Source organism: Rhizobium sp. RAF56, assembly GCF_052113965.1.
Classification (GTDB): Bacteria; Pseudomonadota; Alphaproteobacteria; order Rhizobiales; family Rhizobiaceae; genus Rhizobium.
This window is the reverse complement of the sequence record NZ_JBFRDU010000011.1, coordinates 57,288-112,928: the sequence shown is the minus strand read 5'-3', so window position 1 is coordinate 112,928 and position 55,641 is coordinate 57,288. Positions and strand designations below refer to the sequence as shown.

General features: G+C 61.2%; 55 protein-coding genes, 1 tRNA gene and 1 pseudogene (2 of these 57 running past the window's edge). 27 read left to right on the top strand and 30 right to left on the bottom strand.

Annotation, left to right across the window (positions count from 1 at the left end):
- The 3 genes in view from AB4048_RS11640 to phnG are tightly spaced (at most 2 nt apart) and all read right to left on the bottom strand, a layout consistent with a single transcriptional unit that may run on beyond the window.
- Positions 1-692, bottom strand: the 5' portion of a protein-coding gene (locus AB4048_RS11640; protein ID WP_442202112.1) for a carbon-phosphorus lyase complex subunit PhnI. Its footprint begins 415 nt before the window's first position; the window shows 692 of its 1,107 coding nt (coding positions 1-692); it begins with the start codon at positions 690-692; its stop codon lies off the left edge, out of view.
- Positions 693-694: 2 nt separating this feature from the next.
- Complete coding sequence (gene phnH, locus AB4048_RS11635) at positions 695-1,303, bottom strand: phosphonate C-P lyase system protein PhnH (protein ID WP_442202111.1); 609 nt, start codon at positions 1,301-1,303, stop codon at positions 695-697.
- Complete coding sequence (gene phnG, locus AB4048_RS11630; RefSeq protein ID WP_442202110.1) at positions 1,303-1,779, bottom strand: phosphonate C-P lyase system protein PhnG; 477 nt, start codon at positions 1,777-1,779, stop codon at positions 1,303-1,305. The genes phnH and phnG overlap by 1 nt, the downstream gene beginning before the upstream one ends.
- Before the next feature lie 99 nt (positions 1,780-1,878).
- Here phnG and phnF point away from each other — a divergent pair, with 99 nt between their 5' ends.
- The 4 genes and pseudogenes from phnF to AB4048_RS11610 all read left to right on the top strand — a co-directional run bounded on the left by phnF (position 1,879) and on the right by AB4048_RS11610 (position 3,604).
- A complete protein-coding gene (gene phnF, locus AB4048_RS11625) occupies positions 1,879-2,616 on the top strand; it encodes a phosphonate metabolism transcriptional regulator PhnF (RefSeq protein ID WP_442202109.1) in 738 nt (245 codons plus the stop codon).
- Between the two features lie 39 nt (positions 2,617-2,655).
- Positions 2,656-2,796, top strand: a pseudogene (locus AB4048_RS11620) (UTRA domain-containing protein); the annotation flags it as partial.
- Between the two features lie 110 nt (positions 2,797-2,906).
- On the top strand, positions 2,907-3,158 hold the full coding sequence (locus tag AB4048_RS11615) for a type II toxin-antitoxin system Phd/YefM family antitoxin (protein ID WP_442202108.1): 252 nt from the start codon (positions 2,907-2,909) through the stop codon (positions 3,156-3,158).
- Positions 3,155-3,604 (top strand): type II toxin-antitoxin system VapC family toxin, encoded by a 450-nt coding sequence (locus AB4048_RS11610; RefSeq protein ID WP_442202107.1) that lies wholly within the window; start codon positions 3,155-3,157, stop codon positions 3,602-3,604. The genes AB4048_RS11615 and AB4048_RS11610 overlap by 4 nt, the downstream gene beginning before the upstream one ends.
- A 26-nt stretch (positions 3,605-3,630) precedes the next feature.
- Here AB4048_RS11610 and AB4048_RS11605 read toward each other — a convergent pair whose 3' ends face one another.
- From AB4048_RS11605 to mepA, 6 genes are all read right to left on the bottom strand, one after another.
- Positions 3,631-4,266 carry a 2,3-bisphosphoglycerate-dependent phosphoglycerate mutase gene (locus AB4048_RS11605; protein ID WP_442202106.1) on the bottom strand — a complete coding sequence of 212 codons (636 nt, stop codon included), beginning with the start codon at positions 4,264-4,266 and terminating at the stop codon, positions 3,631-3,633.
- A gap of 22 nt (positions 4,267-4,288) precedes the next feature.
- Positions 4,289-5,113, bottom strand: a complete 825-nt coding sequence (gene dapB / locus AB4048_RS11600) for a 4-hydroxy-tetrahydrodipicolinate reductase (RefSeq protein WP_442202105.1) — start codon at positions 5,111-5,113, stop codon at positions 4,289-4,291.
- A gap of 23 nt (positions 5,114-5,136) precedes the next feature.
- Positions 5,137-6,933 carry an ABC transporter ATP-binding protein gene (locus AB4048_RS11595; protein WP_442202104.1) on the bottom strand — a complete coding sequence of 599 codons (1,797 nt, stop codon included), beginning with the start codon at positions 6,931-6,933 and terminating at the stop codon, positions 5,137-5,139.
- Positions 6,934-7,057: 124 nt separating this feature from the next.
- Positions 7,058-8,074, bottom strand: coding sequence for a glucokinase (locus AB4048_RS11590; protein WP_442202103.1), 1,017 nt, complete (start codon positions 8,072-8,074; stop codon positions 7,058-7,060).
- A gap of 34 nt (positions 8,075-8,108) precedes the next feature.
- On the bottom strand, positions 8,109-8,489 hold the full coding sequence (locus AB4048_RS11585) for a methylglyoxal synthase (RefSeq protein ID WP_442202102.1): 381 nt from the start codon (positions 8,487-8,489) through the stop codon (positions 8,109-8,111).
- A gap of 91 nt (positions 8,490-8,580) precedes the next feature.
- Complete coding sequence (mepA, locus tag AB4048_RS11580; RefSeq protein WP_442202101.1) at positions 8,581-9,600, bottom strand: penicillin-insensitive murein endopeptidase; 1,020 nt, start codon at positions 9,598-9,600, stop codon at positions 8,581-8,583.
- Positions 9,601-9,863: 263 nt separating this feature from the next.
- Between mepA and AB4048_RS11575 the strand changes: the two genes are divergently transcribed.
- From AB4048_RS11575 to AB4048_RS11540, 8 genes are all read left to right on the top strand, one after another.
- Positions 9,864-11,702 (top strand): extracellular solute-binding protein, encoded by a 1,839-nt coding sequence (locus AB4048_RS11575; protein WP_442202100.1) that lies wholly within the window; start codon positions 9,864-9,866, stop codon positions 11,700-11,702.
- A 135-nt stretch (positions 11,703-11,837) separates the two neighbouring features.
- The gene (locus AB4048_RS11570; RefSeq protein WP_442202099.1) at positions 11,838-12,929 is read left to right on the top strand and encodes a microcin C ABC transporter permease YejB; all 1,092 of its coding nucleotides are present in this window, start codon (positions 11,838-11,840) and stop codon (positions 12,927-12,929) included.
- Positions 12,929-14,077, top strand: coding sequence for an ABC transporter permease (locus AB4048_RS11565; protein ID WP_442202098.1), 1,149 nt, complete (start codon positions 12,929-12,931; stop codon positions 14,075-14,077). Before AB4048_RS11570 ends, AB4048_RS11565 begins: the two co-directional genes overlap by 1 nt.
- Positions 14,074-14,445: a hypothetical protein gene (locus AB4048_RS11560; protein ID WP_442202097.1), complete on the top strand. Its 372-nt coding sequence runs from the start codon at positions 14,074-14,076 to the stop codon at positions 14,443-14,445. The genes AB4048_RS11565 and AB4048_RS11560 overlap by 4 nt, the downstream gene beginning before the upstream one ends.
- Positions 14,442-14,945, top strand: a complete 504-nt coding sequence (locus AB4048_RS11555; protein ID WP_442202096.1) for a type II toxin-antitoxin system VapC family toxin — start codon at positions 14,442-14,444, stop codon at positions 14,943-14,945. Before AB4048_RS11560 ends, AB4048_RS11555 begins: the two co-directional genes overlap by 4 nt.
- Positions 14,942-16,570 (top strand): ABC transporter ATP-binding protein, encoded by a 1,629-nt coding sequence (locus tag AB4048_RS11550; RefSeq protein ID WP_442202095.1) that lies wholly within the window; start codon positions 14,942-14,944, stop codon positions 16,568-16,570. The genes AB4048_RS11555 and AB4048_RS11550 overlap by 4 nt, the downstream gene beginning before the upstream one ends.
- 9 nt (positions 16,571-16,579) lie before the next feature.
- Positions 16,580-17,548 (top strand): 2-hydroxyacid dehydrogenase, encoded by a 969-nt coding sequence (locus AB4048_RS11545; RefSeq protein ID WP_442202094.1) that lies wholly within the window; start codon positions 16,580-16,582, stop codon positions 17,546-17,548.
- A gap of 106 nt (positions 17,549-17,654) precedes the next feature.
- Positions 17,655-17,921: a hypothetical protein gene (locus AB4048_RS11540; RefSeq protein WP_442202093.1), complete on the top strand. Its 267-nt coding sequence runs from the start codon at positions 17,655-17,657 to the stop codon at positions 17,919-17,921.
- Here the strand turns inward: AB4048_RS11540 and AB4048_RS11535 are convergent.
- Entirely contained in the window at positions 17,914-18,084 is a 171-nt protein-coding gene (locus AB4048_RS11535; protein WP_442202092.1) for a hypothetical protein, read from the bottom strand. The genes AB4048_RS11540 and AB4048_RS11535 overlap by 8 nt on opposite strands.
- Here AB4048_RS11535 and pncB point away from each other — a divergent pair.
- Complete coding sequence (gene pncB, locus AB4048_RS11530; protein ID WP_442202091.1) at positions 18,083-19,387, top strand: nicotinate phosphoribosyltransferase; 1,305 nt, start codon at positions 18,083-18,085, stop codon at positions 19,385-19,387. The genes AB4048_RS11535 and pncB overlap by 2 nt on opposite strands.
- 110 nt (positions 19,388-19,497) lie before the next feature.
- Here pncB and AB4048_RS11525 read toward each other — a convergent pair whose 3' ends face one another.
- Positions 19,498-21,282, bottom strand: a complete 1,785-nt coding sequence (locus tag AB4048_RS11525) for an APC family permease (protein WP_442202090.1) — start codon at positions 21,280-21,282, stop codon at positions 19,498-19,500.
- Positions 21,283-21,508: 226 nt separating this feature from the next.
- Here AB4048_RS11525 and AB4048_RS11520 point away from each other — a divergent pair, with 226 nt between their 5' ends.
- Positions 21,509-23,878: a DUF1989 domain-containing protein gene (locus AB4048_RS11520; protein ID WP_442202089.1), complete on the top strand. Its 2,370-nt coding sequence runs from the start codon at positions 21,509-21,511 to the stop codon at positions 23,876-23,878.
- A gap of 94 nt (positions 23,879-23,972) precedes the next feature.
- Here AB4048_RS11520 and AB4048_RS11515 read toward each other — a convergent pair whose 3' ends face one another.
- The 13 genes from AB4048_RS11515 to AB4048_RS11455 form a co-directional block, all read right to left on the bottom strand.
- Positions 23,973-25,310, bottom strand: coding sequence for an NAD(P)-binding domain-containing protein (locus AB4048_RS11515; RefSeq protein ID WP_442202088.1), 1,338 nt, complete (start codon positions 25,308-25,310; stop codon positions 23,973-23,975).
- 58 nt (positions 25,311-25,368) lie between these two features.
- The gene (locus AB4048_RS11510) at positions 25,369-26,409 is read right to left on the bottom strand and encodes a heme-dependent oxidative N-demethylase family protein (RefSeq protein ID WP_442202087.1); all 1,041 of its coding nucleotides are present in this window, start codon (positions 26,407-26,409) and stop codon (positions 25,369-25,371) included.
- Between the two features lie 21 nt (positions 26,410-26,430).
- A complete protein-coding gene (locus tag AB4048_RS11505) occupies positions 26,431-27,399 on the bottom strand; it encodes a PDR/VanB family oxidoreductase (protein WP_442202086.1) in 969 nt (322 codons plus the stop codon).
- The gene (locus AB4048_RS11500; RefSeq protein ID WP_442202085.1) at positions 27,396-28,001 is read right to left on the bottom strand and encodes a dimethylamine monooxygenase subunit DmmA family protein; all 606 of its coding nucleotides are present in this window, start codon (positions 27,999-28,001) and stop codon (positions 27,396-27,398) included. Before AB4048_RS11500 ends, AB4048_RS11505 begins: the two co-directional genes overlap by 4 nt.
- Positions 28,002-28,012: 11 nt before the next feature.
- Positions 28,013-29,146 carry an aminomethyltransferase family protein gene (locus AB4048_RS11495; protein WP_442202084.1) on the bottom strand — a complete coding sequence of 378 codons (1,134 nt, stop codon included), beginning with the start codon at positions 29,144-29,146 and terminating at the stop codon, positions 28,013-28,015.
- A 114-nt stretch (positions 29,147-29,260) separates the two neighbouring features.
- Positions 29,261-30,160, bottom strand: coding sequence for a bifunctional methylenetetrahydrofolate dehydrogenase/methenyltetrahydrofolate cyclohydrolase FolD (folD, locus tag AB4048_RS11490; RefSeq protein ID WP_442202083.1), 900 nt, complete (start codon positions 30,158-30,160; stop codon positions 29,261-29,263).
- A 3-nt stretch (positions 30,161-30,163) separates the two neighbouring features.
- Positions 30,164-31,048, bottom strand: coding sequence for a formyltetrahydrofolate deformylase (purU, locus tag AB4048_RS11485; protein ID WP_442202082.1), 885 nt, complete (start codon positions 31,046-31,048; stop codon positions 30,164-30,166).
- Positions 31,049-31,169: 121 nt separating this feature from the next.
- Positions 31,170-32,477 carry a type III glutamate--ammonia ligase gene (gene glnT / locus AB4048_RS11480; protein WP_442202081.1) on the bottom strand — a complete coding sequence of 436 codons (1,308 nt, stop codon included), beginning with the start codon at positions 32,475-32,477 and terminating at the stop codon, positions 31,170-31,172.
- Between the two features lie 88 nt (positions 32,478-32,565).
- Entirely contained in the window at positions 32,566-33,894 is a 1,329-nt protein-coding gene (locus tag AB4048_RS11475; protein ID WP_442202080.1) for an FMN-binding glutamate synthase family protein, read from the bottom strand.
- Positions 33,895-33,912: 18 nt separating this feature from the next.
- Positions 33,913-34,599, bottom strand: a complete 687-nt coding sequence (locus AB4048_RS11470; RefSeq protein WP_442202079.1) for a protein GlxC — start codon at positions 34,597-34,599, stop codon at positions 33,913-33,915.
- Between the two features lie 38 nt (positions 34,600-34,637).
- On the bottom strand, positions 34,638-35,540 hold the full coding sequence (locus tag AB4048_RS11465; RefSeq protein WP_442202078.1) for a class II glutamine amidotransferase: 903 nt from the start codon (positions 35,538-35,540) through the stop codon (positions 34,638-34,640).
- Between the two features lie 97 nt (positions 35,541-35,637).
- The gene (locus AB4048_RS11460) at positions 35,638-36,315 is read right to left on the bottom strand and encodes a helix-turn-helix domain-containing protein (protein ID WP_442202077.1); all 678 of its coding nucleotides are present in this window, start codon (positions 36,313-36,315) and stop codon (positions 35,638-35,640) included.
- 48 nt (positions 36,316-36,363) lie between these two features.
- Positions 36,364-37,335 carry a GlxA family transcriptional regulator gene (locus AB4048_RS11455; RefSeq protein WP_442202076.1) on the bottom strand — a complete coding sequence of 324 codons (972 nt, stop codon included), beginning with the start codon at positions 37,333-37,335 and terminating at the stop codon, positions 36,364-36,366.
- Positions 37,336-37,429: 94 nt separating this feature from the next.
- On the opposite strand from AB4048_RS11455, the gene AB4048_RS11450 reads away from it, so the two are divergent.
- Genes AB4048_RS11450 through AB4048_RS11435 form a run of 4 tightly spaced genes read left to right on the top strand, consistent with a single transcriptional unit; the run spans position 37,430 to position 42,463 of the window.
- Entirely contained in the window at positions 37,430-38,680 is a 1,251-nt protein-coding gene (locus AB4048_RS11450) for a sarcosine oxidase subunit beta family protein (protein WP_442202075.1), read from the top strand.
- Between the two features lie 24 nt (positions 38,681-38,704).
- Positions 38,705-38,983, top strand: coding sequence for a sarcosine oxidase subunit delta (locus AB4048_RS11445; RefSeq protein WP_442202074.1), 279 nt, complete (start codon positions 38,705-38,707; stop codon positions 38,981-38,983).
- Positions 38,980-41,943, top strand: coding sequence for a sarcosine oxidase subunit alpha family protein (locus tag AB4048_RS11440; protein ID WP_442202073.1), 2,964 nt, complete (start codon positions 38,980-38,982; stop codon positions 41,941-41,943). The genes AB4048_RS11445 and AB4048_RS11440 overlap by 4 nt, the downstream gene beginning before the upstream one ends.
- Positions 41,936-42,463, top strand: a complete 528-nt coding sequence (locus tag AB4048_RS11435) for a sarcosine oxidase subunit gamma family protein (RefSeq protein WP_442202072.1) — start codon at positions 41,936-41,938, stop codon at positions 42,461-42,463. Before AB4048_RS11440 ends, AB4048_RS11435 begins: the two co-directional genes overlap by 8 nt.
- Before the next feature lie 40 nt (positions 42,464-42,503).
- Here AB4048_RS11435 and AB4048_RS11430 read toward each other — a convergent pair whose 3' ends face one another.
- Positions 42,504-43,217, bottom strand: a complete 714-nt coding sequence (locus AB4048_RS11430; protein ID WP_442202071.1) for a GntR family transcriptional regulator — start codon at positions 43,215-43,217, stop codon at positions 42,504-42,506.
- Between the two features lie 267 nt (positions 43,218-43,484).
- On the opposite strand from AB4048_RS11430, the gene AB4048_RS11425 reads away from it, so the two are divergent.
- The 6 genes from AB4048_RS11425 (at position 43,485) to AB4048_RS11400 (ending at position 49,071) form a co-directional block, all read left to right on the top strand.
- Positions 43,485-44,573 (top strand): ABC transporter ATP-binding protein, encoded by a 1,089-nt coding sequence (locus tag AB4048_RS11425; RefSeq protein ID WP_442202070.1) that lies wholly within the window; start codon positions 43,485-43,487, stop codon positions 44,571-44,573.
- 27 nt (positions 44,574-44,600) lie between these two features.
- Positions 44,601-45,902: an ABC transporter substrate-binding protein gene (locus tag AB4048_RS11420; protein WP_442202069.1), complete on the top strand. Its 1,302-nt coding sequence runs from the start codon at positions 44,601-44,603 to the stop codon at positions 45,900-45,902.
- A 68-nt stretch (positions 45,903-45,970) separates the two neighbouring features.
- Positions 45,971-46,885 carry an ABC transporter permease gene (locus tag AB4048_RS11415; RefSeq protein ID WP_442202068.1) on the top strand — a complete coding sequence of 305 codons (915 nt, stop codon included), beginning with the start codon at positions 45,971-45,973 and terminating at the stop codon, positions 46,883-46,885.
- A 1-nt stretch (position 46,886) separates the two neighbouring features.
- A complete protein-coding gene (locus AB4048_RS11410; RefSeq protein WP_442202067.1) occupies positions 46,887-47,708 on the top strand; it encodes an ABC transporter permease in 822 nt (273 codons plus the stop codon).
- Positions 47,709-47,712: 4 nt separating this feature from the next.
- Positions 47,713-48,456, top strand: a complete 744-nt coding sequence (locus tag AB4048_RS11405) for an aspartate/glutamate racemase family protein (protein ID WP_442202066.1) — start codon at positions 47,713-47,715, stop codon at positions 48,454-48,456.
- Positions 48,457-48,459: 3 nt separating this feature from the next.
- Positions 48,460-49,071 (top strand): flavin reductase family protein, encoded by a 612-nt coding sequence (locus AB4048_RS11400; RefSeq protein ID WP_442202065.1) that lies wholly within the window; start codon positions 48,460-48,462, stop codon positions 49,069-49,071.
- Positions 49,072-49,098: 27 nt separating this feature from the next.
- Here the strand turns inward: AB4048_RS11400 and AB4048_RS11395 are convergent, their stop codons facing one another.
- Together AB4048_RS11395 and AB4048_RS11390 are read right to left on the bottom strand one after the other, a co-directional pair.
- Entirely contained in the window at positions 49,099-49,866 is a 768-nt protein-coding gene (locus tag AB4048_RS11395; protein ID WP_442202064.1) for an SDR family NAD(P)-dependent oxidoreductase, read from the bottom strand.
- Between the two features lie 75 nt (positions 49,867-49,941).
- Positions 49,942-50,883, bottom strand: a complete 942-nt coding sequence (locus AB4048_RS11390) for a UDP-glucose 4-epimerase family protein (protein ID WP_442202063.1) — start codon at positions 50,881-50,883, stop codon at positions 49,942-49,944.
- A gap of 204 nt (positions 50,884-51,087) precedes the next feature.
- On the opposite strand from AB4048_RS11390, the gene AB4048_RS11385 reads away from it, so the two are divergent.
- Both AB4048_RS11385 and AB4048_RS11380 read left to right on the top strand, forming a co-directional pair.
- Positions 51,088-51,663: a sugar transferase gene (locus AB4048_RS11385; protein WP_442202161.1), complete on the top strand. Its 576-nt coding sequence runs from the start codon at positions 51,088-51,090 to the stop codon at positions 51,661-51,663.
- A 154-nt stretch (positions 51,664-51,817) separates the two neighbouring features.
- Positions 51,818-53,209 carry an O-antigen ligase family protein gene (locus AB4048_RS11380; RefSeq protein WP_442202062.1) on the top strand — a complete coding sequence of 464 codons (1,392 nt, stop codon included), beginning with the start codon at positions 51,818-51,820 and terminating at the stop codon, positions 53,207-53,209.
- Between the two features lie 173 nt (positions 53,210-53,382).
- Here the strand turns inward: AB4048_RS11380 and AB4048_RS11375 are convergent, their stop codons facing one another.
- The 3 genes from AB4048_RS11375 to AB4048_RS11365 all read right to left on the bottom strand — a co-directional run bounded on the left by AB4048_RS11375 (position 53,383) and on the right by AB4048_RS11365 (position 55,343).
- Positions 53,383-54,309 carry a transglycosylase SLT domain-containing protein gene (locus AB4048_RS11375; RefSeq protein WP_442202061.1) on the bottom strand — a complete coding sequence of 309 codons (927 nt, stop codon included), beginning with the start codon at positions 54,307-54,309 and terminating at the stop codon, positions 53,383-53,385.
- A 109-nt stretch (positions 54,310-54,418) separates the two neighbouring features.
- The gene (locus tag AB4048_RS11370; protein ID WP_442202060.1) at positions 54,419-54,718 is read right to left on the bottom strand and encodes an Sf3a2-prov protein; all 300 of its coding nucleotides are present in this window, start codon (positions 54,716-54,718) and stop codon (positions 54,419-54,421) included.
- 535 nt (positions 54,719-55,253) lie between these two features.
- Positions 55,254-55,343 (bottom strand) — tRNA-Ser (locus AB4048_RS11365).
- Positions 55,344-55,577: 234 nt separating this feature from the next.
- On the opposite strand from AB4048_RS11365, the gene AB4048_RS11360 reads away from it, so the two are divergent.
- Positions 55,578-55,641 carry the start of a hypothetical protein gene (locus tag AB4048_RS11360; protein WP_442202059.1) on the top strand. It continues 254 nt past the right edge of the window, so only the first 64 of its 318 coding nucleotides appear in the window; the start codon lies at positions 55,578-55,580; its stop codon lies off the right edge, out of view.

Here is a 55,641-nt window from a genome sequence, read left to right as displayed (position 1 = left end):
TCGCCGATACGGATCTCGCCGGTGAAAGGGTGAGTGCGGCCGTAACCGCGTTGGGTCGAATAGCCGAGCGCCAGCAGAAACCCTTCGTCGCCGCGCGCGAGCGCCTGCAGGCGCAGGTCCCGCGTCATCGGAAACTCTACCGGTTCGCGCGTCAGGTCGCCGACCTCGTGATCGAGAGACAACTGCCCGTCGCCTTCGATCAGTCCTTCTTCGGCGAGAATCTCCGAAACACGCAGCACGCGTTCCGCTTCCGCCGGCCGGCGTGCGGCTTCGTCGACCGGGGCATCCGTCATCAGCGACGGATCGAGCAGGCGATGGGTATAGTCGAAGGTAGGCCCGAGAAGCTGGCCGCCCGGCAGATCCTTGTAGGTCGCCGAAATGCGGCGCTCGATCTTCATCGCGCCTGTGTCGAGCGGTCGGGAATAGCCGAAACGCGGCAGCGTCGTGCGATAGGCACGCAGAAGAAAGATCGCCTCGATCATGTCTCCGCGCGACTGGCGGACGGCAAGGGCGGCAAGCGCACGGTCGTAGAGCGAGGCTTCGGCCATGACGCGGTCGACGGCGAGCGTCAGTTGCGCGACGATCTGCTCACTGGCGATCGCCGGCAGCGAACGGTCGCCGCGGCGGCGATCGGCCAGCAGGCGGTGGGCGTTGGCGATGGCGGCTTCACCGCCTTTGACGGCAACATACATCGTCAGATCTCCGTTTCGATGATCTTGGTCGTCCGCGGCAGGCACATGAAATCCGCGCCTGCCGTGAGCACGAGGTCGACGCCTCGCGGGAAGAGTGCGCGATTGTCGTTCCAAAGGCGGACCACGTTGTCGGCGAGACCCGAGGGAGCGATCGTCCGTATGCCCTTGATCCCGGGGCCTGAGAGCACGAGTTCCGCGCCCCCGACGAGAGACTCGATCTCCATGACCAGCGTGGTTGAGCGATCGGGATACTCCTGCGTCCCGACGGAGAACTGGCCAAGCGAGGAAAGCGTCATGCCGGCTTCCAGAAATGCAAAGCGCGCCTCGTCCCGGTTCTTGATGACCGGGCAACCCGTGTGGAAGCCGAGCCAGGCAGGCGCTGCCGAATTGGATAGGCCGGAAGACAGCCAGACCTGCGTGTCCGGGTCGCAAAGCGTCAGCGCGATCGCGCCTTGCGCGACGCCAAGCGGCATCGGCGGCGCGACATCCGCATCGACCGTCTTCAGCGTGCCGGGCCGCGCCATCGCGTCCATCAGCATCTTGAATACGCTTTGGGCTTGGAACACCGGCTCGGCAAAGCCGCCGGTCAGAGCTTCGGTGGCATGGATCATCAATCTTCTCCGCGAACCATAGTGAAGAAATCGACACGCGTTGCGGCCGTCTCGTCCGCTTGCTTTCGCTCGGCGGCGGCCATCCTGTCGTCGATCGGCGTCAGCAACGTGGTTTCGACGAAGTCCTTCGTGGCGCGCTCCTGCCAGAGGGCGTCGAAGGTTGCGGCGAGCCGCGCCCGCTCGCGGTCGGTGCCGAGCGCATGCGTGTGGCCGATTGCGCCGGTGGGGAGCCGCACGGTAGCGCGCGTGACTGTCACTTCGCCGAGATTGAAGGGCGAGCCGCCGCCGCCTATGCGGCCGCGCACCATGACGAGGCCTGTCTCTGGACCGCGCACCGGCTGGGTCTCCGGCTTTTTCGCAAGCGCAGCCCAGGCAGCATCGAGTTCTTCGCGCGTTGCCCGTGCCAGGAGATCGGCGACGCGCTTGCGCGCCCGGCGCTCAAGCGCCGCGAGTTCCTGCCTTTGTGCTGAATTCATTGCATCATCCCCGAAATGTCTATTGATATAGACAACTATACAAGATAATGCTTATCCATAAGCAGCATGCGTGACAAGCATGTGACGGGATGAAAACAAATGGCGGCGCAGAAACAGGTACAGCGGCAGACGGGCGTGGCTCTGTGGCGGCAGATTGCCGATCGCATCCGCGCTTCGATCAATCACGGCGATTTCGACGATACCGGCATGGTCCCGCCGGAGACCGCGCTCGCGCTGCAGTTCGGCGTCAACCGGCATACGGTGCGCAGCGCGCTGGCGGCTCTTGGGCAGGAGGGCATCGTGCGCGCCGTGCAGGGGCGAGGGACGCTGATCGAACGCAAGGAAAGGCTGAATTTCCCGATTGCGAAACGGACGCGGTTTTCGCAAGGGATCGGCGACCAGGCTCGGGAAACGCGCGGCGTCCTGCTCGGCGCCTCGAACGAGCGCGCTGACGCAGAAGTCGCCCGTCGCCTCGGCCTTCCCGAGGGAACTGCCGTCACTCGCCTGGAAACGCGCGGCGATGCGGATCAGCGGCCGGTCTCGCGCGCGACGAGCTGGTTTCCGGCCGATCGCTTCGCGGGCATCGAAGAGGTCTATCGCCGGATCGGGTCGATTACCAAGGCGTTTCGAGAACTGGGGCTCGCCGACTACGTCCGATCCACCACCGAGATCACCGCCGCCCACGCCGACACGGCCGATCTCGGCGATCTGGAGCTTTCACCGGGTGCCATCGTACTGGTGACGCGGGCATTGAACGTCGATTTGGACGGTCTGCCGGTACAGTACTCCCTCACCCGCTTTGCGGCCGACAGGGTTCAGTTCACCGTGGAGAATTGACCGTCGTTCCAATGCGCCCGGTCAAGCGCCGATACGGCCGATCTCGGCGATCTGGAGCTTTCACCGGGTGCCATCGTACTGGTGACGCGGGCATTGAACGTCGATTTGGACGGTCTGCCGGTGCAGTACTCCATCACCCGCTTTGCCGCCGACAGGGTTCAGTTCACGGTGGAGAATTGACCGTCGTTCCCATGCGCCCGGTCAAGCGCCGGCGCGGATAGCTAGGTCGTCTTGAATTTCGTTCAGCATCGGCTTAATTTGACCATATATGGTCATTTTAGGAGGTCGTGATGTCGACGGTAAGCGTGAAGGATGCCAAGTCTGGATTTGCCGCCTTGGTCGATGAGGCGGCAAACGGTGGGTTTGTCACAGTGACCCGCCACGGAAAGCCTGCGGCCGTGCTTGTCTCGGTCGAGGCCGCCGAGGCGGCGCGCAAGGCACTCAACAAGCCTCAGCCGAATTTCGGTAAATTCCTGCTGACCTTTCCCGGTGGCATCGAGTTTGAACGCAATCCCTCGAAAATGAGGGATATTGAGCTTTGATGGGGTATCTGCTCGACACCAACATCATCTCGAAGCTTGCGCCCGGCAAAGCGCCGCCGTCCGAAGCGGGGCGGGCATGGTTTCACGAGCAAGGCGAAGCCGGAACGCTTTTCCTGTCCGCCTTGTCCATAGCCGAAATCGAAAGGGGCGCGCGCAGCCTTTACCGACGGGGCGGGATCGAACGCGCCAAACGCCTGTATGTCTGGCTCGACACGATTGTTTCCTCGTTCGGCGATCGAATCCTGGGAATGGATAGCGTCGTCGCCCGGATCGTGGGGGCGCTGGAAGACGAGGCGGAAAGCAAAGGCCGTCATCCCGGGTTGGGCGATGTGATCATCGCCGCGACCGCGCGCGCCTATGATCTGACAGTGATCACCGAAAATGTGCGGCATTTCAAACCGCTGGACGTGTCCGTCGAATTTCCGGCCGCTTTGCGGCCGGAATAGCAAGCCGCAAAGCGCAAGACCGCGCCTCAATGCGCTCCCGACATGTCCCCCAGCACTTCCTTTGAGGCAACCGTGGAATCGGCGTTGAGCTTGTAGACCATGGGCACGCCGGTCGCGAGGTTGAGCGCGAGGATCTGCTCCTTGGTCAGACGGTCGAGGACCATGACCAGCGAGCGCAGCGAATTGCCGTGGGCGGCAACCAAGACCTTCTCCCCTCGCAATACACGCGGAAGGATCTCGGTGAGGTAGTAGGGCCAGACGCGGGCGCCGGTGTCGCGCAGGCTTTCGCCGCCCGGCGGCGGAACGTCGTAGGAGCGGCGCCAGATATGCACCTGTTCCTCGCCCCACTTGGCGCGGGCGTCGTCCTTGTTGAGCCCGGAGAGGTCGCCGTAGTCGCGTTCGTTGAGCGCCTGGTCGCGGATAGTCTGAAGGTTCGGCTGGCCGACATTCTCAAGCACGATGTCGCAGGTGTCCTGGGCGCGCTTCAGCACGGACGTAAACGCGATGTCGAACTTGATGCCGTAGTCTGCGAGCGCCGTGCCGCCGGCATTGGCTTCCTCGACGCCGAGTGGGGTCAGGTCGGGGTCTTTCCAGCCCGTGAACAGGTTCTTCAAATTCCAGTCGCTCTGGCCGTGGCGGACGAGGACGAGGGTGCCGGTCATGAACTGTGCCTCCGAAATGGGATCAATGCGAAGAAAGCCCGAGTACGTCGAGCATGGAGTAAAGGCCGGGCTTCTTGTCCCGGGCCCAGAGTGCGGCCTTTATGGCGCCGCGCGCAAAGAGAGAGCGGTCACCAGCCGAATGAGACAGCGTCACGCGCTCGCCTTCGCCGGCAAAGATCACCGAATGATCACCGACCACCGAACCGCCGCGCAGCGTCGCAAAGCCGATGGTGCCCAAAGGCCGCGCACCGGTATGGCCGTCGCGGGCGCGCACCGAATGGTCGCGAAGATTGATGCCACGGCCCTTGGCCGCCGCCTGCCCGAGCAGCAGCGCCGTGCCAGATGGAGCGTCGACCTTGTGCCTGTGGTGCATTTCGAGGACTTCGATGTCCCAATCGTCCTGCGCCAGCGCTCGCGCAGCCTGTTCGACCAGAACCCCCAACAAGTTGACACCGAGGCCCATATTGCCCGACTTGACGATGCGGGCGTGGCGGGCGGCCGCCTCGATCTTTGCCTCGTCGTCCTCAGAGCATCCCGTCGTGCCGATGATGTGAACGATGCGCGCCTGTGCGGCCAGGCCGGCGAAGGCGACGGTGGTCGCCGGCGCGGTGAAGTCGATGACGCCGTCGGCATGCAGGAATGCGGAAAGCGGATCGCTGGAAATGGCAACGCCGATCGGTCCGAGCCCGGCGATCTCGCCCGCATCCTTGCCGATGAAGGGCGAGCCCTCGCGCCCGACCGCCGCGTGCAGCGTGACGCCTTCCATGGACGGGATCATGCGGATCAGCGTCTGGCCCATGCGACCGGCCGCGCCAACCACCACCAGCTTCATCGCTCCGTCGCTCATCTCGATCGTTCCTGCCCGGCGCCTTACTTGCGGCTGCTGCCGACCGCGGCGGGTCGTTGCAGATTGTTGAGGCGAGCGTAGAGGCCGTCGCTGGCGACCGCAAGGGTCTCATGATTGCCTTGCTCGACCACGCGACCCTGCTGCATGACCACGATCTTCTCGGCGCGCACGACCGTCGACAGGCGGTGGGCGATGACGACGACGGTGCGGCCGCTCATGGCTTCGTCCAGCGCCTTCTGCACGGCTGCCTCGGACTCTGTGTCGAGCGCCGAGGTGGCCTCGTCGAGAAGGAGGATCGGTGCGTTGCGGACCAGGGCGCGGGCGATCGAAAGACGCTGGCGCTGACCGCCTGAGAGCGTCACGCCGTTTTCGCCGACGGCCGTCTCGTAGCCCTGCGGCTGGGCGAGGATGAAATCATGCGCGTAGGCGAGCTTGGCGGCCTCCTCCACCTCTATGTCGGTGGCTTCCGGGCGACCGTAGCGGATGTTGTCGCGGATCGTGCCTTCGAAGAGATAGGGCTGTTGCGAGACATAGGCGAGGTGCAGACGCAGCGAGCGCTTGGTGATGTGGCGGATGTCCTGGCCGTCGATCAGGATCTCACCTTCGGATGGATCGTAGAAACGGGGGATCAGATTGATGACCGTGGATTTGCCGGCACCCGAGGGGCCGACCAAAGCGGTCGTTTCGCCGCCTTCGGCGACGAAATTGACCTTGTTCAGAACGGCGTCACCATTGGCGTAGCTGAAGGACACGTCGCGAAATTCGATCCTCGCCTTGGTGACCACGAGATCGGTGGCGTCGGGCAAGTCGCGCTGGCGCGGTTCCATGTCCAGAAGTTCGTAGATCATTTTCGCGTTGACGACGGCACGCTCCAACTGAACCTGAAGCTTGGCAAGGCGCCGGGCCGGGTCGTATGCCAGCAGCAGCGACACGATGAAAGAAAAGACTGCGCCCGGCGGCACGTTGTCGTAGATCGTGCGATAGGCGGCGTAGGCGAATATGCTGGCGACCGCGATGCCGGCAACGCTTTCGATCAGCGGTCCATTGCGTTCGGATATGCGGGCTATGCGGTTCTGCTGGCGTTCGGCGCCTGCGATCAGGTCGTCGATCTTGCTCTCAAGCTCGCGTTCCATCGTAAAGGCCTTGACGATGGAAACCCCCTGAATGGTCTCCTGCATCGCGCCAAGAATGCGGCTGTTGAGAATGACCGCGTCGCGCGTCACGGAGCGCAGACGTTTGGAGATATGGCGCAGCGCAAGAAACACCGGCGGCGCGACGACAAAGAAAATAAGGCTGAGCATGGGGTCCTGGAGGACCATGTTGCCAAGCAGGAAGACGAAAGTCAGGAGATCGCGCGCCGACGAGGTGATGACGAGGTTCATGACGTCGCGGATGCCCGTGACATTCTGGCTGATCTGCGAGGCGATCTGGGCCGAACGGGCTTCGTTGAAGAAGCCGACCGACAGGGTCATCAAATGCGCATAGAGCCGCCGCTGGTAGCGCGCAATAATGTCGTTGCCGATCTTGGACAGGATGACGGATTGAAAATAGCCGGCAAAACCGCGGACCACGAAGGCGGCCAGGATCGCCCCGCAGATAAACCAGAGCGTTTCGGCGCGACGCTCGACGAAGGCGCCGTCGATGATCGGCTTCATGATATAAGCGATGGCCGCGGTCGACAGTGCGACCAGCACCAAGCAGATAATGGCGACGCTGTATCCCCATACGTGGTCCCGGCCGTTCTCCGCGATGATCCGCTTCAAAATGCCTGCAACCGTATCGCTGTTGACCGCGCGGTGTTTGCTTCTAGCAGGGTTCAAAAATCAAGCTTCCTGTCTCAATTGACGTCAGCGGCCGCAAGAGCCGGGCGGCTTTCCGGTCTATAGCCAGTCGAGACGGCTTTGACTATAGCATTGCCTTGGCGCGCGCTGTTTCGAGTGCGGCTCAGCGCCGCCAACGCCGCCCCTCCGTGGAGACGCCGAAATTCCCGGGCATGCGGGCATAGGCCGAGAGGCCCGCAAGCGCCGCCAGCGGGTGCGTTACCACGTAGGTCGGGATCGACCGCAACATCGCGGCATGCGGGGCCTTGTCCTCGAAGGCTGCACGAAATTCCGGCTTCTGGAGCGCGGGCAAGATTTTCTGCGGAATACCGCCCGACAGATAGACGCCGCCACGTGCCATGAAGATCATCGCGATGTCGCCGGCGACACGGCCGAGATAGGTGGCAAACAGCGACAAGGTCTCGGCGGCGGCTTTGTCCGCGCCTGCAAGCCCCGCCGTGGTGATGTCGGCCGGTTCCTTCAGTGAGGGTTCGATGCCGTCCGCGGTGCAGATCGCGTGGTAGAGATACTGGATACCGCGGCCGCACAGCACCTGCTCAGCCGAAATGCGGCCGTCGAGCGGCACGAGATGGGGCCAGATCTGGAGGTCGCGCGCCGAGCGCGGGCCGAGATCGATATGGCCGCCCTCGCCGGGCACGGGCATCCAGGCACGCTGTGCGTGGACAAGGCCGGCAACCCCAAGGCCAGTCCCCGGGCCGAGCACCGCACGCGAGGCCGTGATCGTATCGCGCGCAGGGCCGATCGGCTCACGATGCTCGTCGGAGATGGCCGCAATCGCCAGCGCCTGCGCCTCGAAATCGTTGATGACGAGCACATCCTCCAGTCCGAGACCACTGATCATGACATTCGGCCGGACCACCCAGTCGCAGTTCGTCAGGGGAATGTCGTCGCCGCGGATCGGTCCGGCAATGGCAAGGATTGCCGAGCGGGGCTGTACCGACGTCTTGTCGAGGACTGCCTGCTGGATCGCTTCGTCGATCGTCGCGAAGTCGGCAGTGCGCACGTTCGGGAAACGCGTCGGCTCCGCATAGGCATCGACCAATATGGAGAAGCGCGCGTTCGTACCGCCGATGTCGCCGATCAGAATGGGGAAGGCAAGTGGAGCTTCGCTATAAGACATGGCCGGATCCGTGGTCTGCCGCCGGCAAGGCGGATTAGTCGTTGAGTGTCTTGATCAGGCGCTCGGCGGTTGCCTCATTGAGCGCCATGGGAATGTCGTAAACAATTGCGAGCCGCATCAACGCCTTTACGTCGACATCATGCGGCATCGGCGTCAGCGGGTCGACAAAGAAAATGAGCGCGTCCGCTTCTCCCGTCGCGATCATCGCGCCGATCTGCTGATCCCCGCCAAGAGGCCCGCTTTTCAGCCGTGTGACGTCGAGATCCGGCACTGCATCGAGAACCCGGCCGCCGGTCGTCCCTGTTGCAACGATCCGCCACCTCGCCAAGACGTGGCGATTGCGTCGGGCAAAGTCGGCCATGGCCTCTTTTTTCTGGTCGTGCGCGATCAGTGCGATGCATTTACCGCCGGCCATGAAAATCTGAACTCCGCCCGGTGTTTAAATCGATTTGACAGGTTTCTATACCAAGAGGCAGCCGATTGAAAGGCGGGTTTGGAGTGCGTCGTCAGTCGGTTCCTGGCTGCGGCTGGGTGAGTTCCGCGGGCGGCGTCGGCGCTTCGCTGGCGGTGGGCTTGCTGGCCTTGGCGCTAAAGGTTGCTGCACGCGCCGAGGTGACAGCCGGGGCCGCCAGCACCGCCCGGCAAGCTTGCGGCAGGTCGGAAACCATGACCTCACGTGGCTTCACCGGCGGCTTTGTGCTCGGCTTCGGCTTTGCCCATGGCGCGGGCGTGAACCACCAGGCGAGCGATTTGTCACAACCGTCGCCGGCTGCCACCGGCGCCTGCGGCTTGCAGCCGATTGAGCCCGGCGGGCAGCGCAGGCGAATATGGAAATGCGAGTCGTGGCCGTATTCGGGGCGCAGCTTGCCGAGATTGGCGCGATCGCCGGTCCAGGTGTCGCACATCTTCTTCTTGATGGCGGGGTTGACGAAGATGCGCTCCACCTGCGGATAGCTCGCCGCCCGCATCAGCAGACGGGCATGCGCGGGGGTCCAGACGTTCGGATTGACCGTCAGGAACGCATTCTTCTGCAGCATCGTGGTGAAAGGCAGTGCTTCGCGCTGTTCAGCCGACAGCGGTTGCGCCGGCATCGGGGTCAGCCATATGTCGGCATCCAGTCCCACTTGATGCGAGGCATGGCCGTTGAACATCGGGCCGCCCCGCGGCTGCGAAATGTCGCCGACGAGGATGCCTGGCCAACCGTCAAGCTTCGCGGCGTCCTGCGACAGTCGCTCCAGAATGGCGATCGTCTCCGGCCGGCCCCAGCGTCGGTTGCGCGAAAGCCGCATGGCCTCCCAGGTCGGCCCATCGGAGGGAAGCTGCACGCCGCCGGCAAGGCAGCCCTTGGCGTAATAGCCGATCGATTGCGACGGCCCTTCGGTCGGCAGGGCGACGCCCCCGAAGATCGCCTTGGCGCTACCCGGCGACGGGCCGGTCTGTTCGGCGGCAACGTCGCCGGCGATAAGCGCCGCGGCAAATGCGAATGCAACGAGGGTGCGGAGGGGTCGAGCCAGGCGAAGGGTCATGCCGTTCCTTGAAATGCTGCCGGCGAGCGCCGAGGTGATTTGCCGTCTTCTAGAGTATGATGCCGAAAGCTGCGAAGCGGTTTCTGATTCCATCACGCTTTGCTGCAAACGTGAAAGCAGATTTTGGTGAATCGATGTTTTGCCGCACCCCCTTGGCGGTCTTCTCCACTGTTTCCTGCCTTACAACAGTTTAATGAAATTACCCTGATTTTTGCCGGTATTTCCCCTATGCTCGCCCGAAATTGGGTCATCGGGGGTTTTGAATGGCATTGATGCGATCGAAGGCGGGCTTGGCACTTTCCCTTTTCTGGCTCGTGGGAATGCCGGCGCTGGCCGGGGCGGACGACCTGCAGTTTCGGGTGGGGACCGCGATCATCGGCGATCTGAAGTATCAGCCGGGCTTCAAGCATTTCGATTACGTCAATCCGGACGCGCCCAAGGGCGGCGATGTCAAACTTTCCGCGACCGGCACGTTCGATACGCTCAATCCTATCCTGCTCAAGGGCGAGACCGTGACCGGATTGACGCTGGTCTTCGACACGCTGTTGAAATCGACCGACGACGAAACCTCGTCTTCCTACGGTTTGCTGGCCGAGGGCGTGGCCTATCCGGACGACATTTCAAGCGCCACCTTCCGTCTGCGCGCCGAGGCGAAATGGGCAGACGGCAAGCCGGTGACGCCCGAGGACGTCATCTTCAGCTTCGAAAGGACGAAGGATCTCAACCCGCGCAACGCCGCCTATTACGTGCACGTGACCGGTGCCGAAAAGACCGGCGAGCGCGACGTGACCTTCCATTTCGACGAGAAGAACAACCGCGAACTGCCGCTGATCCTGGGCCAAATGCTGATCGTGCCGAAGCATTGGTGGGAAGCGCCAGGGTCGGACGGCAAGCCGCGCGACATTTCCCGCACGACGCTGGAGCCGGTCATGGGCTCCGGGCCCTACAAGATTGCGTCGTTTTCGCCGGGTGCTGCCATCCGCTACGAGCTGCGCGACGACTACTGGGGCAAGGACATTCCGGTCAATGTCGGCCAAAACAACTTCCGCTCCATCGCTTACACCTATTTCGGCGATCGCGATGTCGAGTTCGAGGGTTTTCGCTCCGGCAACGTCGACTACTGGCAGGAGAACCAGGCGAGCCGTTGGGCGACGGGCTATAAATTCCCGGCGGTGACGGACGGGCGCGTCAAGCGCGAGGAGCTTCCCAATCCGCTGCATTCCGTCGGCATTATGCAGGCCATGGTGCCGAATATGCGCCGCGAGCTGTTCAAGGATCCGCGCGTTCGCCAGGCGCTGAACTATGCGGTCGATTTCGAGGAATGGAACCGCACGATCTTCTTCAATCGATACAAGCGCGTCGACAGCTTCTTCTTCGGCACCGAGCTTGCTTCGTCGGGTTTGCCTGAGGGGCGGGAGCTCGAAATCCTCAATGAGGTCAACGACAAGGTGCCGCCGGGCGTGTTCACCACGCCGTACGCCAACCCGGTCGGCGGCGATCCGCAGAAGCTTCGCGACAATCTCCGCCGCGCGCTCGATCTCTTCAAGCAGGCGGGATACGTGCTCAAGGGCAACCAGCTGGTCAATGCGCAGACCGGCAAGCCATTCTCGTTTGAAATACTCTTGAGCAGTCCGACGCTCGAAAAGGTGGCGTTGCCCTATGCGCAGAATTTGAAGAAGATCGGTATCGATGCGCGGGTGCGCACGGTCGATCCGTCGCAATATACGAACCGTACCCGCAGTTTCGACTACGACATGATCTGGAACGTGTGGGCCGAGACGCTCAATCCCGGCAACGAGCAGATCGATTATTGGGGGTCGGCGAGCGCCAATCGCAATGGCTCGCACAACTTTGCCGGCATTGCCGATCCGGCGGTCGATGCGATCATTCCGAAGGTCATCCTTGCGCAGGACAGGGCAGAAAAGGACGCCGCCGCCAAGGCGCTGGACCGGATACTCCTCGCCAACCACTATGTCGTGCCGCTCTACTATGCCTCCACGGTGCCGATCGCCTATTGGGACAAGTTCGATCGCCCGGCAGTGCTGCCGGAATACGGCATCGGCTTTCCCGACATATGGTGGTCCAAATCGGCCGCCAAATGAGGAATGCTTGCATTGGGAGAACGGCTGGGCTCCAAATGCCTGATGCCGAATCGGCAAGCAAACAGAGACGAGTGATTTGACGAACGGACGGGTCGAGCGAGGAAAACCGGGTCTCCGGGAAGGGGCAAGCGGTTGATGGGCGCCTATATCCTGCGGCGGCTTCTGCTGATGATCCCGACCATCGTCGGCATCATGGCGATTTCTTTTGCCGTCATTCAGTTTGCGCCGGGCGGTCCCGTCGAGCAGGTGATCGCCCAGCTCACCGGCCAGAGCGACAATGCCTCCGACCGCCTTTCCGGCGGCGGTGACCTCATGGGTCAGCAAAGTTTCGAGGATAGCGGCTCGAAATACCGCGGCGCGCAAGGGCTCGACCCGGATCTCATCAAGAAGCTGGAGAAGCAATTCGGCTTCGACAAGCCACCGCTGACGCGTTTTCTCGAAATGATGTGGAACTATAGCCGCTTCGATTTCGGCGAAAGCTTCTTCCGCAACACCTCGGTCGTCGATCTGATCAAGGACAAGATGCCGGTTTCGATTTCGCTCGGCCTCTGGATCCTGATCTTTTCCTACGGAATTTCCATTCCGCTCGGCATCCGCAAGGCCGTCAATGACGGTTCCACCTTCGATGTCTGGACCTCGGGCGTCGTCATTGTCGGCTATGCCGTCCCGAGCTTCCTGTTCGGCATCCTCCTGATCGTGCTCTTCGCCGGCGGTTCCTTCTTCGACTGGTTCCCCTTGCGCGGGCTGGTGTCGGACAATTTTGCCGAGCTTTCCTGGTGGCAAAAGCCGCTCGACTATTTCTGGCACCTGGCGCTGCCGCTGATCTCGCTGTCGCTGGCCGCCTTTGCGACGACGACCCTGCTCACCAAGAATTCCTTCATCGAGGAAATCAAGAAGCAGTACGTCATCACGGCGCGCGCCAAGGGCCTGACGGAGCGGCGCGTGCTCTATGGCCATGTCTTCCGCAACGCCATGCTGATCGTGATCGCCGGATTTCCTGGCGCCTTCATCTCGGCTTTCTTCACCGGCTCGCTGCTTATCGAGAACATCTTCTCGCTCGATGGGCTCGGGCGTCTCGGCTATCTGTCGGTCGTCAACCGCGACTATCCGATCGTCTTCGCGACGCTCTACATCTTCTCGCTGCTCGGCCTCTTCGTCGGCCTTCTTTCCGACCTGCTCTACACCTGGATCGATCCGCGCATCGACTTCGAGCGGAGGGATGTCTGATGGACGCCGCCGCCAATCCGACGGCGGTCACGCCGGTCAAGCCGCCGCGCCGCGGTCTGCTGTCGCCTGTCAACGTCCGGCGCTGGCAGAACTTCAAGGCCAATCGCCGCGGCTACTGGTCGCTATGGCTCTTCCTGCTTTTGTTTTTCCTGAGCCTTGGGGCGGAGTTCGTCGCCAACGACCGCCCGATCGTCGCCTCTTATAGGGGCGAGATCCTGTTTCCGGTGTTTGTGAACTATCCGGAAGAAAAATTCGGCGGGTTTCTCGCCGAGACGGATTACCGTTCCTCTTTTATCCAGGACGAGATCAGCGCCAATGGCTGGATGATCTGGCCGCCGATCCGCTATTCCTATCAGACGGTGAACTCCAATATCCCGCATTCCGCGCCGACGGCGCCGTTCTGGCTGATGGATCCGCAAGAGCGCTGCGCCGGCTATCCGCTGAAAGACGCCGATCCCGAATGCCGGCTCGGCAATCTCAATTGGCTCGGCACGGATGACCAGGCGCGTGACGTCATGGCCCGGATGATCTACGGCTTCCGCATATCGGTGCTGTTCGGGCTGGCGCTGACCATTTGCTCGGCGATCGTCGGGGTGACGGCGGGCGCGATCCAGGGCTATTTCGGCGGTTGGACGGATCTTTTGCTGCAGCGGTTCATCGAGATATGGTCGTCGATGCCGGTGCTCTATATTCTGCTGATCATCGCCGCGATCCTGCCGCCCGGTTTCTTCGTGCTCCTCGGCATCATGCTGTTGTTTTCCTGGGTCGGTTTCGTCGGCATCGTGCGGGCGGAGTTCCTAAGGGCGCGCAATTTCGAGTATGTCCGCGCCGCCCGCGCGCTCGGGGTCGACAATCGCACCATCATGTGGCGGCATCTTCTGCCGAACGCGATGGTCGCCACGCTGACCTTCCTTCCCTTCATCCTCTCCGGCTCCATCACGACGCTGACCTCGCTCGATTTCCTCGGCTTCGGCATGCCGCCCGGCTCGCCGTCGCTCGGCGAGATGATCGCCCAGGGCAAATCGAACCTGCAGGCGCCCTGGCTGGGGCTGACCGCCTTCTTCACCATGTCGATCATGCTCTCGCTCTTGATCTTCGTCGGCGAGGCGGTGCGCGACGCGTTCGATCCCAGAAAGACGTTTAGGTGAGCGAAGTATCGTCATTTGCAAGCAGCCGGGGTAAAGTTGCCTTTGACACGACTTTTGGCCAGGATGGCGCCATGAACAAAATCGTACTGGAGCACTACCCCGTATCGAAGCTGCCCGAGGAATTGCGGCAAGGGTTCGAGGCCTCCGCGACGGTTAAGGTCGTGGTTGAGGAAGAGAACAGGACCGACGCTTCTCTTTTTACCTATCCGGGGTTCGCCAAATTCTCCGACAAGCAGCCTCCGGCGATGACGATCGAAGAGGCTTTGGAGAATGTTCGGCGCTCGCGCGAAAGTGACCGTCCTTCCGTCACCACGGAGGAAGCGGTCGCCCGCATTCGTATGCTGCGCGATGAATGGGATGACGAATGACGCCTTACCGGCAGATCTATTTGGATACGAACATCTTCGTCATGTTCAAGGAAACCAAGAGCCGAGAAGGTTTCCTCCTGGATTTGCTCTTCAAGTTCAGCGCCAGCCGGCGATCTTCATTCGTCACAAGCGCGCTTACGTTTTCCGAGCTTCTGGTCAAGCCGTATCGCGAACGAGATCAAGATCAAGATCTTATCCAAACGTACTCCGCGTGGTCTCGCTCGACGGCCTGGTTGACGATCACGCCGGTGAGCACAGACGTTTTGGATGTGGCCGCTTTGCTGCGAGCCGAGCGCGGCCGATTGAAGTTGCCTGATGCAATTCACCTCGCGACGGCGATAGGGATGGAGTGCAGTCATTTTCTCACTGCTGATATGGGGCTTGAGACGGTAGACAATGTCGTCCACCCTGTTCTGGGCGATGTCGGAGCCGTCCCCCTCTCCATCCTGCGCCCCGACGAACCTACCCTGACCTCCCTCCTGCAAAGCCTTGCCGAATGACCGAACCGCTTCTCTCCGTCCGCGATCTTTCCGTTGCCTTTCACCAGGGCGGGCGGACCTCTGTCGCTGTTGACTCGATTTCCTTCGATATCGCTAAGGGAGAAGTGGTGGCGCTGGTCGGCGAATCCGGATCCGGAAAGTCGGTCTCGGCCAATTCCGTCCTGAGGCTCTTGCCCTATCCGGCGGCGAGCCATCCGTCGGGCGAGATCGTGTTCAAGGGCAAGGACCTCCTCAAGGCGTCGGATTCCGAATTGCGCGCGGTCCGTGGTAACGACATCACCATGATCTTTCAGGAGCCGATGACGTCGCTCAATCCGCTCCATTCGATCGAGCGCCAGATCGGCGAAGTGCTGGCGCTTCATCAGGGTCTAACCGGCCAGCCCGCCCGGACGCGCACGCTCGAACTCCTGAACCAGGTTGGGATCCGCGAGCCGGAAAGGCGGCTGAAAGCCTATCCTCATGAACTGTCGGGAGGGCAGCGCCAGCGCGTCATGATCGCCATGGCGCTCGCCAATCGCCCGGAACTGTTGATCGCCGACGAGCCGACGACGGCGCTCGACGTGACCGTTCAGGCGCAGATCCTCGAACTGCTGCGCGACCTCAAGGGCAAGCACGGCATGTCGATCCTGTTCATTACCCACGACCTTGGCATCGTTCGCAAGTTCGCCGATCGCGTATGTGTCATGACCAAGGGCAAGATCGTCGAGACCGGCACGGTGGAAGATGTGTTCAGCCGCCCGCAGCACGAATACACCCGCCACCTGCTCGCCTCCGAGCCGCGTGGCGAGCCGCCGTTGACCGATCCCGGCAAGCCCGTGGTCATGGAGGGAAATGACATCCGCGTCTGGTTCCCGATCAAGGCGGGGCTGATGCGCAAGGTGGTGGATCACGTCAAGGCGGTGGACGGCATCGATCTCAAGCTCCGGGCCGGGCAGACGCTCGGCGTCGTCGGCGAATCCGGATCAGGCAAGACGACGCTCGGGCTGGCGCTTGCCAGGCTGATTTCCTCGAAGGGCCGGATCAGCTTCGTCGGTAAAGACATCGCCGGCTATTCCTTCACGCAGATGCGGCCCCTGCGAAACCAACTGCAGGTAGTCTTCCAGGATCCCTATGGCTCGCTCAGCCCGCGCATGTCGGTGGGCGAGATCGTCGCCGAAGGGCTCAAGGTGCACGAGCAGTCGCTCTCGCCGGAGGAGCGCGATGAACGCGTCTGCTGGGCGCTCGAAGAGGTCGGCCTCGACCCGCTGACCCGCTGGCGCTTTCCTCATGAGTTTTCCGGTGGTCAGCGCCAGCGCATCGCGATTGCGCGCGCCATGGTGCTGAAGCCGCGTTTCGTGATGCTCGACGAGCCTACTTCGGCGCTCGACATGAGCGTGCAGGCGCAGGTGGTCGACCTCTTGCGCGACCTCCAGGCCCGCCACGATCTCGCCTATCTCTTCATCAGCCATGACCTGAAGGTGGTAAAGGCGCTTGCCAACGACGTGATCGTCATGCGCAACGGTCAGGTGGTGGAGCAGGGCCCCTCCGCCGAGCTTTTCCGCGCGCCGCGGGAAGACTATACCAAGGCGCTGCTTGCCGCAGCATTCAAAATCGAGGCGGTTTCGACCGCGGCCGTTCAGCAGTAAAGATCCGACATGACTTCCAAAAGCCCTGTACTCGTCGACCTGAAATTCGATCCGAAAGTCGTTGCCACCGCGCTGAAGACGGCCTTCCCTGATCGCGGCAGCATCAATCTCGCCGATCCCGCGCATAGGGATCGAGACCTTACGGCTGTGGACTACGCGCTTTTATGGAAGCCGGCACCCGATCTTTTCCGGCGCGCACCCAATCTCAAGCTCATCTTTTCCGGCGGCGCGGGCGTCGATTCGCTGATCGGTCTCGACGGGCTGCCGGATGTTCCGATGGTGCGCTTCGTCGACCGAAGCCTGACGGTCAGGATGAGCGAGTGGGTCGTTCTGCAGTGCCTGATGCATCTGCGAGACGTCGTTGGCCATATCCAGAACCAGCGCAAGCGCGTCTGGGGCAAGCAGGTGGCGCCCGAAGCGCGCGAGGTGACGGTCGGCATGATGGGGCTGGGCGTTCTTGCCCAGGATGCCGCCGCCAAACTGCAGGCGATCGGCTTCAATGTGATCGGCTGGTCACGCAGCGCCAAGCAGATTAAGGGCATGCAGACCTTCGATGCCGGTGCGCTGGACGCTTTCCTCGGACGCACGGATATTCTCGTCGGCCTCTTGCCGCTGACCCCTGAGACCACCGGCATCTACAACGCCTCGCTGTTTGCGAAGCTGCGCCGCAACGGTCCGCTCGGTGCTCTCGGGCAGCCCGTGTTCATCAACGCAGGACGCGGCAAGAGCCAGGTCCAGGCGGACATCACCGCGGCCATAGAGAACGGCGTTCTCGGCGGCGCCTCGCTCGACGTCTTCGAGGTGGAGCCGTTGCCGGCCGATGACCCGCTATGGGCACATGAGAACGTCATCATTACGCCGCACGACGCCGCGGTTTCGGAAGAGTATGCGCTGATGCGCCACGTCGAGGAGCAGATCGTGCGCTTCGAGCGCGGCGAGCCGTTGCAATTCCTCGTCGACAGGAGGCGAGGTTACTGAGGGTCGCGCAGCGCTTGCCCCGGAACCATCCCCGGCCACCCCCGTTCTTTCCGCGAGCCCGTCTCAGCGGGTAGAAGGAAGCACGCGCCCAAGCGAGGGTCTGAGCATGGCACGGCATGTGGAAACGGAAACGCAATGGGCGGCGGCTGTTCGCCGGCTGCATCGAGTGAGAGCACTACCATCAAAGGCCGCCAAGCGGGCCAGAGGCGGCCTGCGAGTATTGACGGTGCTTTTGGTGGCGCTGGTGCTTGCCTTCATCGTCTGGATTCCCGTCGAACTGTGGGGCGGCCGGACGGGAGCGGAGGATGCGGCGCATGGCAAGGTCAAGAGCCAAAACGTGGTCGGGGCGCAGTCCGTGCAGGGGATCAGGTAGCCTTGAGACGTTGATGGCGATCGGGCGAGCCCGAATAATTCATCAATTTTCTTTCTATGACTGGACTTTCGCTCCACATTTTTTGATAAAAATAGCTTTCCGCCAGCGTTTCCATGGAGGCGGGAAGATGCGCGAAGGCGCAGGACACCGGCAGGACCAGCATGACCAAGACCGATATTGCGACCCGCGTCTACAACCACGCCTGGAAGCTGGATCCGATCATCCGCAGCCTGATTGACACGGATTTCTACAAGCTCTTGATGCTGCAGGTGATCTGGAAGCTCTATCCGAACGTTGACGCGACCTTTTCGCTCATCAACCGCACGAAAAGCGTTCGCCTTGCCGAGGTGATCGATGAAAAGGCGCTTCGCGAACAGCTTGATCATGCGCGAACGCTGCGCTTGACGAAGAAGGAGCTGATCTGGCTCGCGGGTAATTCCTTCTATGGCCGCGCACAGATCTTCGAGCCCGAGTTTCTCTCTTGGCTGTCGACATTCCAGCTTCCCGAATACGAGCTGTCCAAGAAAGACGGGCAATACGTGCTGGAATTCCACGGGTCGTGGAAAGAGACGACCATGTGGGAGATCCCGGCGCTCGCCATCATCAACGAGTTGCGCTCCCGCGCGGCAATGCAGGCGCTCGGGCCGTTCACGCTCGATGTGCTCTATGCCCGCGCCAAGGCCAGAATGTGGGAAAAGGTGGAGTTGCTACGTCGGCTGCCCGACCTGCGAATCTCCGATTTCGGTACGCGCCGGCGCCACAGCTTTCTCTGGCAGCGCTGGTGCGTCGAGGCGTTGAAGGAAGGCATTGGCGCAAGCTTTGCCGGCACGAGCAACGTGCATCTGGCAATGGATGCCGACCTCGAGGCGGTCGGCACCAATGCCCATGAATTGCCGATGGTGGCGGCGGCGCTTGCAAAGAGCGACGCGGAGCTGGCCAACGCTCCCTACCAGGTGTTGCGCGACTGGAACCGGCTATACGGCGGCAACCTGTTGATCGTGCTCCCCGATGCTTTCGGCACGGCAGCCTTCCTGCGCGACGCGCCGGAATGGGTTGCCGACTGGACGGGCTTTCGCCCCGACAGTGCCCCGCCGATCGACGGTGGCGAGAAGATCATCGAGTGGTGGAAGAAGATGGGCCGCGATCCGCGCAAGAAGATCCTCATCTTCTCCGACGGCCTCGACGTCGACGCGATCATCGAGACCTACAAGCACTTCGAGGGGCGCGTGCGTATGAGTTTCGGCTGGGGCACCAACCTTACCAATGATTTCGCCGGCTGCGCGCCGACGGAACTGGAAGGGCTCAATCCGATTTCGATCGTCTGCAAGGTCATCGACGCGAACGGCCGCCCAGCCGTGAAACTTTCCGACAACCCGCAAAAGGCGACCGGAGACGCGGCCGAGGTTGAACGCTACCTGAAATTCTTCGGTACCGAGGACCGTGTCGAGCAGGCCGTTCTCGTTTGACACCGAAGCGGTCTGCTGAAGCCGCTCTGCGGTTATGAACAAGAAGCGCCAAGCACTCATGAAAATGGCGCCTATCGCTAGGCGCCATTTTGATTGTCAAAGCCTGCGCATCACACAGGCAACTGGAACACGGCGTTTGCGATCAATACGATCGCCAAGCCAGCCAGGAGTGCCAGATACGGCAGGACACCGGCCTTCTTCACACCGAGATCCTGGCCGACGAGGCCGAGATCTTCCATGGCGCCGGCAGGGAACTTGCCGCCGTCACGCACGTAGTGACGATAGGCGAAAACCGGCAGGATAAGGGCCGCGAAGATGAAGCCCACCCAGAGCGCATTGGAATAGCCCCAAACCTTGGCGCCCGCGCCCAGAAAGAGTGCGTTGACGAAGGCCAACACGGTGTTCACGCCGATCAGCCAGGACGGTGCTTTCCAGGGACGCTCGATGTGACCGGAATCCATACGGTGAATCCAGCCGGAGTTCAGGTTCAGGAAGTTGAAGATAATGTAGCCGACGTTCGAGACGGCAAGAACGAAGAAGTAGCCTCCAGCGTCCGACGCGATCGAAAGCAGGAACAGATTGAAGGCGAAGTCCGTCCACATTGCGCGGGTCGGAGCGCCGTTCTCGTTGGTATGGTCGAGATATTTCGGCAGCCAGCCGTCCTTCGAGCCCTGGTAGAGCGTGCGCGACGAGCCTGCCATTGCCGTCATGATGGCCAGGAACAATGCCAGGATCATGAGGATAACGAGAAGCTGCGTGACGATCCGTCCCGCGCTGATCAGGCCGCCAAGCGCTTCGGCGACACCCGTGCCGTCGACGATACCAGGCGCCAGCATTCCGGCATGGCCGAGAACGCCCTGGAAGGCGAAGGGGACGAGGAAGAAGAACAGGCAGCAAACGAGGCCGGAATAGAAGATGGCCTTGAAGGTGTCGGTTTTCGGATTTTTGAGTTCGCGGGTGTAGCAGACGGCCGTTTCGAAGCCGTAAGTCGACCAGGCCGCGATGTAGAGGCCACCGAGGAACAGGGTCCAGCCGCCGTTACTCCAGGTGCCGTCGGTGCCGGCATAGGCAGCAGTCGGAGGCACGAGACCACTCACGTTCTCCCAGTTGATCTGTCCGCTTACGAGCGGGTAGACGCCGATGAGAAGGAGTGGCACCAGAACGATGATCGCAAGCCACTTCTGAACGCTCGCGGTTTCCGAGATGCCCCGATGCTGGATCGCGAAGATGATCAGCATGAGCACGGCGCCGATAAAGAAGGTAGCGTTGATATTGGCGGTGGCGAGATACGGAATGCCGAAGCTTGCAAGCGTCCAACTCCGAATCGGAGGGGTCAGAGCAGCAACGCCGTCAGCGCTCAGCAGTGCCTTGACAGCATCCGCGGGCGCGGTTCCCACATGGGCCGCAATGTATTCGGCGACGCGCGGGCTGTCAGCGGTGATCGATGCCGCGTGGGCGCTGATCCAGTCCAGGACGGCCTGTGACTCCGCGGCAGGAATTGGAAAGAATGCGTTCAGCATGTAGCCAGCGGCAATCGCACAGCCCAGCGACAGCACCGGCGACCAAGCAAACCAATTGCACCACACGGAGAGAGGCGCGATGAACTTGGAATAGCGGAGCCACGCCGTCGCACCGTAGACCGATGCTCCGCCCGACTTGTTGCCGAACATGCCGGCGATTTCCGCGTAGGTGAAGGACTGTAGAAAGCCCATGACCATCGAAATGATCCAAACGAGAAAAGCGAGTTTGCCGGTCACGCCGGCAATGCCGCCAATCGAGAATAGTACGAGTGGTGGCACGCCCGCGGCCACCCAAAAAGCGCCCTTCCAATCAAGGGCGCGGATAAGCTTACCTTCTGTGCCGGCCTGGATGCCGGCGTCTGCAAGATCTGTCATCGATGAAGTTCCCCAACAATTAGTATCGGACGTCTCTTTGGTACGTCTCCTTACAGCGTGCCTCCCGTGGCATGCGTCACTGTGTCGACTTTCGCCGCGTTCCCGCACGGCGCAGCCCGCACTCCAGTGTTTATGCATAGTGAATTAATTTTCTTTCTAGTCAACGCGGCTTTACTTTTTTTTGCCACTTTGTAGGCTTGCAATCACCTATTTCGATGAGGGCATCATGGGCGAGTTCAGTCCGATCATCAGTCCGGCGAGGCCGGTATCCGCGGGCATCGCGCGCTACCCGGGTATTGCCGCCCTGCCGCCAGGAACGGAGCGCTATCGGATCAAGGGCGGCGGTTCGCTGGTTGCGCGCGTCGAGCCCGGAGACCGGGTGACGGTCACCGACATGGAAGGCGGGCAGCCCTGCGAGCTTTCGTTTGTGGACGAAACTGGGCGCTTTCAAAGCGCGGGTTTGGGAACCGGTTTCACCAACGCCGCAGAGGGCCTGAAGGCGGTTCTCTCTTCGCCGGACGAGAGTGCCGCTCGCACGCGCGCGGCGCTTGCAAGACGGGGGGTGGACCTTTCGCAGGCCGGATCGTTGCGCATTTTCGGAGAGATGTCGCCAGCGGGAAGCCAAGCGGAAATCACCATTGCGCAGAAAGGCCTCCTGATCGCTGCCGCTCCGGCAGGTGTGATGTCGCCGCACGAGCAGCATACGGCCACACCGGTCGAGATCAGGGTCAAGCGAAGCCTCCTGATCCGGGACTATTCCTCCGCTCTGCCGGAGCCGATGGCGGATCCGATCGAGGACATCCGCATCAGGGCGGCGACCGCGTCGGCCTATTTCGTGCGTGCCGGAGAGTATATCCAGATCATCGACGTGTTTGGCAGGCAATGCACCGACTTCCAGGCCTTCGCGGCCCGCAAAGTCGATAAGGGGCTGGATCTGGCGCTGGATTCCACGGTCACGCGCACGCTGCTGGGCCGCAGTTATCCGGCGCCCGGCTTGCCTTCTAAGGCTTTCGACCGGGACTTCGAGCCCCTCGTGGAAATTGTTCAGGATACGGTGGGTCGGCATGACGCTTTCGCCACCGCCTGCAATTCCCGCTATTATGACGATATGGGCTATCCCGGACATCTCAACTGCACGGACAACTTCAATGCCGTGCTTTCGCCCTACGGCATTGCGCCGCGAAAGGGCTGGGAGGCCCTGAACTATTTCTACAATACGAATATCGACCACAACAACCAGCTCTACCTTGACGAGCCGTGGTCGCGCCCGGGCGACTATGTCCTCATGCGCGCGCTGACCGATCTCGTCTGCGTCTCCTCGTCGTGTCCCGACGATATCGATGCGGCAAATGGCTGGGATCCGACCGATATCCATGTCCGGACGTTCTCGGGCAAAGAAAAATTCTCAAGAGCGGTGGCCTATCGCATGACACCTGATGCTGACGTTGAACTGACCCGCGAAACCGCATTCCATCCCCGCCTCTCGGCGCTGACGAGGGACTTTACGGAGTATCGCGGCTATTGGCTTGCAAACCGGTACTCCTCCGAGGGTCCCATCGAGGAATACTGGGCCTGCCGGGAAAGAGCCGCGGTGATCGACCTTTCGCCGCTGAGGAAATTCGAGGTGACCGGACCCGATGCCGAGGAACTGCTGCAATATTGCCTGACCCGGGACGTACGCAAACTCTCCACCGGACAGGTCGTCTATTCGGCAATGTGCTACGAAAACGGCGGCATGATCGATGACGGAACTCTCTTCCGCCTCGGGGACAAGAATTTTCGCTGGATCGGCGGCGACGATGTAAGCGGCATCTGGCTTCGGGAGCAGGCCGAGAAGAAGGGGTTCAAGGCGTGGGTCCGATCCTCTACCGATCAGATGCACAATATCGCGCTGCAGGGCCCGAAGAGCCGCGACATCCTGAAGGATGTCGTCTGGACAGCGCCGCGCCAGCCCACCATCGGGGAACTCGAATGGTTCCGCTTCACGGTCGGCCGCATCGGCGGTTTCGAGGGAGCGCCCGTCGTCGTGTCGCGCACGGGGTATACCGGCGAGCTCGGCTATGAGATTTTCTGCCATCCGAAGGACGCGCTGGCCGTCTTCGATGCTGTCTGGGAGGCTGGCCAGCCGCATGGCCTGAAGCCGATGGGCCTGGAGGCGCTCGATATGGTTCGCATCGAAGCGGGCCTGATTTTCGCCCATCACGAGTTTTCCGATCAGACGGATCCTTTCGAGGCGGGCATCGGCTTCACCGTCCCGTTGAAATCCAAGGCTGACGATTTCATCGGCCGCGACGCCCTGATCCGTCGCAAGGAGAATCCGCGTCATCTCATGGTCGGCCTCGACATCCAGTCCAACGAGGCGGTCGGCCATGGCGATTGCGTACATATCGGCCGCGCCCAAGTCGGCGTCGTCACCAGCGCCACCCGCTCTCCGATCCTCGGAAAGACGATCGCGCTTGCCCGCATCGACGTCACGCATGCGGCCGTCGGCACCGCCGTGGAAATCGGCAAACTCGATGGCCAGCAGAAGCGCTTGCCGGCGACGATCGTGCCGCTCTCGCACTATGATCCGCAGAAGACACGCCCGCGAATGTGATCGCGGGTCATCAAGGGATCGCCGAAGAACTCTCATTCCAAAATGCAAAAAGGGCCGCGATGAGCGGCCCTTTCGCTATGCGGACATAGAGCGGTCAGTTGCGCAGATACTCTTCCTTCGAATCATCGAGCGCTTCGACCCAGCGCGTATGGTGCTTGGGAGACATGTTGCCGGTCATCAGCGAGCGATAGGCATGATCGCGGAAGCCCATGATGCTTTCGGCCTTGTGATGTTCCCATTCCATGAAGGTCCTGTTGGTTCCTTCGATGTCGAAGCTGGGGTAATCGGTTTCGGCGAGCAGTTCCTTCACGTAGTCGCCCTGATACCAGATCATCTGCTCGGCATCTTCCAGCGTCTCCTCGCGGGCGCGCCACATGTCGAAATTCGCCTTGAGTTCCTCTTCAGGGGGTAGCTGGATCCGACCCATCATGACGTCGCGAGCCCACCAGGCCTGCACGTCGAACATGTTGAAGGTGTAGAACTGGTCCTGCATGCCGATATAGAAAAGCTGAGGATTGCGATCGAAGACCACGCCCTTGTAGAGACTGTCGGCCCAGAGCCGGTTGGCGGTCTTCAGACGCAGCTCGTCAGGCAGGAAGGGGAAATGGTGCTGGTAGCCCGTGCACAGGATTAGTGCATCGACTTCCTTCTTGGATCCGTCGAGGAAGTGCGCGGTCCTGTTCTCCAGCTTGACGAGCAGCGGCCGCTCCTCGAAATTCTCAGGCCACTTGAAGCCCATCGGCTTTGACCGGTAGCTCGTTGTTACCGATTTCGCGCCGTACTTCCAGCATTGCGAGCCGATATCCTCGGCCGAGTAACTGCGCCCGACCAGGAGGATATCCTTGCCCTTGAATTCCAGGGCGTCGCGGAAGTCGTGCGCATGCAGAACGCGACCATTGAAGGTTTTCACGCCCTCGAAATAAGGAACATTCGGCGTAGAGAAATGGCCGCTTGCGACGACGACGTAATCGAATTCCTCGTCGTACATCCGGTCTTCGACGCGGTCATGTGCGGTGACCGTGAACTTCTTGGTCGCCTCGTCGAAACGCACCATCCGCACCGGCGTGCTGAAACGCACCCATTGGCGAACATTCGCCTTCTCGACACGACCTTTTATGTAATCCCACAGTACCGCGCGCGGCGGATAGGATGCGATCGGCTTGCCGAAATGCTCCTCGAACGAATAGTCGGCGAATTCCAGGCATTCCTTCGGGCCATTCGACCAGAGATAGCGATACATGCTGCCATGCACCGGTTCGCCATACTCGTCCAGTCCGGTGCGCCACGTGTAGTTCCACAAACCGCCCCAGTCGGACTGTTTTTCGAAGCAGACAATTTCAGGAATCTCGGCGCCTTTTTGAGCCGCCGATTGAAACGCCCGCAGCTGAGCCAGTCCCGATGGACCCGCGCCGATGACGGCAACTCGTGTCATGTATCATTCCCCTTTTTTCATCGCTGTTCTGATTTTGCGCCGCCCTTAGGGATCACCACTAGTCTGGAAATATTCCAGGGCTGGTCGGCGCCCCGTCGTCGAATTTGGAGAGCCAGTCGATCGTATGATCGCGATAACGCGTCAGCCCCTTGTAATCGACCAGCTCAGGCGGCAGCGTCTGAAGAACGCGGTGAAGCCGCCGCGCCCACTTCGGAACCGTGACAAGCTCATCCATGCTGATCAGGTAGCAGCGGATCACGAAGAGAATGGCGTTCGAACGCGGCAGGCGCCAGAGGCTCTGCAGCTCGACGCGCAGGTGGACCTTATCGCCGACATTCAGGGGGGTTACCGTCGCGCGGTCCGTCCCCCATTTGTGATAGTTCTCCGGACTGGTATCCAGTCGGGGATTAATGGTCATCGTCCAGTTGAAGCGGCGCGTCGGCCGTCCGAGCTGGAGATTGAGCAGGAACTTCAGTGCACGATCGAATACCCCGATCTGGTGCGCGAGGGGGACAGGCCCGTGCCATTCCATGAAGTTCATTCCGATGTCGAAATCGAGCGACCAGTCGGCCTGGGTTGTCACCATCCCTGCGTCCATCCAGAGATTGTCGTTGCGCTGATCGACGATGCAGAAGTCGCCTTGGGCCTGGCGGGTGATGTATTCCATCGGCTCGTACGGGAGCGTTGATCGATCCCCGAACGTGAAACTGTCGTCGATGCCGAGAGGGCGGTTGATCCAGCGCCATCGATCGCCGTTCTTGGTCAGGCTGAAATGCTCGGGATAGCCTGCCGCCTGCTCTTCCATCAGCAGCTCCAGCACGTCCCATTGCGCTGTCATCATATGTGGCAGCGCTTGGCAGCGCAGTGGATCCTCTTTCAGGACCAGCGCCCGATCGTGCATTTCGGCGACATAGTGCTCATCGACATCGATGAGGCTTTCATAAATGGTGCCCTTTTGGCCATGGACATGGGGCTCCATGTTGACGGAATACATGTACTCGTCGCGATCGAACGGGAACGGAAAACGCCGAATGTTTTCAGGGCTGTTTCGGTAGGTGAAGTCGTCGCGGAAAGTTTCTTGTTTGAACACGATTGCCATGTGTCGGCTCCTCGGCGTGATTTAGAGATCAAGGGACAGTTTCGCCCCTTCGAAGCGCGATACGCAGATCATTACTTTCTGGCCGGAGGCCTTTTCCGCCGCGGACAGGTAGACATCGTGATGGGACAATGCGCCGCCGTTGCATCCCACGACCAGCGTCTCGCACTGACCGCAAGCGCCGCCGCGACAAAGGTATGGCGCATCGATGCCGGCCGCCTCTACCGCGTCGAGGATGCTCTGGTGGTCCCCGACGTGGACCATGATCCCCGAACGAACGAGTTCGACATCGAAGGGCTTTCCAGACATCGCCGCCAGGAAGCGCTCCGAATGTATGTTCTCCTTCGGCCATCCGGCTTCCCTGGCCGTGGTCAGGACGAAGTCCATCATTCGCTCCGGCCCGCACACATACGCATGGGTGCCGAGGGGTTGATGACCCATGATCGACGCAGCCGGGATCAGCTGATCTTCCGAATTGAAATAGACCTTGATGCGATGCCCGCCGTATCGGTCGATCAGGTCCTTCCAGTAGGCGCCGTGTTCGCGAGAGCGCATCCCGTAGTGCAGTTCGAACGCGACGTTGTCGCGATCGAACTGCGCCATCATCGCAAGGAAGGGCGTGATGCCGATGCCTCCGGCAAACAGGATGTGCTTGCGGCCACGTTGGTCGGCAGCGAAGAGGTTTACGGGATGGCTGATGACGAGTTCGTCTCCTTCGCGCAGCCGGTCATGCATGAAGGTCGATCCGCCTCTCGAATCGACCACCCGCAACACCGAAATTTCGTAGGCGGCGGTCTGGTGCGGCGATGACATCAGCGAGTACGGATTGCGCCTGAGAACACCGTCGTCTCGCATGGACACGATCACATGCGCGCCGGCCGAGAAGGTCGGAAGCGGAATGCCGTCGAGGCGCTCGAGACGAAATCGCTTGATGTCGTTGGCGACGTTGTCGATCTTGGTGACGCGAACGGGAATTGCAGTGCCGGCGCTCATGAGAACAGCTCCTCCGATGGCGGTGCGGTCCCTGGTTCCTCGGCGTCGACGTTGACGCCCTGGAAGGCGGCAAGGCGACGAGAGTAGTGATCCCGCACCAGCAGGCTGAGCCCGCAATGGCTGCATTCGAACGGGCTCACCTTCACGTCCTCGGTGGTGCCCTTGCAGTGAACGCACTGGACCCTTCGGGCAAGCGAGCCGCGATGCTCCGTGGGGATCGAGTTGAAATCCATGCCAAGATCGAGCGCGATCTGCATGCATTGTCCGATGAACCCCTCGCGTCCGGAGATGTAGAGGCGCGTGCCCATCGTTGCAGACGATAGGGAGCCTTTCAGCCGGAAAAGCAGGGTCTCGATCGTCGGCCCCTGCCAGAATGCGTCAGGCTTGAGGGCTGCCAGGGACAGATCGTGATTGCGTCCTTTTGATCCGGCCGAGACATAGAGGACTTCGCAACGGCTAAGCTGGTTTTCGTCGAGAGACTGCGCCTGGTCGAGGAGCGCCAGTGCGCCCTCTCCCTCCAATGCAAAGATGTGATGGCGCGCAAACGGATCGATTTTGATGCCCCCGTAGACGGGGCGGCTCTTGATACCTTCAACAAGCATGGCCAGTTTCCTCAGCCGACCGCCGTTCTCTTCTTCTTCTCCGGATCGTCGAATGTGATCGTATGAGCAATGGCCTTCGCTGTCATCGACTTGCCGCGCACCTCGAGCGGGACGCCCTGCACCGCTTTGTCCACATCCAGGCGTGCGATGGCCATCGAACGGTTCGTCAGCTTCGAATAGCTCGGGCAGGTGATCACACCGACCTTTTTGCCGTCGGCCCAGACTTCGTCACCGAGGTCGGCGGGCCCATCCGCATCGATAAGAAGGCCGAAGATCTTGAACCTCTCCTTGCCCTTCAGGCGCGCATGTTCCTCAGCCCCGCGGAAACCGGTTTTTCCGGGGCTGACGGTGAAGGAAAGGCCGAGCTCCCACAGGCTGTCGCCCGGGGGCTGGTCAGCGAAAGGATACATCTGGGAATTGTCGTAGGGATAAAAGAGAAGGTAGCTCTCGACCCGAAGCATATCGAGAACGCTGAAGCAGACGGGGATAATGCCCAGCTCCTTGCCCTCCTCGACGATGCGGTCCCAAACCAGCGGTGCATCCTGGCCGCGCACGAAGATTTCGTAGCCGCGCTCGCCCGTGTAGCCGGTGCGGGAGATCATCACCGGTACGCCAAACAGCGTTGTCTGCATGTGGTGAAAGTATTTCAGATCGCGGATGCCGGGCACGTGCTTGGCAAGATAGTCGACCGCCAGCGGGCCCTGAAGCGAAAGATCATGCAGGTCGTCGTCAAAGAGAACTGCGCAATTACGCCCGGCCGCCTGCTTCACGATCTCCGCGTGCCCCGAGCCCGAGCCGTGCACCAGCATCCAGGAATTGGGTCCGGTACGGTAGACTATACAGTCATCCGTGAAGTGGCCACGGTCGTTGAGCATGCAGGCATAGACGGACTTGCCCGGATAGAGCTTATTCATGTCACGCGTGGTGATGTAGTCCAGCACTGTGATCGCATGCGGACCGACCAGGTGAACCTTCTTCAGGCCCGACACATCCATGAGGCCGGCCTTGGTCCGCACGGCAATATGCTCTTCATAGATATCCTTGTCGTACGTCCAAGCGGTTCCCATCCCGCTCCAGTCTTCCAGTTTCGAACCCAGCGCACGATGCCGGTCTGCAAGAGCTGAGAAACGCCAAGTGACAGTCATATTCCGTTCCCTTTGTTTACTGTATGGAATATTTATTTCTTGACTATAATCGCGTTTTTGCATGTGGCAAGCGGAATGCGGCCAATTTTTTGACCGATCCAGACGCCTGCTTTTTTAGATTTTCGGGACGCGCACTCCCGCCGCCCGATGCGCCGCGATCACCGTGTTGGCCATCAGCATGGCTATCGTCATCGGCCCGACACCACCCGGGACCGGCGTCATGACGGCAGCGACGTCAGCTGCCTCCTCGAAAGCCACGTCCCCCACCAGCTTGGTCCTGCCTTCACCCTTTTCCGGGGCGGGAACGCGGTTGATGCCGACGTCGATAACCGTGGCACCCGGCTTGATCCAATCGGCCTTGACCATCCGCGGTCGGCCGACAGCGGCTACCAGAATATCAGCGGCGCGACAGATGTCGCCTAAATCCTTGGTGCGAGAATGTGCCATCGTCACCGTCGCATGGGCATTCAGCAGAAGCTGCGCCATCGGCTTGCCGAAGAGATTGGAACGGCCGATGACGACGGCGGTTAAGCCGGACAGATCCTCGCCGTGCGTGCGCCGCACAAAAACCATCGCGCCGGCTGGCGTGCAGGATACCAGGCCGGTCTCCAGATCGCCCGTGGCGAGCTTGCCGGCATTGACGATATGCAGGCCGTCCACGTCCTTCTCCGGCAGGATCGATTGGATGACCGGTTCGGCGTTCAAATGCTTCGGCAGCGGCAGCTGGACGAGGATGCCGTGGATCGAGGTGTCGGCATTCAGCGATGAGACGAGGCGCGCGAGCTCTTCCTGCGTCGTCTCCGATGGCAGGGTGTGCTGCACCGACTTGAAACCGCACTCCTTTGCCATCTTGCTCTTGGAATTGACATAGGCATGGCTGGCCGGATCGTCGCCGACGATGACGACGGCAAGACCTGCCTGAACGCCGCTCTCGTTGCCAAGCGAAGCAGCAGCGGCTTTGACGGATTCGACTACGGAAGCCGCGACCTGTTTCCCGTCGATAACCTCGACCATCGTTCAGCCCATCCGCTCCGAGGCGTAGCTCCCCGGGCTTGCGGGGAAGACGACGGTGCGATTGCCGTTGATGAAGGTGCGATGATGGATGTGGGCGTGGATTGCCCGGGCGAGCACTTGGCTCTCGACGTCGCGGCCAATCGAAACATAGTCGTCGCCACTTTGCGCATGGGTGATCCGCGCCGTGTCCTGCTCGATGATCGGACCCTCGTCGAGATCGGCGGTAACATAGTGGGCGGTGGCCCCGATCAGCTTCACGCCGCGCTCGTAGGCCTGCTTATAGGGGTTTGCACCCTTGAAACTCGGCAGGAAGGAATGGTGGATGTTGATGATCTTCCCGGACATCTGCCGGCAGAGCTTGTCCGAGAGAACCTGCATATATCGGGCCAGCACGATCAACTCGGTGCCCGTCTGGCTCACGAGGTCGAGCAGTTGCGCTTCGGCCTGCGGTTTGTTTTCCTTGGTCACCCTGATGTAGTGGAAGGGGATGTCGTGGTTCACGACGACCTTCTGGTAGTCGAAATGGTTGGAGACGACGCCGACGATGTCGATCGGCAGGGCGCCGATCTTCCAGCGGTAGAGCAGGTCGTTCAGGCAATGGCCGAAGCGCGAGACCATCAGCAGGACCTTCATGCGCTTCTCGCTGCTGTGAAACTCGAAGTTCATGTCAAATGGCGCGGCGATCGCGGAAAAGTCCTTGGCAATCTCAGCCTCCGAGGCTCCTGCTTCCGAGATGAAGCTGATCCTCATGAAGAACATGCCGGTATCGAGATCGTCGAACTGGGAAGAGTCCACGATGTTGCAGCCCTTGTCGGCGAGATAGCCGGAGATTGCCGCGACGATGCCCCGCGTGGATTTGCAAGCCACTGTCAAAACAATGTTTTTCACGATGAAGGTCCTTGTTGGACGAGGCAGCGAATATGCACAGCCCCGCGATTGCATGCGCGCAGAGATTTCCGGCGGAGCGCGCATTATCGCGCTCCGCAACCCGTCGCTTAGGATGGACTGCTCAGATGTCGAGGGTCGTCTGGTGTTCCCACTGCGTGAATTGCGAGCAGTAGCTGGTCCATTCGCGGTGCTTCATCTTGAGATAGGCTGCCGAAAATTCGCGCCCGAGTGCCTCTTGCAGCTCGGTGTCCTTTTCGTACTCGCGCAGCGCATCCAGCAGGTTCAGGGGGAGTTTTGGCGCATCGGTCACCGTGTGGCCGTCCCTGTACATGTCGATGTCATAATGAGGGCCTGGGTCCGCATTGGTGCGAAGGCCATTGAGCCCAGCCGCGATGATGATCGCCTGCAGAAGGTAGGGGTTTACCGCGCCGTCCGGAAGGCGGAGCTCAAAACGCCCAGGCCCCGGCACGCGAACCATATGCGTCCGGTTATTGCCGGTCCAGGTCACCGTGTTGGGCGCCCAGGTCGCACCGGAAATCGTACGCGGCGCGTTGATGCGCTTGTAGGAATTGACGGTCGGGTTGGTCACGGCCGCCAACGCAGAGGCGTGCTTCATGATGCCGCCCAGGAAGGTCTTGCCCTTCGCCGACAATCCAAACGCAGCCGCCTTGTCGGCAAACGCGTTGGTTCTGCCCTCGACGTCCCATACCGAGATGTGGCAATGGCAACCGTTGCCTGTCAGGCCCTTGAACGGCTTGGGCATGAAGGTCGCGCGCAGACCATGCTTCTCGGCAACGGACTTGACCATGAACTTGAAGAACGAGTGCTTGTCGGCGGTTTGCAGCGCATCGTCGTATTCCCAGTTCATCTCGAACTGGCCGTTGGCGTCTTCGTGGTCGTTCTGATAGGGCTTCCACCCAAGCTCCAGCATGTAGTCGCAGATTTCCGCGATGACGTCGTAGCGCCGCATGACGGCCTGCTGGTCGTAGCACGGCTTTTCTGCCGTATCGAACTCGTCTGAGATCTTTGCGCCATCCTGCGAGATCAGGAAGAACTCCGGCTCGACACCGGTCTTTACGCGCAATCCCTCTTTCCTTGCCTCGGCAACAAGTCGTTTGAGAACGACGCGAGGCGCCTGTTCGACCGGCTTGTCGTCCATGACGCAGTCGGCGGCGACCCAGGCGACGTCCTTCTTCCACGGTAGCTGGATGACGGACGAGGCGTCAGGAATGGCGAACAAATCCGGATGCGCGGGAGACAGGTCGAGCCACGTCGCAAAGCCCGCGAAACCGGCTCCATCCTCTTGCATGCCTGCGATCGCTTCGGCGGGAACCAGCTTGGCGCGCTGTGCGCCAAACAGATCCGTGAAGCTGATCATGAAGTACTTTATGCCCTTTTCAGCAGCGAACTTTGAAAGCTCGAGTGTCACTTTGTTCCCCTTTTTATGGATATCAGACACTTTTTGGAAAAGGTGGTCCCGCGTTCTCCCAAAACTGAGACCACCGGATGTTCGTCGATCAGAAACCAGCCTTGCCCGGATACCAATTCGTACCCGCCAGCGGAACCTGCGCCATCGCCGCTGCTTCCATCGTCAGCGCGCAAAGATCTTCAGGCTCGAGATTGTGAAGATGGTTCTTGCCGCAGGCGCGGGCGACCGTCTGGGCCTCCAGCGTCATCACCTTCAGGTAGTTTGCAAGACGGCGACCCGCCGCGACCGGATCAAGACGCATCGCCAGTTCCGGGTCCTGTGTGGTGATCCCGGCCGGATCCTTGCCTTCGTGCCAGTCATCATAGGCGCCGGCGGTGGAATTCAGCTGCCGGTATTCGTCTTCCCATCGCGGATCGTTGTCACCGAGCGCCACGAGCGCTGCCGTACCGATCGCAACGGCATCGGCGCCCAGCGCAAGCGCCTTGGCAACGTCGGCACCGGAGCGGATGCCGCCGGATATGATCAGCTGGACCTTGCGGTGCATTCCGAGATCCTGCAGCGCCTGGACGGCCGGCCTTATGCAGGCGAGCGTCGGCATGCCGACATTCTCGATGAAGACGTCCTGGGTCGCGGCCGTGCCGCCCTGCATGCCATCGAGCACGACGACATCCGCGCCGGCCTTAACCGCGAGGGCCGTGTCGTAGTAGGGCCGCGCGCCGCCAACCTTGACATAGATGGGCTTTTCCCAATCGGTGATTTCGCGCAACTCCATGATCTTGATTTCGAGATCGTCCGGCCCTGTCCAATCGGGATGGCGGCAGGCGGAGCGCTGGTCGATGCCCTTCGGAAGATTACGCATGTTCGCGACGCGATCGGAAATCTTCTGTCCGAGCAGCATGCCGCCACCGCCTGGCTTGGCGCCCTGGCCGACGACGATCTCGATCGCATCTGCCCGGCGCAGATCCCTAGGGTTCATCCCATAGCGCGATGGCAGATACTGGTAGACAAGCGTCTGCGAATGACCGCGCTCTTCGTCGGTCATGCCGCCGTCGCCAGTCGTGGTTGACGTGCCGGCGATCGTCGCTCCGCGTCCAAGCGCTTCCTTGGCGTTGCCGGAAAGCGCGCCGAAGCTCATGCCCGCGATGGTGATGGGCGTTTTCAGGTGAATTGGCTTCTTGGCGAAGCGTGTGCCGAGGACGACCGAGGTGTCGCATTTCTCGCGGTAGCCCTCGAGGGGATAGCGCGAGATCGACGCGCCAAGAAAAAGCAGATCGTCAAAATGCGGCACTTTGCGCTTCGTGCCGGCACCACGGATATCGTAGATGCCAGTTGCAGCGGCGCGCCTGATTTCCGCAAGCGTGTAGTCGTCGAATGTAGCGGACTTGCGCGGCGGGGTCGGAGGATTGTGGTATGACATGTCTTACCTTTCGCCGCTTTAGTAAGCGTCCGCGTTATCGATGTTGAAATTGTAAAGCTTGCGCGCAGAGCCGTAGCGCTTGAACTCTTCAGGCTTCACGCCCACCACGCCAGCCTTTTCCAACAGCTCGGCAAGCTTGGCGATGTGCTCGGCACGCAGTTCCTTCTCGATGCAATCGGCGCCAAGGCTCTTCACCGACCCCCTGACGAAGAGCTTGGCCTCGTAGAGTGAATCGCCGAGGGCATCGCCGGCATCACCGAGGACGACAAGATGACCGGACTGGCCCATGAATGCCGACATGTGGCCGATATTGCCGTGAACGACGATATCGATGCCCTTCATGGAAATGCCGCATCGCGAGGCGGCGTTTCCCTTGATGACGAGTAGCCCGCCGCGACCCGTCGCACCCGCATACTGGCTCGCATCGCCTTCGATGACGACCTTGCCCGACATCATGTTCTCGGCGACGCCCGGCCCCGCCGAGCCATGGACCGTGATCTCCCCGCCGTCGTTCATGCCCGCGCAGTAGTAGCCGACCGACCCCCGAACATCGACGGTGACGGCAGCATCGATGCCCACGGCGACCGAGTGGCTACCGCGCGGGTTGATGACTTCGAAATTCATGTCGTTGGCGCCAGCCGCGATATTGTGCAGCGCGCTGTTCAATTCGCGCAGCGGCACGAGCGACAGATCGAAGACTGGCATTGTTCTCATACTTTCTTGCGTTGAGGTGACGTTCAAGATTAGGCCGCCTTCTCGTGATCCCAGAAATAGACAGTGGCAGGCTCCGGCTCCCAGACGCGGGCATTCTCGATGCCTGGGAGATTGACGAGCGCCCGGTATTCGGAGCCGAACGCCACATACTGGTCGGTTTCCGCCATGACCGCGGGCTTGCATGCGATCGGGTCGCGCACGACGCCGAAACCCGACTTGGTGCCGACAACAAAGGTGAAGAAACCATCGAGGTCGTCAAGCGCGCTCGTTAGAGCCTCGCCAAGATCCTTGCCCTTGGACATCTGCGAGGTCAGGTAGGCGGCGGCGACCTCGGAATCGTTCTGGGTTTCGAATGTCATCCCTTCGCGCACCAGCTCGCGGCGCAGGTTGTTGTGGTTGGACAGCGAGCCGTTGTGGACCAGGCACTGATCCGCGCCCGTGGAGAAGGGATGTGCTCCCAATGTCGTGACGGCGGATTCCGTGGCCATGCGCGTATGACCGATGCCGTGGGAGCCGCTCATGGCGCGAACGCCGAAGCGCGCGACGACATCCTTCGGCAGGCCGGTTTCCTTGTAGATCTCCACACTGTCGCCGGACCCCATGATCCGAAGCTTCGGAAGCTTCGCGGAAATAAGGGTTCGTATCTCGTCTGCGGATGCGCTGGTCTCGATGACCGCGTGCGTGCTTTTCACGACGACGGTGGCGTCAAGCCCCGCTTCGCGGAGTTCCGCGGCAAGGCTGGAAAAGCCGCGCTCGCCGTCCGGGGATTGCACCGTAATCTTGGTCTTGCCGGTAGACGGCGCGCCGTAGATCGCGATGCCGGCGGAATCGGGGCCACGGTCGGTCATTGTAATCAGCATGTCCGAAATCAGCTCGCCCAGCTTGGGTTCGAGGCTTCGGTCCTTGAGAAATAATCCAACTATGCCGCACATGAGTGAGCACCTCCGTTCGTGTCTGAACAAAGTGCTATCAGATGAATTTTATGGGATCAATCTACAAGAATAAAATTTTCTCTAGAGGCAATTCTAGCTAATCCCGACTGCTTCGCTTGTTCGGATAGGAAATGATCGAGAGGTAGCGCGATGGAAGCTGCACCAGTTGCTCCGGACCGTGCGGCGCGTCGGCGTCAAAAAACAGGCTGTCGCCTGGTTGCATATGGTAAAGTTCATCGCCGTGGCGGTAAACGACCTCGCCTTCCAGCATGTAGAGGAATTCCATGCCGTCGTGCTGAAACGTGGGAAAGATATCCGATTCAGCCGTTAGCGTTATGAGATAGGGCTCGACCATCACGCCGCTGCTATTGTTGTCGATGTGCCCGAGAAGGCTGTACTGATGGCCGGCGCGGGTGCCCCGCCGCTCGATGTTCACACCTTGACCCGATTTGACGAAAGTAGCGGTGCGAGGCTCTTCATAACCGCGGAAGAAGGCGGTGATCGGCACGCCAAGGGCCTTCGACACGGCCTGAAGCGTTGTCAGAGACGGTGAGATATTGCCGTTTTCGATCTTCGACAGCATGCCCATCGACATGCCGGTGGCCGCGGCGAGATCGGTGATCGTGATGCCCAGCCTGCGCCGGCATTCGCGTACTTCATAGCCGATTGCCATCTCGAGATTGTTCTGTCGCGGCTCTCGAACGGCGTGCGGGTTCTGTCCGAAAGCGCTCGTGACGGCGGCTTTCTCGGCGGCCTTACTTTTCTGCGATGACATGGCGTCTCCTTTGGCAGGCGCCTATCTTCTCAGTAAATTTTTCGCAATTCAAAAGAAAGTTTCGCTCCTGACGCTTTTGGGCCTTTCACCGAATTGCTTTTTGAAACAATTCGAAAAATGGGCCGCGCTGGAGAAGCCGGTAGCGAAGGCGATTTCCTGGATCGACAACGGGCTTTGTTCGATCAGGCGACGTGCATGTCGCAAGCGGATCTCGCGGTAGGTTTCAAGGAACGTCGAGCCGCGACGCTCCAGGAACAACCTGTCGAGATGCCTGGAACTGATCCCCGCAAACTTCGCCATGGCCGTTCGGCCGAGCGGCTTCTCGATGGTGGCCTCCATCTTTTCGAGAACGCTGAGAAGCGCTGCGTGATTGGTCCCGAAGCGCTCGGCGGAAGACGCTCGCTGAGGTGCTGTCGGTTCGGCGACAGACGTATGCAGGTACCAATCGCTGACCCGGCGAGCGAAGTCGCTTCCCATGCGCTCCAGGATCAGCGCGTGCATCAGATCGAGCGGCGCCACGCCGCCGCCGCAGGTAATCCGGTTTCCGTCGATGACGAAGCGCGCCTGTCTCGGAGCAAGATGGGGAAAAGCCTCCCTGAGGATCGGCGCGTGTTCCCAATGAATGGTGAAGTCGTAGGTATCCAGAAGGCCTGCCGCCGCCAGGATATACGAACCGCTGGAGATGCCGCCGATCCTCGTCCCCTGTCGTGCAAGCCTGCGAAGAAAGCCGTGAAGCGCCTGCGTGTCGGTCCAATCGGCCGGCCCGCCGCCGGCGCAAACGAACACCGTGTGGCAGCGATCGCCCGTTCGGGCGAGATCATCGCAAGCGATCTCGACGCCTGACGAGCTTTGGACGGAGCCACCGCCAAGCGATAGCGGGACAATTTCGTAAAGCGTACTGCCTGCGAGCAGGTTCGCGGCCCGCATCGGTTCTATGGCGGACGCGTAACTCATGAGGGCAAAGTTCCTGACGAGGACGAAGCCGACACGCTGGGCGTTTCTCTGATCCACCGATACCATGTCCCATTTCTATCCTAAAGTGGCCCATAAGCGCAATTACCCTGGATGCGCCCGTGATAGGCATGAACCACACTTGCTAGGGACGCGACGGCACATGCGGTATTCGGCATTATCAGTTCTTCTCAACGGTCTGCGCGGCAACAAGGGCTGGCGGTCGGCTTGGCGGCAGCCTCAGCCGAAATCCCACTACGATGTGATCATCGTCGGCGGCGGAGGCCACGGCCTTGCGACGGCCTATTATCTGGCCAAGGAATTCGGCATCACGAACGTTGCCGTTCTCGAAAAGAACTATATCGGTTCCGGAAACGTCGGCCGGAACACGACGATCATTCGTTCAAACTACCTGCTTCCCGGCAACAATCCCTTCTACGAACTTTCGATGAAGCTCTGGGAGGGGCTCGAGCAGGACTTCAACTTCAACGCCATGGTTTCACAGCGCGGCGTGCTGAACCTCTTCCATTCCGACGCCCAGCGCGACGCCTATACGCGCCGCGGCAATGCCATGCGCCTGCACGGGGTGGACGCCGATCTTCTCGACCGGGCCGCCGTCCGGCGGATGCTTCCATTCCTGGATTTTGACAATGCACGCTTCCCGATCCAGGGCGGCCTCTTGCAGCGCCGAGGAGGCACTGTTCGTCACGATGCGGTCGCCTGGGGCTATGCGCGCGGTGCAGATATGCGCGGTGTCGATATCATTCAAGGATGCGAAGTTACCGGCATCCGCCGTGAGAATGGCCGGGTGCTGGGCGTGGATACGACGAAAGGGTTTATCGGCTGCGGGAAATTGGCCCTCGCGGCGGCCGGCAATTCGTCGCGGGTGGCCGAAATGGCCGGGATGAAGCTGCCCATCGAGAGCCATGTCCTGCAGGCATTCGTATCCGAGGGCCTGAAGCCATTCATCGACGGCGTCGTGACGTTCGGCGCGGGTCACTTCTACGTCTCCCAATCGGACAAGGGAGGACTGGTTTTCGGCGGCGACATCGACGGCTACAATTCCTACGCCCAGCGCGGCAATCTTGCGACCGTCGAGCACGTCGCCGAGGCCGGCAAGGCCATGATACCCGGCCTTTCCCGCGTCAGGGTCCTGCGTTCCTGGGGCGGCATCATGGACATGTCCATGGACGGCTCGCCGATTATCGATCGGACGCCGATAGGCAACCTCTACCTCAACGCCGGCTGGTGTTACGGCGGCTTCAAGGCGACGCCGGCCTCCGGCTTCTGCTTTGCCCATCTTCTGTCGCGCGACGTGCCGCACGAAACCGCGAGCGCGTTCCGCCTCGATCGTTTCGAACGCGGCTATCTGATCGACGAAAAAGGCATGGGTTCGCAGCCCAACCTGCACTGACGTCCCACGAAGGATCACGAAGACATGGCAAGCCTTGTCCCCTGTCCGCATTGCGGAGCAAGACCGAAGGAAGAGTTTACGATCAAGGGTGCGGCGTTGGACCGCCCGGCGCCGGATGCTGACACGCAGGGATGGATGGACTACGTGTACCTCCGTGACAATCCGCGGGGCCTCTACGACGAATACTGGCACCACACGTCGGGATGCCGGCGCTGGCTGGTGGTCACGCGCAATACCGCGACCCATGAAATCGAGGCAAGCCGCGATGCTTCGCAAAAAGGTGAGGCAAGCGTTCAGCCATGACATCCTACCGTTTGCAAACCGGCGGTCTTATCGACCGGAACAGGCCCCTTTCCTTCACCTTCGACGGCAAGACGTTGCAGGGTGTTGAGGGCGATAGTTTAGCCTCGGCGCTGCTCGCGAACGGCCGGCAGCTGGCGGGACGGAGTTTCAAGTATCATCGGCCGCGCGGCATCCTGACTGCCGGCGCTGCCGAACCCAACGCGCTGATGACAATCGGGCAGGGAGGTCGAACGGAACCGAACACCCGCGCCACCATGCAGGAACTCTACGACGGACTTGAAGCGACCAGCCAAAATCGCTGGCCGTCGCTTGAGCTTGATTTCGGTGCGATCAACGGGCTTTTGTCGCCTTTCCTAGGTGCGGGCTTCTACTACAAGACATTCATGTGGCCGGCAGCCCTGTGGGAGAAGCTGTACGAGCCCATCATCCGCCGGGCTGCCGGTCTCGGTAAGGCGAGCTACGATGTCGACCCGGACCGTTATGAGAAGAGTTGGGCGCATTGTGACCTTCTGGTCATAGGGGCCGGCCCTGCCGGACTGGCCGCAGCCCTCACGGCGGCGCGTTCGGGTGCACGAGTGATCCTGATCGACGAACATTCGAAGGCAGGCGGCTCGCTGCTGTCGGAAACGGCCACGATCGCGGGTAAATCAGCCGCCGAGTTCGCCGGCGAGGTGCTGTCCGAGCTCCAAGTGATGCCGAACGTGGAAGTCATGACCCGTACGACCGCGTTCGGGTGGTACGACGGCAACGTGTTCGGCGCCGTTGAACGCGTGCAGAAGCACCTGGGCGCACCTGCCGCTCATGTCCCTGTGGAGCGGCTATGGCGGATCGTCGCCAAGCGGGCGCTGCTTGCGACAGGCGCCGAGGAACGCCCGCTCGTCTTTGGCGGCAACGATATTCCCGGTGTCATGATGGCAACGGCGATGCGGACATATCTCAATCGGTTCGCAGTGGCGCCCGGCAAGTCGACCGCGATCTTCACGACGAACGACACGGGCTATGCGCTTGCGAGCGACCTTGAGGCTGCGGGTGTTCCCGTTGCTGCGATCATCGACAGCCGAGCCGACGCAGCTTTTGCCTATGACGGCAAGGCTCGCATCATCAAAGGGGCGGTCGTCTCGAACGCAAGAGGCGGCAAGTCGCTGTCCTCGATCGAGATCTGGCGCGAAGGCCGGACGGAAAACCTGAAGGTCGATTCCCTGGCAATGTCGGGCGGCTTCAGCCCGATCATCCATCTCGCATGCCACAGGGGCGCCAAGCCGCAGTGGTCGGACAGTGACGCCGCCTTCCTGGCGCCTGGAGATCTCAAGGGCCTGGTGACCGTCGGGGCCGCGGCCGCCACAACCGGACTTGCCAACTGCCTGAAGGAGGGCGGCCGGCTCGCCGCGGACCTCGCGGGCGCTTTGGGCTTTTCGGCGCGTGCCGTCGAGTTCGGGCCGGTCGATGGCGATATCGCCTCGCCGGAAGCCAGACCCCTATGGGTCATTCCTGGCGTAACCAGCAAGGCATTCGTCGATTTCCAGAACGACGTCCATCGCAAGGATCTCGGGCTGGCGGTCCGGGAAGGCTACGACCACGTCGAGCTGGCCAAGCGCTATACCACGACCGGCATGGCCACGGACCAGGGCAAGCTTTCGAACATCAATGCCATCGGGCTTCTCGCCGAAGCGCGGGGCATTTCGCCGGCGGATGTGGGGACGACCACGTTTCGACCGTTCTACACGCCGGTCTCGTTCGGCGCGCTCACGGGCGCGCATCATGGCCAGCATTTTCAGCCCGTTCGCAAGTCCCCTCTGCACGCGTGGGCACAAAAGCAAGGCGCGGTTTTTGTCGAAACAGGCCTCTGGTACCGGTCGTCGTGGTTCCCACGCGCGGGAGAGACGACCTGGCGCGACAGCGTTGATCGCGAGGTTCTTAACGTTCGCGCCAATGCCGGCATCTGCGATGTTTCGATGCTCGGCAAGATCGAGATTTGTGGAAAAGATGCCGCCGAATTCCTGAACCGGGTCTACTGCAACGCTTTTCTCAAGCTACCTGTCGGCAAAGCGCGCTACGGGCTGATGCTTCGCGAAGACGGCATGATCTACGACGACGGCACGACGAGCCGGCTCGGGGACGAGCGGTACTTCATGACGACAACGACGGCCTACGCGGCCGGCGTTATGAACCATCTCGAATTCTGCTCGCAAGCCCTCTGGCCCGATCTCGATGTTCGCCTTGCCTCGGTGACCGACCAGTGGGCGCAGATGGCGATTGCCGGACCGAAGGCGCGGCTGATCCTTCAGCAGGTGATAGACGACGACATTTCGGACGCGGCATTTCCGTTCCTCGGCGCGAAAGAGGTTTCGCTGTTTGGCGGCGATCTCAAGGGCCGGCTGTTTCGCATCTCCTTCTCCGGGGAATTGGCCTACGAACTCGCAGTTCCGGCAGGGTATGCAGAAAGCGTCGCCGACGCATTGATGGATGCCGGGGAGGAGCACGGGCTTCAGCCCTACGGCGTCGAAGCGCTGAGCGTGCTGCGTATCGAGAAGGGCCACGTGACCCACAACGAGATCAACGGCACCGTGGTCCCGGCAGATCTTGGCTTCGCAAGGATGGTGTCGGGCGCAAAGGCGGATTTCATCGGCAAGGCGATGGTGGGCCGCGAGGGGCTGACATCGCGGGATCGAGCCGCCCTCGTCGGCGTGGTGCCCCTCGACCCCAGACAGTCGTTCCATTCGGGCTCGCACATCCTGCCCAAGGACGCGGCGGCAACGCTCGAGAATGACCAGGGCTATGTGACCTCCAGCGCTTTCTCTCCGCATGTCGGATCGACCATCGGCTTGGCACTGGTCAAGCGCGGGCCGGAACGATACGGCGAGGAAGTGGTCGTCTGGAACGGCCTGCGCAACGAGTTTACCGCGGGGCGCCTGTGCAATCCCGTGTTTGTCGATCCTGAAAACGAGAAGCTTCATGTCTAAGTATCGCGCGATCCACCGACCCGTTCTCGGTGGCAAAGAGACCGTTTCCAGTGCCGGGATCAATCTGTCGCCACTTCCCGAAGGCTCGATCATTCACGTCCTTGCGAAGCAGGACGGATCTGATCTCGCCCCGCTTCTGAGTTCACTGACAGGCGGTCAGCCCAACGCAGTTCGTTGGGTCGCGCCCGGCCAATGGTTCGTCGTCACCGATCAACCGCTGGAACACGACGCCTTGGCGACAGTCTTCATGACTTCGCATCCCCAGGCAACGGCCGTCGATCAAAGCCACGGCCGCGTCAGGATTCGCGTTGGCGGCAGGATGGCGGAACGCGTGTTTTCGAAGGGAACGGCAGTCGACTTGTCGCAGCTTCCGGTCGGCCGTTCGGCCACGACGCTGGTTGGCCACATCGCGGCCCACATCACTCGCGTCGATCAGGAATCGTTCGAGCTCATTGTCTTAAGAGGCTTTGCGGAAAGCCTCTGGGGCGACCTGGTGGGGATGAGCGCCGAATATATGTAATGGGGGAGGCCCCTGACGCGCTTTTATCGCCGAGGAGGTGTCAGCGATCGAAGGCTTCCCTGAGGCCTTGGCCTTTTCGCTCCCGTAAATCGAGATCGGTTTCTATGTGTGCGATGTGATGCAGCATCTGCTGGCAGGCACTATCGATATCGCCGCGCTCGATCGCAGATACGATCTCGCCGTGCTCGCTGTGGCCGCAGCGGGAGGCGGCGGATTGGCCGTATAGCGCAATCACGAGCGATGAGCGCGCCACCAGTTCTTCCATGAAGCGTTGCATGACGGCATTGCCTGAAATGGAGGCGATGGCCAGATGAAAATCGCCGGACGCCTTGATTTCGGCGCGGCGAGCGTTCTGGCCCCGCTCGTTCATCAGCCGGTCTTCTTCCAAAAGGAGCAGCCGCAGATTCTGAACGTCGAGCTTGGTCATCCTGGCCGCGGCTTCCCGCAGAATGACAGGTTCGACCAGGCACCGCGCCGCGAAAATCTGGCGCGCCTCCTGCGGCGAGGGGTAGGCGACGAAGGCACCGCGATTTCTCTCCACACTGACGAGCCCCTCGTAGGAGAGCGCCTGCAGAGCTGCGCGCGCAAGCGTCCGGCTGACGTTGAAGAGGTTGCCGACGTCGCTTTCGGAAAGCTTCGCTCCCGGAGAAAGGCGGCGCTCAACGATTGCGTCGCGAATGGCGTCGCGGATGTGCTGGCTGCCGTTATCGGCGAAATCGTCAAGGGTTTGGCGAGCGTTTACGACGGGTTTCATCAGATCCGGATACCTAGCAATGGTGCCATGATATCGGCCTTTGCGGCAAAAGTTAAACTGAATTTGCGCTCAAACGGCGATGATATTGTATACGATATGTTGCACGAATTGAGGACGAAAGCCTATTTCGTGTGCAAATCGCAAAATGCCTATTAAGTGGAGCCTCGCTCACTTTTGCCAGAAACCCTACGAGTCATAAGCGGTTAGTGCGCCGCAATAGAAACTGGCACGGCAGATGCTTTGTCTTTCTTAAACGAGGAAGACACGATGTCTAAAGCGGCAGAGATCGAGATAGCGTCCGTGACAAAGGTCTACGGCTCGACCACGGCGGTCGATGCCATTAGCCTTAAAATTCCAAGCGGCTCCTACTGCTGCTTCCTGGGGCCCTCGGGTTGCGGCAAGAGTTCGACGCTGCGCATGATTGCCGGTCACGAAGACATCTCGTCCGGCGATATCCGCCTCGGCAACACGGTGATCACCGATTTTCCGCCGGCCAAGCGCGGCACGGCGATGATGTTCCAGTCCTATGCGCTCTTCCCGCATCTCGATCTCGTCGACAACGTTGCCTTCAGTCTGAAGATGAAGGGCGTCGAGAAGGAGGAGCGCCGCACGAAGGCGCTGGCGATGCTGCGGCTGATGCAGATGGAAGCCTATGCCGTTAGGCGTCCGGCGCAGCTTTCCGGCGGGCAACAGCAGCGCGTCGCACTTGCTCGCGCGCTGATCACCGATCCGCAGGCGCTGCTTCTCGATGAGCCGCTCTCCGCACTCGATCCGTTTCTGAAGATCCGCATGCGCGCCGAGCTCAAGAAGCTGCAGAAGAGGCTGGGCATCACCTTTGTGCACGTGACGCACAGCCAGGAAGAGGCCATGGCGCTCGCCGATCTCGTCGTCATCATGAACGACGGCAAGATCGAGCAGGCGGCCGCGCCGCGTCAGGTTTTCGAAAGGCCGGCGACCGCCTTCGTCGCGCGATTCATGGGCGACCACAATGTGCTCTCGGGCCGTGTCGTGGCCGCAAACGACGACATTCTCACCGTGGAGGTGCCGGACGGGCAAAGCTTCAGCGTGCGCGGAGCCGGCCGGCAAGTGGGCGAGAGCGCCGACATCGGCATCCGCACGGACCGCGTTCGCCTCGAAGAAGCCTCCGACAGGACGCTTGGCTTCACCTGTGTCGTCTCAAACATCGAGTATCGCGGCGCGACGGTGAAGATCACCGCGAGCGGCGCGGGCAGCGACGACTTCACCGTGATCGCAAGCGACGCGGCCTATTTCGCCAAGCCGGTATCGGTCGGCGATGCGGTGTCGCTGAGCTGGTGCCTGGAGGACGTAGTCCTCCTTGGCCGCATGTCCTCGTAACAACTCAAAACGAAAAGGGGAACTGACATGACCAATGAAACAACGGCAGACGGCAAGACGAAGAAACTACTATCCCGCCGCACGGTTTTGAAGACAGGTGCTGCGGCGGCCGGTGCGATAGCCGGCTCCGGGCTTATCACCGGCTTTCCGACGATCTGGGCGCAGACGAACATCACGCTGCGGCAGTTCGGCACCGGCGTTTCCAACATCAATGCGATCGCTGAGAAGTGCAAGCAGGACCTCGGCATCACCCTCGAGATGACGGCGACCGATTCCGATGCGGCCGCGCAGCGCGCCGTCACGCAGCCCGACAGCTATGACATTGCCGACATCGAATACTGGATCGCCAAGAAGGTATTCCCAACCGGCGTGCTGCAGCCGATGGATGTCAAGAAGCTCAAATTTTACGACAAGATCGTGCCGCTGTTCATCACCGGCAAACTGAAGCCGGACAGCGTCATCGCGCAAGGCACGGCACCGCATACGGTCGGCTTCGTGGAGGGCCAGGATTCCAAGACCTTCGCCAAGGAACCGACCCAATGGATGACGATGGTTCCGACGATTTACAATGCCGATACGCTGGGCATTCGCCCGGATCTGGTTGGCCGCGACATTACCAGCTGGGCGGATATCCTCGATCCTAAGTTTAAAGGCAAGACGGCGATCCTCAACATACCCTCGATCGGCATCATGGATGCCGCGATGATCATGGAAGCCGCGGGCAACATCAAGTACGCCGACAAGGGCAACATGACCAAGGCCGAAATCGACAAGACCATCGATTTCCTCATCAAGACCAAGGGTGACGGCCAGTTTCGCGCGTTCTGGAAGTCTTTCGACGAAAGCGTCAACCTGATGGCGTCGGGCGAAGTCGTAATCCAGTCGATGTGGTCGCCGGCCGTCGCCGCGGTTCGCTCCAAGGGCATCGCCTGCAAGTTCCAGCCGCTCAAGGAAGGCTATCGCGCCTGGGGCGGCGGCCTCGGCCTTGCCAAGCACCTGTCAGGCGCGCAGCTCGATGCTGCCTACGAGTACATCAATTGGTACACCTCCGGCTGGGTCGGCGGCTACCTCAACCGCCAGGGCTACTATTCCGCGGCCATGGAGACGGCCAAGGGCTTCATGTCGGCCGACGAGTGGGGTTTCTGGATCGAGGGCAAGCCAGCCAAGGGCGATATTCTCTCGCCGGAAGGCAAGGTCATGGAGAAGGCCGGGGCAGTTCGCGACGGCGGATCCTTCGAAGAGCGCATGGGTCACGTCGCCTGCTGGAATTCGGTGATGGACGAAGACCGTTACATGGTTCGCCGCTGGAATGAGTTTATCGCGGCCTGATCCGTCTCGGTCATGCAAAAGCGCTCCCCGCGATAAGGGGAGCGCCCACTTCACGGAGAGGCCTCTCGATGGCGACGATTGCTTCAGCGCAGATGGAAGAGAAAGCCGGCAGCACGCGGGGCGGCGGGCTTCGGTTGGCGCCCTGGGCAATTTCCTACCTGCAGGCGACACCGCTTATTCTCATCCTCGGCTTCTTCTTTCTTCTGCCGATTGTGATGATCGTCGTCGTCAGCTTCTGGGACTACGACTTCGCAAACATCTACCCCGCGTTTCTCACGATGAACTACACCGACACGCTTGGTTCGTGGGTAACGTGGAAAACCTATCTCAATACCATCAAGTTCACCGCCATCGTCTGGGCGCTAACGCTCTTCATCGGCTTCTGGGTTGCCTATTTCCTGGCATTCCACATCCGCCGGACATCGACGCAGATGATCCTCTTTCTCGTCTGCACGGTGCCGTTCATGACATCCAACATCATCCGCATGATTTCCTGGATCCCTGTCCTGGGTCGCAACGGCCTCGTCAATTCTGCCCTGATCAAGATGGGGGTCGTACCGCAGCCGGTCGAATGGTTGCTCTATTCCGATTTCGCGGTCGTGCTGGCGATGGTCCACCTCTACACCCTGTTCATGGTGACGCCGATCTTCAATACGCTGATGCGCATCGACCGCTCGCTGTTCGAAGCTGCGCGCGATGCCGGTGCCAGCGGTTGGCAGGTCTTATGGAATGTGGTCATTCCCCTTGCGAAGCCGGGCATCGCCATAGGTTCGATCTTCGTCCTTACACTGTGCATGGCCGACTTCTCGACAGTGCAGGTGATGTCGGGCGGGCAAAGCGCCTCGGTAGCGCTGATGATGAAAAACCAGATGTCGCTGCTGCAGTATCCGGCCGCCGCCGCCAATGCGGTGGTTCTCCTGATCCTGGTCCTGATGATGATCGCGGCAATCCTGCGCGTCGTCGACATACGCAAGGAGCTTTGAGATGAACGGGGAAAAACGTAGCCTCGAATTCTTCGTGCTCGCCGCCTTCTTCCTTGTCTTCGCGCTATTTCTCTATGGCCCGCTGTCGGCGATCCTCATCCTTTCCTTCCAAGGTCCGGACGGCGGCCTGACCTTTCCGCTCAACGGCGTGTCGGTACACTGGTTCGTCAACCTCTTCGAGAGACAGGCCGTCGGCGATTTCGGCGCCTCCTTCCGACGCTCCTTTACGCTCGGGCTGATGGTGATGGTCGTAACGGTGGTCGTATCCCTCCTTGCCGGCCTCGCGTTCCGCCGGAAATTCCGCGGTTCGTCGGTGCTCTTTTATGCGACCGTTGCCAGCCTGGTCGTGCCGTCGATCATCATCTCGCTCGGCATCGGAGTCCTCTTCCAGCAGGGAGGAATGCCGCCCGCCTGGTATTCATCGGCCTTCGGCGCGCACTTGACGTGGACGCTGCCCTTCGGGGTATTGATCATGTTTGCCGTCTTCAACCGTTTCTCGCCTGCCTACGAAGAGGCGGCGCGCGATCTCGGTGCGTCGTCGTGGCAGACCTTCCGTCATGTGGTATTGCCGATGATAGCGCCGAGCCTGGTCGGCGTCGGCCTGTTCGGCTTCACGCTTTCCTACGACGAGTTCGCCAGGACGCTGATGACATCCGGCAGCTACAATACGTTGCCGCTTGAAATCTATGGCATGACGACGAACGTCACGACCCCGGTTCTCTATGCCCTCGGCACGGTGACGACCCTTTTCTCGTTCGCAATCATCCTGCTTGCGCTCGGCATTTTGACGATGCTGCGCCGCCGTCAGTCAAGGATAAGCTGACCCAATGCGCATTCTTCTGGTCAATCCCAACACCACGGCCTCGATGACTGAAAAAGCGGCGATTGCGGCTCGCGCCGTCGCCGCAGCCGGCACGGAGATCGTCCCGGTGACGTCGCGCATGGGGCCGGCCTCGATCGAGGGTCACTACGATGGCGCGCTTGCGATCCCGGGCCTGCTTGCGGAACTCAAGGACCGACAGCCGGAGGGCTATGACGCGGCAATCATCGCCTGCTTCGACGATACCGGCCTTGAGGCCGCCCGGACCTTCTGCGACGTGCCGGTCCTCGGCCTATGCGAAGCCGCAGTCGCAACCGCGGGCTTCCTTGCCCAACGGTTCACGGTGGTGACGACCTTGGAGCGGTCACGCGTGCTCATCGACAACCTTGTTCGTCGTTACGGCATGGGTGGACGCGCGAAGGTGCGGGCGTCCGACATTCCCGTCCTCGAACTCGAGAATGCCGCCTCGGGCGCGATCGCCAAGCTGCGAGCGGAGATCGAAAGGGCGCTTGAGGAAGACGGCGCCGAAGCCATCGTGCTCGGCTGCGCCGGCATGACGGATCTTGCGCGCATGTTGCAGACTATYTACGGCGTTCCGGTCGTCGACGGGGTCTCGGCTGCCGTCAAGCAGGCCGAGGCGCTGGTTTCACTCGGCCTTTCCACAAGCAAGCGCGGCTCCTATGCCGCGCCGCTGCCCAAGCCCTTYATCGGGGCGATGAGCGGCTTTGCCCCCATGCGCGCCGCCGGTTGARCCATGCCRATATCCTTCGACTTCAAGACCCTCACGGAGCGCGAGCGCTACAAGCTGATGATCGGCACGATCATACCGCGGCCGATCGCATTGGTGACGACCGTCGACSAAGRCGGTCGCATCAATGCGGCACCGTTCAGCTTCTTCAACTGCCTTTCGGCCGATCCGCCGATCCTGGCGCTCGGGGTCGAGAACAATCCGGATATGTCCTTCAAGGACACGGGTCACAACATCCGCGTAACGGAAGTCTTCACGGTCAACATCGTGTCCTACGCGATCGCCGAGGCGATGCACGTCTGCGGAGCAAAATATCCGCGCGATGTCGACGAACTGAAGGAAGCGGGTTTGACGGCGGTGCCAGGCGAAAAGGTCGCATCGCCGTGGATTGCCGAAGCGCCTGCCGCATTCGAATGCCGGCGACACCTGACGCTCGAACTCGGTAAGTCGCGGCAGATCATCCTCGGCGAGATCGTCTATGCCCACTATCGCGACGGCGTCGTCGACCCCGAGCGGTTGCGCGTCGATCCCGCCGAGGTCGATGCAATCGCCCGCCTCGGCGGCGATACCTGCTGTACCATCCGCGACCGCTTCGAGATGCTGACGCCGAAGCTTTGATCGACGCGGTCTACGCAAGCGGCGTTTTCAGATCGCGGTAAACCCGTTGTCTACGAAGAGGTGCACGCCATTGACGAAGCGGGACTCGTCGCTTGCAAGATAGAGCGCTGCGCGCGCCACGTCCTCCGGCTCTCCGATCCGGCCCTGTTGCGCGGCGATCGCTGCGTCGGACACATCGACCCCGAGCGCCTGCAGCTCCTTCACTTCCCTGAGGCCGTGGGGCGTGCGGATGAAGCCGGGGCAAACGGCGTTGCAGCGGATATTGCGATCGCGGAATTCCACGGCGATGGCTCGGGCGAACATGTGCACCGCGCCTTTCGTCGTGTCGTAGAGCACCTCCATCGGCGTGGCGGCGACAGCCGAGATAGACGAGGTGCAGACAATCGAGCCGCCTCCGACCGAGAGCATCTGCGGCAGCACCGCTCGCGTCATCAAGAACATCGAACGCACATTCACCGCATGCAGCCAATCCCACTCGGTGACCGTGGTTTCGAGGAACGGCTTGATCACGATCGTGCCGGCGTGATTGAAGAGCACGGTCGCCGGGCCGAAGCTTTTCTCGACGCCGGCGACCGCCGAGTTGACGGCCTCCTCGTCAGAAACGTCCGCCACCCAATGATCGGCGACGCCGCCAGCGCGGCGGATGTCGGCAACCGTCTCGGCCGCGGCCTCGCCGTTGCGGTCGATGATGGCGACAACCGCGCCCTCCTCGGCAAAGAGCCGCGAAGCCGCCCCGCCCATTCCGGTCGCTCCGCCGGAAATAATTGCAATCTTGCCCTTCAGCCTGTCGACCATCGCGTCCCCCGATATCAGTGGTGAGATGCAACGATAGAGCTCTTGGATGCTTTGGCAACCACGCGATGCGGGTCGCTAACGGCTTGCGCCGCCTGCAAGATAGGCCTCGACCGTCTGACGCAGACCCTCGTCAACAGCAAAGGGTGGCGTCCAGCCGGTGACGCGGCGCGTTTCGGCAATGTCGACCTGCAGCGAGCCGAGCAGGCGTTTTGCCGCGGCCTTTCGCCCAAGCATGGCGGCGGCCGCTTCAAGAAGCGATGGCGGGACCGGCAACATAAGCGCGCGTCTGCCCATCGCGCCGGCGAGCTTTCTCAGCAATTCGCCGATCGAAAGGTCGGTGCCATCGCTGACCAGAAAGATCCGGTTTGCGGCATCCGGATGCCGAGCGCTGAGCAGGATGAAATCCACGAGATTGCCGACGAACACCAGTGAGCGTTTGTTGGCGACGCGGCCGAAGGGCCAGGGAAACGGCAGGCGCACCAGCTTCATGAGGCTCTGGAAATTGGCCTTCACGCCGGGACCGTAGACGAGGGGCGGGCGGATGATGACGATCTCCATACCTGTCTCGCGTGAAAGCTTAAGCAGCGCGTTTTCCGCCTCCAGCTTCGACACGCCGTAGGGATCGAGAGGGGCGGGAGCATCGGCTGCCGAAAAAGGCTTTCCCGGTTCGGTCGCCTCGCCGTTGACCTTGATCGAACTTAAGAAAACGAAGCGCCTTACGCCGGCGGCGGCGGCCTGGCGCGCAAGATTGACCGTCGCCTCCACATTCGCCGCGCGAAATGCGGCAAGCGGATCGGCGGCCGTGTCCCGCATGACGTGAACCCTGGCCGCGACATGGACGACGGTGTCGACCCCTTCGAGGCTTGCAGACCAGTCGGTATCGGCGTCGATCGTTCCAATCGTGAAAAAGCCATCCCTCGGAGTGCGGCTGACCGGCCGGCAGGGCATATGGCGTTTCGCGAGCTCGGCGGCGAGCGCCTGACCGACAAAACCCGTAGCCCCCGTGACCAGTATCATGCTGCGCTCCTGCTGCCGCCCATGCGCTCCGTCTACAACATCGGCCGCGCGCATGCATCAGTCATGTTGGGGCGGCCGCGATCCGGAAAAGACGGTGAATTCGGGTTCCCATGATTGTGAACAGTGCCGCGATGTGAGATGGACGCTCGAAAACCTCCGATCAACAGCCCGTGGATTGCGGCGCCAGCCGATTGTTTGCAGACGATGCTCTACCCGATCACAAAGCGTCTTTTCGACTTTTGCGTAGCCATTGTCGCCTCGGTCGTCTTCCTGCTTCCGTTCCTGGCGGTCGCGCTGGCCGTACGGTTCACCTCTCCAGGCCCGATACTCTATTGGTCGGATCGTGTCGGGCGAGGCAACCACATCTTTCGTATGCCGAAATTTCGCAGCATGCGGGTGGATACGCCGGCGGTCGCCACGCACCTGCTCAGCAATCCCGGCGCCTATCTGACCCCGATCGGCTCCTTCCTGCGCAAGTCGAGCCTCGACGAGTTGCCTCAGCTCTGGTGTATATTGAAGGGCGACATGAGCTTTGTCGGGCCGCGGCCCGCGCTGTTCAACCAGCACGACCTGGTCGCGTTGCGGACCGCGTCTGGGGTCGAGGCGCTGGTGCCCGGGCTGACGGGATGGGCGCAGGTCAATGGCCGCGACGAACTGCCGATCCCCGAAAAGGTGAAGCTCGACGAAGAGTATCTGAAAAGTCGCTCGTTCCTCTTCGACCTTCGCATCCTCTTCATGACGGCGTTCAAAGTGCTGAAAAGCGACGGGGTTATCCATTGAGGCATTCCAGACGGCACGCGGGCTCGACAGCATGCCGGGCGTTTGCCATCGTTTCTTCAAGATTGTCGGGCTATGCAGCTTGCGTTGCCTTGCTCGGAAAAGCATGGGAAGGGACGGCCCTATTGTCCCGAAGAGAAACAGAGACACTGAGCATTTGATCAGAACGAACGAACCCTACGACCACCGCATGGGCCGGCTGCTTACCGTACTCGGCTGCTTGCTCTGGCTCGTGCTTGCCTCTCCGACGCTCATCGAAAGCGACGCCTATCGCTATGCAGCGGCCATGCTGATGCTGATAGGGTTTTACTTTTTCTGGCGCATGCCTGTGCGGCCGCGCATGGATTGGCTGGCCTGGCTCTGTGTTGGTTGGGGCCTCTTTGTGCTCGGGCGCTTCGCCTTCATCTACGAGGCGACGCCGGGGCATGATGTTGGGGCGTCTGATTGGCTATTTGCCTTTCCCTTGTTCTTTCCTGCCCTCGGCTTCGCCTTTTCGCTCTACGAGCGCCAAAGCGAACGGCTGATTGCCGCATTTTTTTCCGCCGCCTTGGTCCTGCTCGCTGTAACGACGGGCTACGTGCGGATCTTCAACGGCGAGACCGTGCGGCCTCTGATCATGAACAACCAGATCCACGGTGCGGTAGCCTGCGGGCTTTTGACTACCTGGGCGGCGTTCTGGCTGCTGCATTACCTGACCACGCCTTCGGCCAATCGCGCATTCGCGCGGTTTTCCTATGTGGTTGCCCCGCTAGTCATCGCGCTCTGTCTCATCGCCATCTACGGCGCCAAATCGAAAGGCGTCTGGCTGGCGCTTTCCGTCACCTTGCCGGTTCTCGCAGCCGTGGCGCTCGGATATTTTCGCCATGCGAAGGCCGCGTTCGTGCTGGTCACGCTCTTCGTGCTGCTTTGCGGCGGGCTCTATGCGGTTCGGCACAATCTGTCCGCAACCGCTGGCCCGACGATCGCCGCGACCGTTTCGATGGTCGGCCAGATCGCATCAGGCGGCGCGGTCGACTCGGCGGTTTCGGGGACCATCGACGCGGATAATACGCCGATCTCGATGGACGAGCGGCTGCAGCTCTGGTCAAACGGACTGCAGGTGTTTTCTTCCGCCCCGGTCTTCGGCTGGGGGAACGAGTGGCTGGAGCGCTGGCACCAGACGCGCTATGCGAATGTGCAATACACGCTGCTGCACAACGGCTATCTGGAGATCCTGGTTCGATTTGGCCTCTTCGGCGCCATCGTCATGTCGGTTATACTTGCCGGTCTGATCGCTTCGGTCTGGCGGGCATGGCGCGCCAACCTCATTCCGCGAGCCGCTTTCCACGCCTATGCGGTCAGCCTCTTCTTCTTTGCGCTCACCATTCTGACCAATTCCAACAACCGGCTGGCCATCGGGGAGAGTCTGGCGCTCGGCAGCGCCGCTTTCGCGTGCGCCCTGCGCGTACGCTTGAAACCTGTCGCCTATCGCGGCGCGTCGGAATCGTCATCCGCCATCGAGTCGAGCCAGGACGCGAACGCCATTACCATGGCGCCGAGTAAGCCATAAACCAGGTATTCGATGTTCCATTGAAAGTAGTGATAGACGGCGGCGAACGCGACGAAAGCGGTTCCAAGCACAAGTTTGGCCACAAGAATTTCCTGGCAGGCGGGTGAAAGTACAGCGGCGTCTATAGGCTGCATTATGGCGGGGTGCAACCGTCGCGCGGACGATCTCGACATTCAATTTTTGAAAACAAGGCAGGTCCCGCCCGCTTTGTGGACCGCGAGGCAGACGGCGTTCGCTTCCTCCCGGCTCTGGCGGGCGATGCGGGCGGCATAGCGTGGGCGGAAACCGAAATCGGGATTGCGGTCGCGCAGGATCAGCGGCTCTTCGGCATTGAGCGGTGGCGGTAGCCTGCTGGCGACCTTGAGGAAGAGGTTGCGGGCAACCGTGCTCTTGAAATGCGCCGCCAGTTGCGCCCCCCACGGCGCCCAGACGCCTTCGCGTTCGGGCGAGGGCTTGGGGCCTCGGTCTGCCAGAGCAATGCAGCTGTCCAGGAACGGCTTTTCGGGGTCGAGTGCCGGCGCGGCCGCATCCGGCGGTTCGTCCCGCCACTCCTCAACCGTATGGCCGGTGATGGCAAGCACATAGCCGCGCGTCTCCGCAGGCAGGCCGCCGGAGACGAGATAGGAGGAGAGCCCGTTCTCGCCGGCATTGTAGGCGGCGGCCGCCAGGCCGAGATTGCCGAAACGATCGCGCAGTACGTCAAGATACTCGGCGGCCTTCCCCATAGCCTTCAGCGCGTCGTGGCTGTCGTCGAGGCCGCGCAATCTGGCGGTTCCCGGCATGAACTGGGCGATCCCGCGCGCACCCTTCGGACTTATGGCTTCAGGACGAAAGGAGCTTTCGCGCCACAGGAGGCGCGCAAAGAAATCGGGAGGGAGGTCGTTGGCACTGGCGAAATAGCCGATCGCCTGGCAGAGGTCGCGGCTGAAACTGTCTTTGTGGATGCATAGCGTCGCGCCAGGAGGCGTGGCGGAATAGAGACATACCGGCGCGGCACTCCATTCGGATTGAGCCTGCGCCGGATGCGCGATCGAAGCAGCGCCGAGCAGGATCGCGGCAGTCCACCCCTTGCGGCTAATCCGCTGCCCTCTCAGCTTCATTGGCGTAAGACCCGCTCAACCCGTGCATGGTCCTCATTGATACCATTGCCGCTGCCCGTCGAAAACTCCGGTATCGTTTACCGCTTCGCGCTCGACGCCTAGAACTGGCTTAGCTGGGCGGCTTGCGGTCGCTGCGGACCTTCTGAGCATCCAGATAGCCGTGCTCGAAGCTCTTGCTCGGCCGCGCCTCGCTGGTTTCCGGCGGCTCGCCAGGCTCCTTGCCCTTGCCGGCCTCCGCGCCGCGTTCATATTCGCTTTTCTGGCTGCCGGGCGACCCATCCTTTTCTGGCGCGGGGCGCTTCGGCTTGGCATTGGCCTTGAGGTTTGGCGTTGCCGGAGGCTCGGCCTGAAGCGGATTCGGAAGGCCGGACTGCGGCGTCGGTATCGGATCTGCGAAATGCTTGGACATGATGGCGCTCCTTCGGGAAGAAACGTGCCACCCATCGTGCTGGTTCCGCCCCAGAAATTACCGGCGCTGAGACGCTTGCCCCGCGTTAGAAATGTTCACCTTGCGCGCGGCGAGAGGCAAGGCAATCGCAAGTGGCTGTTTGCGGGCCGCGCGCCGCTCCAATTCACGCTGCCGCAACGCCCGCGATGCCGCCACGAAAGCCATGGCTCGCTCGATCACTTCGTCGCTCCTGCTCATTAAACATCTCCGTCTTCCATGTTCTCTTTTTGTTCCCATATTTTGTTGGCTAAGTCAAGGGGCCGTTGCTTCGGCGCCACAGCACGGGCGAATCGATCAACCTACGCCTTCCGAGGTATTTTACGGAGATGCAGTCCAATGTAGCTTCATGTGCGGGGATACTGGGGACGAAAGCCACCGATGCGGCGTAGATGAAAATCGTATCGGTGGCTTTTTCTTGCGCACAGCCCCTAGGAAAAGGCACGGAGGATCCAGGAGGATGGTCCGCTCGTCAGGTCGTATATTTTATTGATTGATATGGCGGACAGAGAGGGATTCGAACCCTCGGTACGCTTTCACGTACACACGCGTTCCAGGCGTGCGCCTTAAACCACTCGGCCACCTGTCCATCTTTTTGCTCTGCCATCGCTGAGGATGCAAAGCGTCGGAACGGCCGCGATATATACCGAGGAATTTTTTTGGATCAACCTCAATCTAACAGTTTTTTGACTCATTGCGATAAAACTACGCCTCTCCGCGCCATTGCGAGGCGACGGGGCCGCACCTATTTATAGTGACGGATGAGAATGGGTAAGACTGGGGCCGTCGCATACGGCTGGGGACCTGTATTCAGGAGTGGTCGATGCGTTCCTTGTTGCGTTTTGGAAGTCTCGTCGCGCTCGTTGTGGCGGTGATCGCCGGAACGA

Excerpts from the sequence above, each read along its gene's own strand:
- phnH (WP_442202111.1), bottom strand. The coding sequence starts at position 1,303 with ATGATCCATGCCACCGAAGCTCTGACCGGCGGCTTTGCCGAGCCGGTG.
- phnG (WP_442202110.1), bottom strand. The coding sequence starts at position 1,779 with ATGAATTCAGCACAAAGGCAGGAACTCGCGGCGCTTGAGCGCCGGGCG.
- phnF (WP_442202109.1), top strand. The coding sequence starts at position 1,879 with ATGGCGGCGCAGAAACAGGTACAGCGGCAGACGGGCGTGGCTCTGTGG.
- AB4048_RS11615 (WP_442202108.1), top strand. The coding sequence starts at position 2,907 with ATGTCGACGGTAAGCGTGAAGGATGCCAAGTCTGGATTTGCCGCCTTG.
- AB4048_RS11605 (WP_442202106.1), bottom strand. The coding sequence starts at position 4,266 with ATGACCGGCACCCTCGTCCTCGTCCGCCACGGCCAGAGCGACTGGAAT.
- dapB (WP_442202105.1), bottom strand. The coding sequence starts at position 5,113 with ATGAGCGACGGAGCGATGAAGCTGGTGGTGGTTGGCGCGGCCGGTCGC.
- AB4048_RS11590 (WP_442202103.1), bottom strand. The coding sequence starts at position 8,074 with ATGTCTTATAGCGAAGCTCCACTTGCCTTCCCCATTCTGATCGGCGAC.
- AB4048_RS11585 (WP_442202102.1), bottom strand. The coding sequence starts at position 8,489 with ATGGCCGGCGGTAAATGCATCGCACTGATCGCGCACGACCAGAAAAAA.
- mepA (WP_442202101.1), bottom strand. The coding sequence starts at position 9,600 with ATGACCCTTCGCCTGGCTCGACCCCTCCGCACCCTCGTTGCATTCGCA.
- AB4048_RS11575 (WP_442202100.1), top strand. The coding sequence starts at position 9,864 with ATGGCATTGATGCGATCGAAGGCGGGCTTGGCACTTTCCCTTTTCTGG.
- AB4048_RS11570 (WP_442202099.1), top strand. The coding sequence starts at position 11,838 with ATGGGCGCCTATATCCTGCGGCGGCTTCTGCTGATGATCCCGACCATC.
- AB4048_RS11565 (WP_442202098.1), top strand. The coding sequence starts at position 12,929 with ATGGACGCCGCCGCCAATCCGACGGCGGTCACGCCGGTCAAGCCGCCG.
- AB4048_RS11555 (WP_442202096.1), top strand. The coding sequence starts at position 14,442 with ATGACGCCTTACCGGCAGATCTATTTGGATACGAACATCTTCGTCATG.
- AB4048_RS11550 (WP_442202095.1), top strand. The coding sequence starts at position 14,942 with ATGACCGAACCGCTTCTCTCCGTCCGCGATCTTTCCGTTGCCTTTCAC.
- AB4048_RS11545 (WP_442202094.1), top strand. The coding sequence starts at position 16,580 with ATGACTTCCAAAAGCCCTGTACTCGTCGACCTGAAATTCGATCCGAAA.
- AB4048_RS11540 (WP_442202093.1), top strand. The coding sequence starts at position 17,655 with ATGGCACGGCATGTGGAAACGGAAACGCAATGGGCGGCGGCTGTTCGC.
- pncB (WP_442202091.1), top strand. The coding sequence starts at position 18,083 with ATGACCAAGACCGATATTGCGACCCGCGTCTACAACCACGCCTGGAAG.
- AB4048_RS11535 (WP_442202092.1), bottom strand. The coding sequence starts at position 18,084 with ATGCTGGTCCTGCCGGTGTCCTGCGCCTTCGCGCATCTTCCCGCCTCC.
- AB4048_RS11525 (WP_442202090.1), bottom strand. The coding sequence starts at position 21,282 with ATGACAGATCTTGCAGACGCCGGCATCCAGGCCGGCACAGAAGGTAAG.
- AB4048_RS11520 (WP_442202089.1), top strand. The coding sequence starts at position 21,509 with ATGGGCGAGTTCAGTCCGATCATCAGTCCGGCGAGGCCGGTATCCGCG.
- AB4048_RS11515 (WP_442202088.1), bottom strand. The coding sequence starts at position 25,310 with ATGACACGAGTTGCCGTCATCGGCGCGGGTCCATCGGGACTGGCTCAG.
- AB4048_RS11510 (WP_442202087.1), bottom strand. The coding sequence starts at position 26,409 with ATGGCAATCGTGTTCAAACAAGAAACTTTCCGCGACGACTTCACCTAC.
- AB4048_RS11505 (WP_442202086.1), bottom strand. The coding sequence starts at position 27,399 with ATGAGCGCCGGCACTGCAATTCCCGTTCGCGTCACCAAGATCGACAAC.
- AB4048_RS11500 (WP_442202085.1), bottom strand. The coding sequence starts at position 28,001 with ATGCTTGTTGAAGGTATCAAGAGCCGCCCCGTCTACGGGGGCATCAAA.
- AB4048_RS11495 (WP_442202084.1), bottom strand. The coding sequence starts at position 29,146 with ATGACTGTCACTTGGCGTTTCTCAGCTCTTGCAGACCGGCATCGTGCG.
- folD (WP_442202083.1), bottom strand. The coding sequence starts at position 30,160 with ATGGTCGAGGTTATCGACGGGAAACAGGTCGCGGCTTCCGTAGTCGAA.
- AB4048_RS11475 (WP_442202080.1), bottom strand. The coding sequence starts at position 33,894 with ATGTCATACCACAATCCTCCGACCCCGCCGCGCAAGTCCGCTACATTC.
- AB4048_RS11470 (WP_442202079.1), bottom strand. The coding sequence starts at position 34,599 with ATGCCAGTCTTCGATCTGTCGCTCGTGCCGCTGCGCGAATTGAACAGC.
- AB4048_RS11465 (WP_442202078.1), bottom strand. The coding sequence starts at position 35,540 with ATGTGCGGCATAGTTGGATTATTTCTCAAGGACCGAAGCCTCGAACCC.
- AB4048_RS11460 (WP_442202077.1), bottom strand. The coding sequence starts at position 36,315 with ATGTCATCGCAGAAAAGTAAGGCCGCCGAGAAAGCCGCCGTCACGAGC.
- AB4048_RS11455 (WP_442202076.1), bottom strand. The coding sequence starts at position 37,335 with ATGGTATCGGTGGATCAGAGAAACGCCCAGCGTGTCGGCTTCGTCCTC.
- AB4048_RS11450 (WP_442202075.1), top strand. The coding sequence starts at position 37,430 with ATGCGGTATTCGGCATTATCAGTTCTTCTCAACGGTCTGCGCGGCAAC.
- AB4048_RS11445 (WP_442202074.1), top strand. The coding sequence starts at position 38,705 with ATGGCAAGCCTTGTCCCCTGTCCGCATTGCGGAGCAAGACCGAAGGAA.
- AB4048_RS11440 (WP_442202073.1), top strand. The coding sequence starts at position 38,980 with ATGACATCCTACCGTTTGCAAACCGGCGGTCTTATCGACCGGAACAGG.
- AB4048_RS11435 (WP_442202072.1), top strand. The coding sequence starts at position 41,936 with ATGTCTAAGTATCGCGCGATCCACCGACCCGTTCTCGGTGGCAAAGAG.
- AB4048_RS11430 (WP_442202071.1), bottom strand. The coding sequence starts at position 43,217 with ATGAAACCCGTCGTAAACGCTCGCCAAACCCTTGACGATTTCGCCGAT.
- AB4048_RS11425 (WP_442202070.1), top strand. The coding sequence starts at position 43,485 with ATGTCTAAAGCGGCAGAGATCGAGATAGCGTCCGTGACAAAGGTCTAC.
- AB4048_RS11420 (WP_442202069.1), top strand. The coding sequence starts at position 44,601 with ATGACCAATGAAACAACGGCAGACGGCAAGACGAAGAAACTACTATCC.
- AB4048_RS11415 (WP_442202068.1), top strand. The coding sequence starts at position 45,971 with ATGGCGACGATTGCTTCAGCGCAGATGGAAGAGAAAGCCGGCAGCACG.
- AB4048_RS11410 (WP_442202067.1), top strand. The coding sequence starts at position 46,887 with ATGAACGGGGAAAAACGTAGCCTCGAATTCTTCGTGCTCGCCGCCTTC.
- AB4048_RS11395 (WP_442202064.1), bottom strand. The coding sequence starts at position 49,866 with ATGGTCGACAGGCTGAAGGGCAAGATTGCAATTATTTCCGGCGGAGCG.
- AB4048_RS11390 (WP_442202063.1), bottom strand. The coding sequence starts at position 50,883 with ATGATACTGGTCACGGGGGCTACGGGTTTTGTCGGTCAGGCGCTCGCC.
- AB4048_RS11385 (WP_442202161.1), top strand. The coding sequence starts at position 51,088 with ATGCTCTACCCGATCACAAAGCGTCTTTTCGACTTTTGCGTAGCCATT.
- AB4048_RS11375 (WP_442202061.1), bottom strand. The coding sequence starts at position 54,309 with ATGAAGCTGAGAGGGCAGCGGATTAGCCGCAAGGGGTGGACTGCCGCG.
- AB4048_RS11370 (WP_442202060.1), bottom strand. The coding sequence starts at position 54,718 with ATGTCCAAGCATTTCGCAGATCCGATACCGACGCCGCAGTCCGGCCTT.